This window comes from Gluconobacter kanchanaburiensis NBRC 103587, from assembly GCF_007988905.1.
GTDB classification, from domain to species: Bacteria; Pseudomonadota; Alphaproteobacteria; order Acetobacterales; family Acetobacteraceae; genus Gluconobacter; species Gluconobacter kanchanaburiensis.
In genome coordinates this window covers 1-57,161 of sequence record NZ_BJVA01000015.1, presented here as the reverse complement: position 1 = coordinate 57,161, position 57,161 = coordinate 1, and the positions used below count along the sequence as shown (strand labels likewise).

Annotated in this window: 54 protein-coding genes and 2 tRNA genes (1 of these 56 running past the window's edge); 19 read left to right on the top strand and 37 right to left on the bottom strand. The window is 57.3% G+C overall.

Annotated features, from left to right (window positions below; genetic code table 11):
* Positions 1–214 carry the end of an MFS transporter gene (locus GKA01_RS11080; protein WP_146862919.1) on the top strand. Its footprint begins 1,013 nt before the window's first position, so only the last 214 of its 1,227 coding nucleotides appear in the window; its start codon lies off the left edge, out of view; the stop codon is at positions 212–214.
* A gap of 69 nt (positions 215–283) precedes the next feature.
* Here GKA01_RS11080 and GKA01_RS11075 read toward each other — a convergent pair.
* The 4 genes from GKA01_RS11075 to ispH all read right to left on the bottom strand — a co-directional run bounded on the left by GKA01_RS11075 (position 284) and on the right by ispH (position 2,882).
* Positions 284–359, bottom strand: a tRNA-Asn gene (locus GKA01_RS11075).
* Between the two features lie 110 nt (positions 360–469).
* The gene (rnhA, locus tag GKA01_RS11070) at positions 470–922 is read right to left on the bottom strand and encodes a ribonuclease HI (RefSeq protein ID WP_146862916.1); all 453 of its coding nucleotides are present in this window, start codon (positions 920–922) and stop codon (positions 470–472) included.
* Entirely contained in the window at positions 915–1,865 is a 951-nt protein-coding gene (locus tag GKA01_RS11065) for a homoserine kinase (RefSeq protein ID WP_146862913.1), read from the bottom strand. The genes rnhA and GKA01_RS11065 overlap by 8 nt, the downstream gene beginning before the upstream one ends.
* 6 nt (positions 1,866–1,871) lie before the next feature.
* Entirely contained in the window at positions 1,872–2,882 is a 1,011-nt protein-coding gene (gene ispH / locus GKA01_RS11060; protein ID WP_146862910.1) for a 4-hydroxy-3-methylbut-2-enyl diphosphate reductase, read from the bottom strand.
* Between the two features lie 101 nt (positions 2,883–2,983).
* On the opposite strand from ispH, the gene GKA01_RS11055 reads away from it, so the two are divergent.
* On the top strand, positions 2,984–3,577 hold the full coding sequence (locus GKA01_RS11055; RefSeq protein ID WP_146862907.1) for a hypothetical protein: 594 nt from the start codon (positions 2,984–2,986) through the stop codon (positions 3,575–3,577).
* A 158-nt stretch (positions 3,578–3,735) separates the two neighbouring features.
* Positions 3,736–5,619, top strand: coding sequence for an OPT family oligopeptide transporter (locus tag GKA01_RS11050; protein WP_146862904.1), 1,884 nt, complete (start codon positions 3,736–3,738; stop codon positions 5,617–5,619).
* Between the two features lie 16 nt (positions 5,620–5,635).
* Here the strand turns inward: GKA01_RS11050 and GKA01_RS11045 are convergent, their stop codons facing one another.
* From GKA01_RS11045 to GKA01_RS11035, 3 genes are all read right to left on the bottom strand, one after another.
* The gene (locus tag GKA01_RS11045) at positions 5,636–6,190 is read right to left on the bottom strand and encodes a hypothetical protein (protein WP_146862901.1); all 555 of its coding nucleotides are present in this window, start codon (positions 6,188–6,190) and stop codon (positions 5,636–5,638) included.
* A 213-nt stretch (positions 6,191–6,403) separates the two neighbouring features.
* Positions 6,404–6,976 (bottom strand): cob(I)yrinic acid a,c-diamide adenosyltransferase, encoded by a 573-nt coding sequence (locus GKA01_RS11040; RefSeq protein ID WP_146862896.1) that lies wholly within the window; start codon positions 6,974–6,976, stop codon positions 6,404–6,406.
* Positions 6,977–6,998: 22 nt separating this feature from the next.
* Entirely contained in the window at positions 6,999–7,589 is a 591-nt protein-coding gene (locus GKA01_RS11035; RefSeq protein ID WP_146862893.1) for a DUF4142 domain-containing protein, read from the bottom strand.
* Positions 7,590–7,704: 115 nt separating this feature from the next.
* Between GKA01_RS11035 and GKA01_RS11030 the strand changes: the two genes are divergently transcribed.
* Positions 7,705–8,136: a DUF423 domain-containing protein gene (locus GKA01_RS11030; protein ID WP_146862887.1), complete on the top strand. Its 432-nt coding sequence runs from the start codon at positions 7,705–7,707 to the stop codon at positions 8,134–8,136.
* 7 nt (positions 8,137–8,143) lie between these two features.
* Here GKA01_RS11030 and GKA01_RS11025 read toward each other — a convergent pair whose 3' ends face one another.
* Positions 8,144–8,476, bottom strand: coding sequence for a hypothetical protein (locus tag GKA01_RS11025; protein ID WP_146862884.1), 333 nt, complete (start codon positions 8,474–8,476; stop codon positions 8,144–8,146).
* A gap of 74 nt (positions 8,477–8,550) precedes the next feature.
* Here GKA01_RS11025 and GKA01_RS11020 point away from each other — a divergent pair, with 74 nt between their 5' ends.
* On the top strand, positions 8,551–9,090 hold the full coding sequence (locus GKA01_RS11020) for a thioredoxin family protein (protein WP_146862881.1): 540 nt from the start codon (positions 8,551–8,553) through the stop codon (positions 9,088–9,090).
* 40 nt (positions 9,091–9,130) lie between these two features.
* Here the strand turns inward: GKA01_RS11020 and GKA01_RS11015 are convergent, their stop codons facing one another.
* The 12 genes from GKA01_RS11015 to GKA01_RS10960 all read right to left on the bottom strand — a co-directional run bounded on the left by GKA01_RS11015 (position 9,131) and on the right by GKA01_RS10960 (position 20,757).
* The gene (locus tag GKA01_RS11015; RefSeq protein WP_146862878.1) at positions 9,131–10,819 is read right to left on the bottom strand and encodes a M3 family oligoendopeptidase; all 1,689 of its coding nucleotides are present in this window, start codon (positions 10,817–10,819) and stop codon (positions 9,131–9,133) included.
* A 41-nt stretch (positions 10,820–10,860) separates the two neighbouring features.
* Positions 10,861–12,072 (bottom strand): pyridoxal phosphate-dependent aminotransferase, encoded by a 1,212-nt coding sequence (locus GKA01_RS11010; protein WP_146862875.1) that lies wholly within the window; start codon positions 12,070–12,072, stop codon positions 10,861–10,863.
* Positions 12,069–13,271: a pyridoxal phosphate-dependent aminotransferase gene (locus GKA01_RS11005; protein WP_146862872.1), complete on the bottom strand. Its 1,203-nt coding sequence runs from the start codon at positions 13,269–13,271 to the stop codon at positions 12,069–12,071. Before GKA01_RS11005 ends, GKA01_RS11010 begins: the two co-directional genes overlap by 4 nt.
* Positions 13,272–13,417: 146 nt before the next feature.
* Positions 13,418–14,527, bottom strand: a complete 1,110-nt coding sequence (gene leuB / locus GKA01_RS11000) for a 3-isopropylmalate dehydrogenase (RefSeq protein ID WP_146862869.1) — start codon at positions 14,525–14,527, stop codon at positions 13,418–13,420.
* Entirely contained in the window at positions 14,524–15,150 is a 627-nt protein-coding gene (gene leuD, locus GKA01_RS10995) for a 3-isopropylmalate dehydratase small subunit (protein WP_062109733.1), read from the bottom strand. The genes leuB and leuD overlap by 4 nt, the downstream gene beginning before the upstream one ends.
* Positions 15,150–16,577 (bottom strand): 3-isopropylmalate dehydratase large subunit, encoded by a 1,428-nt coding sequence (leuC, locus tag GKA01_RS10990; protein WP_146862864.1) that lies wholly within the window; start codon positions 16,575–16,577, stop codon positions 15,150–15,152. The genes leuD and leuC overlap by 1 nt, the downstream gene beginning before the upstream one ends.
* A 22-nt stretch (positions 16,578–16,599) precedes the next feature.
* Positions 16,600–16,992, bottom strand: coding sequence for a 50S ribosomal protein L19 (gene rplS / locus GKA01_RS10985; protein ID WP_041110658.1), 393 nt, complete (start codon positions 16,990–16,992; stop codon positions 16,600–16,602).
* Between the two features lie 24 nt (positions 16,993–17,016).
* Positions 17,017–17,721 carry a tRNA (guanosine(37)-N1)-methyltransferase TrmD gene (gene trmD / locus GKA01_RS10980; protein WP_146862860.1) on the bottom strand — a complete coding sequence of 235 codons (705 nt, stop codon included), beginning with the start codon at positions 17,719–17,721 and terminating at the stop codon, positions 17,017–17,019.
* The gene (gene rimM / locus GKA01_RS10975; protein ID WP_146862857.1) at positions 17,718–18,260 is read right to left on the bottom strand and encodes a ribosome maturation factor RimM; all 543 of its coding nucleotides are present in this window, start codon (positions 18,258–18,260) and stop codon (positions 17,718–17,720) included. The genes trmD and rimM overlap by 4 nt, the downstream gene beginning before the upstream one ends.
* Before the next feature lie 28 nt (positions 18,261–18,288).
* On the bottom strand, positions 18,289–18,633 hold the full coding sequence (gene rpsP / locus GKA01_RS10970) for a 30S ribosomal protein S16 (RefSeq protein ID WP_062029531.1): 345 nt from the start codon (positions 18,631–18,633) through the stop codon (positions 18,289–18,291).
* Between the two features lie 40 nt (positions 18,634–18,673).
* A complete protein-coding gene (gene ffh, locus GKA01_RS10965; protein ID WP_146862854.1) occupies positions 18,674–20,101 on the bottom strand; it encodes a signal recognition particle protein in 1,428 nt (475 codons plus the stop codon).
* Between the two features lie 128 nt (positions 20,102–20,229).
* The gene (locus GKA01_RS10960) at positions 20,230–20,757 is read right to left on the bottom strand and encodes a Spy/CpxP family protein refolding chaperone (RefSeq protein WP_228120022.1); all 528 of its coding nucleotides are present in this window, start codon (positions 20,755–20,757) and stop codon (positions 20,230–20,232) included.
* Positions 20,758–20,976: 219 nt separating this feature from the next.
* On the opposite strand from GKA01_RS10960, the gene GKA01_RS10955 reads away from it, so the two are divergent.
* The 3 genes from GKA01_RS10955 to GKA01_RS13845 all read left to right on the top strand — a co-directional run bounded on the left by GKA01_RS10955 (position 20,977) and on the right by GKA01_RS13845 (position 22,476).
* Positions 20,977–21,066: transfer RNA gene (locus tag GKA01_RS10955), tRNA-Ser, on the top strand.
* A 429-nt stretch (positions 21,067–21,495) separates the two neighbouring features.
* Positions 21,496–21,738, top strand: a complete 243-nt coding sequence (locus GKA01_RS10950; protein ID WP_035729032.1) for a helix-turn-helix transcriptional regulator — start codon at positions 21,496–21,498, stop codon at positions 21,736–21,738.
* 45 nt (positions 21,739–21,783) lie between these two features.
* Positions 21,784–22,476 (top strand): hypothetical protein, encoded by a 693-nt coding sequence (locus GKA01_RS13845; RefSeq protein WP_228120023.1) that lies wholly within the window; start codon positions 21,784–21,786, stop codon positions 22,474–22,476.
* A gap of 85 nt (positions 22,477–22,561) precedes the next feature.
* On the opposite strand, the gene GKA01_RS10940 is transcribed toward GKA01_RS13845, so the two are convergent.
* The 3 genes from GKA01_RS10940 to GKA01_RS10930 form a co-directional block, all read right to left on the bottom strand.
* Positions 22,562–23,536: a major royal jelly family protein gene (locus GKA01_RS10940; protein WP_244289206.1), complete on the bottom strand. Its 975-nt coding sequence runs from the start codon at positions 23,534–23,536 to the stop codon at positions 22,562–22,564.
* A 157-nt stretch (positions 23,537–23,693) separates the two neighbouring features.
* Positions 23,694–24,128 (bottom strand): cupin domain-containing protein, encoded by a 435-nt coding sequence (locus GKA01_RS10935; protein WP_146862848.1) that lies wholly within the window; start codon positions 24,126–24,128, stop codon positions 23,694–23,696.
* Positions 24,129–24,180: 52 nt separating this feature from the next.
* Positions 24,181–25,200 carry a zinc-binding alcohol dehydrogenase family protein gene (locus GKA01_RS10930; RefSeq protein WP_146862845.1) on the bottom strand — a complete coding sequence of 340 codons (1,020 nt, stop codon included), beginning with the start codon at positions 25,198–25,200 and terminating at the stop codon, positions 24,181–24,183.
* 100 nt (positions 25,201–25,300) lie between these two features.
* Between GKA01_RS10930 and GKA01_RS10925 the strand changes: the two genes are divergently transcribed.
* From GKA01_RS10925 to GKA01_RS10910, 4 genes are all read left to right on the top strand, one after another.
* On the top strand, positions 25,301–25,702 hold the full coding sequence (locus GKA01_RS10925) for a winged helix-turn-helix transcriptional regulator (protein WP_194265885.1): 402 nt from the start codon (positions 25,301–25,303) through the stop codon (positions 25,700–25,702).
* 154 nt (positions 25,703–25,856) lie between these two features.
* A complete protein-coding gene (locus GKA01_RS10920) occupies positions 25,857–26,372 on the top strand; it encodes a hypothetical protein (RefSeq protein WP_146862839.1) in 516 nt (171 codons plus the stop codon).
* A gap of 321 nt (positions 26,373–26,693) precedes the next feature.
* Positions 26,694–28,133: a hypothetical protein gene (locus GKA01_RS10915; protein ID WP_146862836.1), complete on the top strand. Its 1,440-nt coding sequence runs from the start codon at positions 26,694–26,696 to the stop codon at positions 28,131–28,133.
* Positions 28,134–28,632: 499 nt separating this feature from the next.
* Positions 28,633–29,757, top strand: coding sequence for a hypothetical protein (locus tag GKA01_RS10910; protein WP_146862833.1), 1,125 nt, complete (start codon positions 28,633–28,635; stop codon positions 29,755–29,757).
* A 369-nt stretch (positions 29,758–30,126) separates the two neighbouring features.
* On the opposite strand, the gene GKA01_RS10905 is transcribed toward GKA01_RS10910, so the two are convergent.
* The 5 genes from GKA01_RS10905 to GKA01_RS10885 form a co-directional block, all read right to left on the bottom strand.
* Positions 30,127–30,762: a hypothetical protein gene (locus tag GKA01_RS10905; protein ID WP_146862830.1), complete on the bottom strand. Its 636-nt coding sequence runs from the start codon at positions 30,760–30,762 to the stop codon at positions 30,127–30,129.
* A gap of 661 nt (positions 30,763–31,423) precedes the next feature.
* Positions 31,424–33,265 carry a UvrD-helicase domain-containing protein gene (locus tag GKA01_RS10900; protein ID WP_146862827.1) on the bottom strand — a complete coding sequence of 614 codons (1,842 nt, stop codon included), beginning with the start codon at positions 33,263–33,265 and terminating at the stop codon, positions 31,424–31,426.
* Entirely contained in the window at positions 33,262–35,424 is a 2,163-nt protein-coding gene (locus tag GKA01_RS10895; protein ID WP_146862825.1) for an ATP-dependent nuclease, read from the bottom strand. Before GKA01_RS10895 ends, GKA01_RS10900 begins: the two co-directional genes overlap by 4 nt.
* A gap of 451 nt (positions 35,425–35,875) precedes the next feature.
* Positions 35,876–36,724 carry an FkbM family methyltransferase gene (locus GKA01_RS10890; RefSeq protein ID WP_146862822.1) on the bottom strand — a complete coding sequence of 283 codons (849 nt, stop codon included), beginning with the start codon at positions 36,722–36,724 and terminating at the stop codon, positions 35,876–35,878.
* Positions 36,725–36,814: 90 nt separating this feature from the next.
* A complete protein-coding gene (locus GKA01_RS10885) occupies positions 36,815–37,057 on the bottom strand; it encodes a hypothetical protein (protein ID WP_063904814.1) in 243 nt (80 codons plus the stop codon).
* Positions 37,058–37,248: 191 nt separating this feature from the next.
* On the opposite strand from GKA01_RS10885, the gene GKA01_RS10875 reads away from it, so the two are divergent.
* From GKA01_RS10875 to GKA01_RS10855, 4 genes are all read left to right on the top strand, one after another.
* Complete coding sequence (locus GKA01_RS10875; RefSeq protein WP_146862816.1) at positions 37,249–37,887, top strand: LexA family transcriptional regulator; 639 nt, start codon at positions 37,249–37,251, stop codon at positions 37,885–37,887.
* Positions 37,888–38,100: 213 nt separating this feature from the next.
* On the top strand, positions 38,101–38,277 hold the full coding sequence (locus GKA01_RS10865; RefSeq protein WP_224777768.1) for a hypothetical protein: 177 nt from the start codon (positions 38,101–38,103) through the stop codon (positions 38,275–38,277).
* A gap of 6 nt (positions 38,278–38,283) precedes the next feature.
* Positions 38,284–38,580 carry a hypothetical protein gene (locus GKA01_RS10860; RefSeq protein ID WP_146862810.1) on the top strand — a complete coding sequence of 99 codons (297 nt, stop codon included), beginning with the start codon at positions 38,284–38,286 and terminating at the stop codon, positions 38,578–38,580.
* Between the two features lie 88 nt (positions 38,581–38,668).
* Positions 38,669–39,067: an outer membrane protein assembly factor BamE gene (locus GKA01_RS10855; protein ID WP_146862808.1), complete on the top strand. Its 399-nt coding sequence runs from the start codon at positions 38,669–38,671 to the stop codon at positions 39,065–39,067.
* A 142-nt stretch (positions 39,068–39,209) separates the two neighbouring features.
* On the opposite strand, the gene GKA01_RS10850 is transcribed toward GKA01_RS10855, so the two are convergent.
* From GKA01_RS10850 to metX, 9 genes are all read right to left on the bottom strand, one after another.
* Positions 39,210–39,857, bottom strand: coding sequence for a hypothetical protein (locus GKA01_RS10850; protein ID WP_146862805.1), 648 nt, complete (start codon positions 39,855–39,857; stop codon positions 39,210–39,212).
* The gene (locus tag GKA01_RS10845; protein WP_146862802.1) at positions 39,854–40,501 is read right to left on the bottom strand and encodes a hypothetical protein; all 648 of its coding nucleotides are present in this window, start codon (positions 40,499–40,501) and stop codon (positions 39,854–39,856) included. Before GKA01_RS10845 ends, GKA01_RS10850 begins: the two co-directional genes overlap by 4 nt.
* A 67-nt stretch (positions 40,502–40,568) precedes the next feature.
* Positions 40,569–41,135, bottom strand: a complete 567-nt coding sequence (locus GKA01_RS10840; RefSeq protein WP_146862799.1) for a hypothetical protein — start codon at positions 41,133–41,135, stop codon at positions 40,569–40,571.
* Positions 41,132–41,338 (bottom strand): hypothetical protein, encoded by a 207-nt coding sequence (locus tag GKA01_RS10835; RefSeq protein ID WP_146862796.1) that lies wholly within the window; start codon positions 41,336–41,338, stop codon positions 41,132–41,134. The genes GKA01_RS10840 and GKA01_RS10835 overlap by 4 nt, the downstream gene beginning before the upstream one ends.
* Positions 41,339–41,875: 537 nt before the next feature.
* Positions 41,876–43,168 (bottom strand): tyrosine-type recombinase/integrase, encoded by a 1,293-nt coding sequence (locus tag GKA01_RS10830; protein WP_146862792.1) that lies wholly within the window; start codon positions 43,166–43,168, stop codon positions 41,876–41,878.
* A 396-nt stretch (positions 43,169–43,564) separates the two neighbouring features.
* On the bottom strand, positions 43,565–44,860 hold the full coding sequence (locus tag GKA01_RS10825; RefSeq protein ID WP_146862789.1) for a DEAD/DEAH box helicase: 1,296 nt from the start codon (positions 44,858–44,860) through the stop codon (positions 43,565–43,567).
* A gap of 294 nt (positions 44,861–45,154) precedes the next feature.
* Positions 45,155–45,763, bottom strand: coding sequence for a nitroreductase family protein (locus tag GKA01_RS10820; RefSeq protein ID WP_146862785.1), 609 nt, complete (start codon positions 45,761–45,763; stop codon positions 45,155–45,157).
* A gap of 120 nt (positions 45,764–45,883) precedes the next feature.
* Entirely contained in the window at positions 45,884–46,489 is a 606-nt protein-coding gene (gene metW / locus GKA01_RS10815) for a methionine biosynthesis protein MetW (protein WP_146862782.1), read from the bottom strand.
* Complete coding sequence (metX, locus tag GKA01_RS10810; RefSeq protein WP_146862779.1) at positions 46,489–47,679, bottom strand: homoserine O-acetyltransferase MetX; 1,191 nt, start codon at positions 47,677–47,679, stop codon at positions 46,489–46,491. Before metX ends, metW begins: the two co-directional genes overlap by 1 nt.
* A gap of 163 nt (positions 47,680–47,842) precedes the next feature.
* On the opposite strand from metX, the gene GKA01_RS10805 reads away from it, so the two are divergent.
* The 3 genes from GKA01_RS10805 (at position 47,843) to GKA01_RS10795 (ending at position 56,931) form a co-directional block, all read left to right on the top strand.
* Positions 47,843–51,631: a glycoside hydrolase family 99-like domain-containing protein gene (locus tag GKA01_RS10805; RefSeq protein ID WP_146862776.1), complete on the top strand. Its 3,789-nt coding sequence runs from the start codon at positions 47,843–47,845 to the stop codon at positions 51,629–51,631.
* A 305-nt stretch (positions 51,632–51,936) separates the two neighbouring features.
* Positions 51,937–54,309, top strand: coding sequence for a TonB-dependent receptor (locus tag GKA01_RS10800; RefSeq protein ID WP_146862773.1), 2,373 nt, complete (start codon positions 51,937–51,939; stop codon positions 54,307–54,309).
* Positions 54,310–54,441: 132 nt separating this feature from the next.
* On the top strand, positions 54,442–56,931 hold the full coding sequence (locus tag GKA01_RS10795) for a phosphocholine-specific phospholipase C (RefSeq protein ID WP_146862769.1): 2,490 nt from the start codon (positions 54,442–54,444) through the stop codon (positions 56,929–56,931).
* Positions 56,932–57,161 lie beyond the last annotated feature (230 nt).

Here is a 57,161-nt window from a genome sequence, read left to right as displayed (position 1 = left end):
GGGACGTGTTTCAGCCGTGAACACGTTGTTTATCGGATCCAGCAACCAGCTTGGCGAATTCGAAAGCGGCATGCTTGGCACGGCGATCGGACCGGAAGCGGCCGTGATTGCGGGCGGCGTCGGCACTATTCTGGTCGCTGCCGCCTGGGCAAAGCTTTTCCCACGACTATGGGCACTGGACCGTCTAGAAGATGTTTTCCCGGAGGAACAGTAAAGCCTGAAAAGCAAAAAGCTCCCTGAAGGGAGCTTTTTTGAGGCCGAAGCAGATTTTCAAAAGGAAAGCTGGCTCCCGAAGTAGGACTCGAACCTACGACCCAGCGATTAACAGTCGCTTGCTCTACCAACTGAGCTATTCGGGACCGGCGAGGTGGTATGTAGCCAAATGGCCGGGGTCGGTAAAGCCCCTAAATGAACTTTTTGAAGAGATTTTTTCGTTTTTCTTCAAAGACCTGAGAAAAACCGTCATTTTTCAGAGTTCTTCCCGCCCCCGCGTTGCGAGCTGATCGACGCGTTCATTGTTTTCATCGCCCGAATGCCCTTTGACCCAGAGCCATTCGATCTCATGGGGCTTCGCAGCTTCGAGAATACGCTGCCACAGATCCATATTGGCTACAGGATCCCCAGCCGCGTTACGCCATTTCCGGCGTACCCAGCCTGTATGCCAGCGCGTGATTCCATTCCGCAGATATTCGCTGTCCGTATGCAGCGTTACGGTGCAGGGGCGTTTGAGCGCCTCCAGCGCCTCGGCAGCAGCAGTCAGTTCCATGCGATTGTTGGTCGTTTCCGGATCTCCGCCCAGAAGCTCTTTTTCCTGCCCCCGACAAACCAGAAGCGCGCCCCACCCACCAGGGCCAGGATTGGGTTTACAGCCACCGTCAGTCCAGATTTCAACCTGAGGCCGCTCCGCAGAGGACTCAGACATGGGCAGCCCCTGCAAAATGGCGCAGGCGTACCAGATAAGCCAACGGGTCCTTGCGGGTTACGAGCGCATTGGCTGGCGTATTGATCCAGTCATAAAGACGCGTCAGCAGAAAACGGATCGCAGCCCCCTGACAGAGAAGTGGAAGCGCTGATTTCTCTGCTTTGGTCAGTGGGCGAACGCTCTCATAGCCCTGAAGAATGGCAGCGGCGAAAGATGGTTCGAACGTCTTTTCGTCCCGGAAGCACCAGGCATTTAGACAGATCGCCAGATCATAAGCCAGAAAATCTGTACAGGCGAAATAAAAGTCGATCAGGCCCGAAACCTGCCCGTTCTGGAAGAAAACATTGTCCGGAAACAGATCCGCATGGATCTGCCCACGCGGCAAAGCCTCCACAGATGGCCATGCCTCTTCAATCTTCCGAAGGGCCGACCGGACTTCAGCCGTCAGCCCCGGTGACAGCGCGTCTGCGCTTTCGCCACAACTTTCAAGCAGGGGCGCCCATGCCGCCGGAGACAGCGCGTTTGGTCGAACAGCACCATATCCATCACCGGCAAGATGCAGCCGGGCCAGCGACTTCCCGAGCTCCAGACATAGGCCCTCGTCAAGCTGTGTGGCGGACACACCGGGAAGAAATGTTGTGATCGCGGCGGGACGGCCTGCCAGTGTCCGCAGCGCAGTCCCAGTCCTGTCCGATACGGGGAGCGGACAGTTTAGCCCCCTGCCCGCCAGATGCTGCATGAGCCCCAGAAACCACGGAAGCTCACTGGCATTTACCCGACGCTCGAATAGCGTGAGAATAAAATCCCCCTCCGTCGTACGGAGGAGGAAATTGCTATTTTCGACACCTTCGGCGATGCCATGAAACGAGACCAGTAACCCGATCCCGTAAGTGCCAAGAAACGCTTCGAGCGTCTCGGCCGCCAGTTCCGTATAGACGGCCATAAGAAATCAGTCGTCCTCGCCGGCCAGCGGGCCAGGCAGGCGGAAGTTGATGTTCTCTTCCTTGACGATCCGCTCTTCGATCTTGAGCGTATACTTCTCGGCCAGAGCCGAGACCATTTCCTGGACAAGACTCTCAGGAGCGGAGGCACCGGCGCTGATACCAAGCGTTTCCACGCCTTCAAGGACCTTCCAGTCCAGATTTTCAAGCTTCGGCACCAGAAGGGCGCGGCGCGCGCCCGACCGCTCGGCCACCTCGCGAAGGCGCTGCGAGTTGGACGAGTTCGGCGAACCGATCACGATCACCAGATCGCTCTCGGGTGCAATGGCCTTTACGGCTTCCTGACGGTTGGTGGTCGCGTAGCAGATGTCTTCGCGCTTCGGCCCTTCAATAAGGGGGAAGCGCGACCGCAGGATGTCCACTATCTCGGCAGTATCATCGACGGACAGCGTGGTCTGCGTGATGAAGGCCAGCTTGGCAGGATCTTCCGGCTGGATCGTGCGGGCTTCTTCCGCATCGTTGATGAGCGTGACAGCACCCGGCGGGAGCTGGCCCATCGTGCCGACAACTTCCGGATGGCCCGCATGACCGATCATGAGAATATGGAGCTGGTCCGGACCACCGCCGGCGAAGTGACGCTCGGCCTCACGATGGACCTTCGACACCAGCGGACAGGTTGCATCCAAATAGAGCAGGTTGCGGCGCTGGGCCTCGGCGGGAACGGACTTCGGAACGCCATGCGCGGAGAAAACGACATGTCCATCTTCGGGGACCTCGTCCAGTTCCTCGACGAAGATGGCACCCTTGGCCTCCAGTCCTTCGACGACCGTCCGGTTATGAACGATCTCGTGACGGACATAGACCGGCGCACCGTAGCGGCGCAGGGCTTCCTCAACGACGCGGATCGCACGATCCACACCGGCACAGAATCCACGAGGACCGGCAAGAAGGACGCGAAGGGTTTTATGGGCTTCCACACCGTCGGTGCGGGAAGGAGCGAAAGTCATCTGTTCTGACATGGTGTTCCCCAAGCGGGCGGAGTTCGATATGTAGGACCAGTATCGACCGGATTGCCTCTCGTCGCAACGTCCGGGCCGCTTTGTGGGAGTTTCTTAAGCTGATGCCAGCCCTCCGGCGCTTTGCCTCGCCCCTGTTTGCTCCGGCTTTCGCCCTTGTGGCGCTTTCGAGTCTGGCCGGTTGTGACGAATCCAACCCCAGCTTTTTTGCTCCCGCCTGTCCGGCTCTCGATATTCCGGGATCGGCTGCAGACCTGTTCGTCTATGATGGCAAGAGCGCTGATATCGGTAGCCTCGTCAGCCATGCCCAGATCACGTCTCTCGCTGGAGACTGCGAACGGGGGCCTGACGGTCCCCATAATCACCAGACTGTTCGGACGCGTCTCAGCCTGAACATGACCCTGACACGCGGCCCAGCCTCGGACACCAGCACGATCGATGTTCCGTACTTCATCGTCATCATGCGCGACGGAAAGATTGTGGACAAAAAAGTCTTTACGGACAGCTTCCGGTTTCCGACCAATGTCAGCACACAGAACGTCCGGACGAACCTGCGTCTGATCGATCTTCCTGCCACGGGAAACATGACGCAGGAAAATCCCTATACGCTGGAAATCGGGTATCAGCTTACCCATGACGAACTCGGGTATAATCGCGAACACCTCGCCCCCGTTGCTTTTCATTCACATTCCCGCTGACTGAAAAGGGCGGCGCAGACCGCCGCTCCTGAATTCCCAGAGGCAGCGATCTCGTTTGCTCCTGAATTCTCTAGCACTGGCCTTCGGCACGAAGGCAATGGTTTTATGCTTAAGGACATCAGCAGCGCGCCTGCACTTTCATTGCGGAAAAGAAACACATGGACAGTCGCGAACTGACCCTCCGGGGAATCATTCTCGGAGCCCTCATTACGGTCGTGTTTACGGCAGCCAATGTCTATCTGGGCCTTAAAATCGGTCTGACATTCGGTTCGTCCATTCCGGCAACCATCATCTCGATGGCCGTTCTGCGCTTTATGGGCGGCGGAACAATGCTGGAAAATAACATGGTCCAGACGCAGGCCTCTGCGGCGGGAACATTGTCCTGTGTGTTCGCTGCCCTCCCCGCCCTGATAATGGTCGGCTACTGGCACGAATTCCCCTATGTCGTCACGCTGCTGCTGACCATGGCAGGCGGCATGACAGGTGTGGTTTTCACCATTCCGCTGCGACGCGCACTCGTAAGCAGTTCTGATCTACCATACCCGGAAGGAACTGCCTGCGCGGAAATCCTGCGCGCCTCCTCGCCAGAGGGCGACGCACGCAGTCTCCGGTCCCTGACCCTCGGGACCATCGTCTCGGGGGTCGTTGCCTTTGCGACGTCAGGACTCCGCCTGCTGTCTGACGGCTTTTCGGCGGCAACCGTCGTGGGCTCTTCCGCTTTCCGCCTGAGCGGCAGCTTTTCCCTCGCGTTGCTGGGAACCGGTTATCTGGTCGGTATCGGAGGTGGCATTGCAATGCTGCTGGGGGTTTTTCTCGCCTGGGGGGTAATGGTCCCCGTTCTGGGACATCTCAATCCAGCAGCGAGCCCACTTACGGAAGCGTCGGGCCTCTGGCTGCACAAGGTCCGCTTCATTGGCGCTGGCACTATCGCAGTCGCGGCAATCTGGACCCTGATGACGCTCGCACGACCCGTGGCGCAAGGTCTGAAGGAAGCTCTTTCCGTAGGACATCGGCCCCGCGAGGGTGATACCGACCGCGACCTGGCGCCCGCGACCTTGATCGGTCTCTGCGCCGGTCTCGCCATCCTTCTGGCAGGGCTGTTTGCTTATTTTCTCTGGCCCGTCATCCCCCATGACGGATCCCTTGGCGCTCTGGTGCTGCTGGGACTGGTTGCCTGTTTTGGTCTTGGTTTTCTGGTCGCCAGCGCGTGCGGATACATGGCTGGCATCATCGGATCATCTTCATCGCCTATTTCCGGGGTCGGAATCATTGCGATTATTGCCATTTCCGTTGCTTTATGGGGCCTTGAAAGCTGTGGCCTGCTGAAGGTCGAACAACGCCCGATCGCGATCGCTTTCGGACTGTTCGTCCTGTCAGCCATTACGGCCTCGGCAGCGGTTTCGAATGACAATTTGCAGGATCTCAAGACCGGCCAGCTTGTGGGCGCCGCCCCCTGGCGACAGGAAATCGCCCTGCTGATTGGCTGTATCGTAGGCGCGATCGTCATCCCCTGGGTTCTTCAGGTGTTGTATCACGCGTACGGCTTTGCGGGAGCCATGCCGCATGAGGGAATGGATCCGTCCCGCGCGCTCGCAGCACCTCAGCCAGCCCTGATGGCTGCGATTGCAACTGGCATCCTGACGCATCATCTAGACTGGCTGATGCTTGAAATCGGGGCTGCCATCGGCGTTTTGCTGGTCGTGCTCGACATTGCCCTTCACAGACGCAGTCTGGCACTTCCGCCACTGGCCGTCGGGATGGGAATCTACCTTCCCGCGGATGTATCGGTCACGATCGGAATCGGTGCCGGGCTTGGATGGCTGCTTCGCCGTTTCCCCAAGGATCAGGGAACAATGATCGCATCAGGCTTCATCGTCGGAGAGAGCCTGATCGGTGTGGCCCTTGCCGCAATGACAGGAGGAACAGGAAGCGCGGATACTCTCGCAATCCCCGTTCCCCACCTCATAGACAGTGCTCTCGGCTGGGCTGTCTTCTGTGGCGTCCTGCTCTGGTTCGGACGTCAGGTCAGACAGTCACAATAACCCGTCAGGCCTGAATTCAGGCCTTGACCCACCACTGCACGGGTTCCTGCTCCGCAGGTTCCTTCTCTGCAATCTCAACGTCTCCAACAGGCTCCTTACGAGGACGTCCAACCGGACGTGGAGCACGCCGCGCGGCTTCCGCAGCCTGTTCGCGCGCCTGGTGCAGGCAGGCTTTCAACGTCTGGATGGCATCCTGATTTTCACGCAGCTCGCGATTGAGCTCGGTGATCTGGATCTTCGCGTGAGCCTCTCGTGTTTCGAATGCCTTGAGCTGCGAACGAACCTCCATGAGGCTCCGCTCGGCTTCTTCCCAGCGCCGTTGTTCCCGTTTAACGGACTGGCGAAGACGTTCGATCTCTTCCTGGTCTTCCTGACTCGGATTACGCGCGGCAATGCCACGGCCGCCCTGATGCTCGACCACGACCTGTCCGTCCCGGACGAAACGACGGCGACGCTCGGCCGTCGGCGCGGCCGGTCGTGATTTGGGAGCGCGGGATGTAGATCCTGCACCCAGACGGGCAAGTGCCTGTCGCAGCTTGTCTTCTTCGTTAACCTGATGCTCGTCGTGCATTCTCTATTCTTCAACCAATATATATATGTAGATTTCGTCCCTGTCTGACAGGCTCTGTCGAAAGACAGAAAGCTGACCGGGCTCTGACCCACTCAGCGGCAGCATATCCTAACAGGGATGTGAAAAGTCGACTCGTCCGGGTTTTCCCAGCGTTCTGACGCGATGTCCCTAGCACTTCCCGGACATTCTGTCATCAGTGCAATAAACGAAGACTTAATTTTTTCTCCGGTTCCAGCGTCCGGGCGACCAGAGAATATCCGTCTCGCCCGAATTATTAGCATGCCGGGCAAGAACAAAGAAATAATCGGACAAGCGGTTCAGAAAACGCAAAGCTTCTACGGGCAACTGTTCCAATACAACCACCCTGCGTTCTGCCCGGCGCGCTACGGTGCGAACAAGATGAGCCTGGGCGGCAACAAGGCATCCCCCCGGCAACACAAAGCTCTGCAAGGGCTGTTGATGAAGACGCATGTCTTCCAGCCGGTTTTCAAGCCAGAGGCTGGCTTCCGACGTAAGACTGGGCGAACGACCGGGATCGGGGAGGCACAGATCTGCCCCCAGATCAAACAGGCAGGACTGTATTTGCCGCATCTCGTCAATGAGACCCGACATCCGGGCATCCTGTTCCATGTGACAGCACAGAACACCCAGCTGGGCATTGAGCTCATCGACAGTTCCCATGGCCTCGATCCGGAGGGAGGACTTGGAGATACGGGTCCCGTCCCCCAGGGAAGTCTGACCACCGTCCCCTCCCCGAGTTACGATCCTGTCGATGCGAATGGTCATGCCTGTTCCCCTTCCGGAGTCCTCAGTGGTTTCGCTTATGCTTGGCATGATGGCGGAATGTCCGATCCCCGATCAGATCATGGGCACGGGCGGTATGATCCGTCAGCAGCCTGTCGGTATCGGTCGCAAGCGTCTTGATATCCGGGGTACCGCCGGACGCCTTGGCCGTCGTGATGGCCTTGTCCAGATCAGCCGTACGGATGCTCACGACATCGCGCAGGAACATGCGATCGAAAGGCGCACCGTAAAGATGGGAAAACGAATCGACGCGATCCTGATCCGCAGCGTCTATCTTGGCGGCTACGGTCAGATTGGCGTCTGAAGCAATCTTCGCGACAGCCTTCTGGTTCGTCGTATGATCGCCCTCGACCGTCGTTGCAAAAGCCTTGATCACGTCGCTGTTGCTGTGCGTTGCCGCAAGCTTCGCAATGGCAATCTGCGTCTGGTCCATCTCGTCGACCTGCTGGATAAACGCCGCATCCGCCGTCGTCAGTTTATAGGTTGATGCCACACTCGGAAGAGCCGGAGCCGGAGGAGCATCGGGCGCATTGCATGCAGCCAGCCCCGCAAGAAGACCGGCAGACAGACACAGACGGAGATATGAGACAGACATCGAAGCTTCCTTTTTCAAACGTACCCGTCCCGCGGGGACAGGCCGCGACAGACTGACATTCCAGTCATGACAGTCTCTCGTTCGCTGTTGAGACAACACATGATACATTCGTCGCATGTCCGCAAATCCTGTCCGTGCCAGCCTGCCCGATCCTGTCCCCGGGAGCTTTGTTTTCGCAGCCCTGTCTGCAGCATCCGGCGTCATGCTGGGCGCACTGTCAGCGCATCTGCCCGACAGAGCGTTCGCTGTCTCCAACGGGCGTGCCATTCTGCATTCAGCCGTTGAAATCCAGATGTGGCACGCCGTGGCCCTCTGTGCTCTTTCGCTGAATGCCCGGCGTCTGTCACCACGGCTGATTCGGCTGGCCTGCCTGTGCATGGCGGTCGGTATGGTGCTGTTCTGCGTCCCAGTGATCCTGCTTGCCCTTTTCAATCTCAAACTGGGCCCCGTTTCAGTAGGACGGATCGCACCTTATGGGGGCACATTGCTCATGATCGCCTGGTGCCTCGCCGCCGCTTCGGCCCTGCGACGACCTACAGGAGACTGAGTATTCTTCAGTTTCGCCTCTCCCTGATTTTCCGGAAAACGAGCAGACCGACAGCCTGGACCAGCAGAGCCAACAGGAAACAGACGACAACGATTCCGCTGAGGATCAGTTGCTCACGCCCAAGGCCGGACTCAATATGGAAAAGCCCATAGAGCGACTGCCAGAAAGATGTTCCCGCCATATGTTGCGCCAGCCGGATGGCAGGCTGCCAGAAACGGAAGGCAGACGCGAAAACGAGCGTCAGCGCCACCAAGCTCACGGTTCGGACGAGCGTCTCCGTGACAGTGACTTCACGGTGAATTACGTTTTTAGAACGGGGTTCTGACTTTTTCAAATACATGACCTTTCGTGGAATTTACGCTTTAATCATCAGCTCCTGTTATTCCGCGTTATGACATGCGGACGACAACATCAATGAAAGCCTTTTTCATGCGCCACTTCCTTCTTGCCGCTGCCGGCCTTGGTCTGGCGTTCGTCGCCCCCCTCACAGCCCAGGCCGCGCCAGCGGAACAACCCGCGATTCCTGCCCCCCGACTGAGCGAAACAGCAGCGCCGCCCGTTGCTACCCCCTATCCGGACACAGAGGTTGCACATGATCAGGTCACAGCAGCTTTTGCCCTTGCACAGAAAACACATCGCAAGGTTCTGCTCGATTTTGGCGGTAACTGGTGCCCCGACTGCAAGATGCTCAGTGGGATCTTCGCCCTCCCCGATGCCGCACATTGGCTGGAGAGCCAGTTTGTTATGGTGCCGGTCAACGTGGGTCGCATCAATACCAACCTTGATTTGGCGAGCCGCTATGGTGTGACGATCAAGGCCGTTCCGACCGTCATTATCGTTACTCCCGACGGGCACGCCCTCAATGGCGACGGCTCCACGGCACTCGGCAACGCCCGCAGCATGTCGCCCCAGGCCGTTCTGGACCTGATTTCCGATTGGAACAAACGCGGCTAACGACTTGAAGCTCCGGATTTTTCCGGAGCTTCAGTTTTCTTCAAAGTGCGAGCACCTGCTCGGCTTCGTGGACCACTTCAGCCAGCACATCTGCTTCGAACGGAGAGGTCAGCCCTGCCTCAGAAACAAGCTGGGCAAAAGGTTTGGACCCGCCTTCCGAACAAAGTGTCCGATAGGTCTCCAGCGTTCCGTCCCGATCCAGGCGCGAGCCGAGCCATAATTGCAACGCACAGCACTGCGCCAGCGCATAGTCGATATAATAAAATGGCAGCCGATAGATATGAAGCTGGGCCTGCCACCGTCCACCCTTGGCCGGATAAGCGAGATTTCCCCAGTCCCTCCACGGCATGTAAAGTTTTTCAAGCCGCTGCCACGTCTCGTGACGTTCTTCCGCCGTCATTTCGGGACGGGCATAGATCTCGTGCTGAAAATGATCCACGCAGACGCCATAAGGAAAGAACGACAACGCATCAATCAGATGCATCCGCCGGTATCGTTCGGCAGCGCCATCCTCAACCAGATCGCCAATCTGGGGCCAGGTCAGGAATTCAAGCCCCATGGAATGGATCTCGGCCGCTTCCATGGTGGGCCAGAGCTGATCGATCCATGGAAGATCCCGGCTCTTCCAGTTCTGGAACGCATGGCCCATTTCATGGGTGAAAACGCCAATATCGTTATGAGTGCCGTTGAAGTTGGCGAAAATATATGGAGTCCCAATTGTCGGAAAGGATGTGCAGAACCCTCCTCCTGCTTTCCCTTCACGGTTCTTGAGATCAAGATATCCAAGCTCACGCATCTGAAGATAGAAATCAGCCATCTCACCAGAGGAGTCCAATTCGCGGAACATGTGCTCCGCCCTGGCTACGAGAAGATCATGGTCTCCCGCGGGTTCCGGATTGCCCTGGAGGTCAATCAGCGCCTCGTCCCAGGCCATGACCCGGTCCCACCCCATTTTCAGCCGTCGACGCTCCAGAAGGGAGCTGACGAGTGGTGTGACATGCGCCAGAACTTTTTCACGAAAGGCCGAGACCTGCTCCGGACCGTAGTCCGTACGCCGCATCCGGCGATAACCAAGCTCAATGTAATTCGCAAATCCCAGCGTCTTCGCCATACGATCACGCAGGGCAACGAGTTTGCCGTATAGCTCATCCAGCTCGGCGCCATGCGCTTCAAAAAAATCCCAGCGCGCTTTTTCTGCTGCATGACGGATATCCCGATCCGGTCCCTGAAGATAAGGCACGAGGCCGGACAGGTTGAGTATCTTCCCGTCAAAATCAATTTTTGCCGCAGCCAGAAGCGCTGTGTATTCCCCGGTCAGTCGGGCTTCTTCTTCCAGATCGGTTGTGATGCGCGGGTCAAACGTGGTTGTATCCGCTTCCCACAGCCGCACGACATGAGGCGTGACAATAGTTTCAAGTCCAGCACGATCTGAATCTGCCAGCAGACGCTTTTTAACCGCGACCTCGTGGTCGGTCGCCAGTGGTGACAGGCGGTCCGCATAATCACGGTCTGCTTTAGCCGCTTCATCCTGCGTATCACGTGAAAACTGGAGATGGACGTAGGAAGCCCAGGCCTCATACTCACGCCGCACGGCATCAAAAGCCATAAGGGCTTCGCGTTTTTCTCCCGCATCGAGCAGGGAGCCGATCACATCATAGCGGGCCTTCAGAGACTGTTCGTCAGGCCGGGGAAAAGACAGTTGGGAAAAGGGAGGGATTGTCTGCGTCATGGGGCAATTCTGACATTCCTCTCCCTCTGCGTCCATGCCCGTCAGGCAGGTTGGATGTCGCTCACGAACCGGGCAATACGGCGGCAGGCTTCGGCTAGCTGAGCATCCGAAGCCGCAAAAGACAACCGCAAATAGGGGCTATAACCAAACGCCGAACCTGGAACTGTCGCGACATGAGCCTCCTCAAGAAGCGCTTCAGCAAAAGCAACATCCGTATCCAGACGTCGCCCCTGTCCGGATTTTCGCCCAATGAGTGCTGCTACACCCGGATAAGCGTAAAAAGCTCCTTCCGGCATGACACAGGTCAGGCCAGGAATGTCTTGCAACGCACCTACGACCATGCCGCGACGCCGTTCATACGTTTCCAACATCCGGGCAATCCCGTCAGCGTCTCCGTCCAGAGCCGCGACCGAGCCGGCCTGAGCGAGCGTGCAGACGCCGGATGTGGAATTGCCCTGCACCGCGACCATGGCCTGGATCAGAGGGACCGGTCCACAGGCGAACCCGACCCGCCAGCCCGTCATGGCATAGGCCTTGGCCATCCCGTTCACGATCAGGATGCGGTCTGCCAGATCCGGCGCGACACTCAACAGGGAGAGGTGCTTCTTCCCGTCGAACGTCAGATGTTCGTAAATCTCATCACTCATCACGAGGACATGCGGTGCCTCACGCAGTACATCCGCGATGGCTTCCAGATCCTGACGTTCCAAAATGGCGCCAGTTGGATTGTTCGGGAAATTCAGGACCAGCCATTTCGTCCGTAACGTGATGGCTTTGCGGATCGTTTCAGGATCAGGACGGAAACCGTTTTCCTCTCGACAGCGGATCTCGACCGGAACCCCGCCCAGCATCCGGGTGATCAGCGGATAGCTCACCCAATACGGCGCAGGCACGATAACTTCATCGCCGGTTTCCAGCGACGCCATCAGCGCGTTGAAAATGATCTGCTTGCCACCATTCGCGACCATGATCCTGTCAGACGTGACGTCCAGAGCGTTGTCACGACGGAACTTCCGGGCGATGGCATCAATCAGTGGCTTCTGGCCCGGGATCGGCGGATAGCCGGTGTCGCCCGCTTTCGCTGCGGCATAGGCCGCTTCGATCGCTTCGGGCGGCGACGGAAAATCTGGCTGCCCCAGCGCCAGAGAAATGACATCCGCCCCCTGCCCCCTCAGTTCACGCGCACGGGCCGCCATGGCAATCGTGGCGGGACGGGGGAGATCTGCCAGACGTGAGGCGATGGTGAAACTCATGAAAGCCCCTGACAGAAACTCTGGATCCGGGTGCAGGCTTCCTTCAGAAGTTCCGTGCTGGTCGCATAGGAAATCCGGAAATATCCCGGGGTCAGGAATGCCGTACCATGCACGGCCGCGACCCCGGTTTCCTCAAGCAGGGCCGTCACGAAGGCTTCGTCTCCGTCAATAAGGCGACCACCTTTGCTCGTCTTGCCCAGTGTTCCGGCGATGGACGGAAACGCATAGAAAGCCCCCTCGGGAAGAGCGCACGACAGACCCGGCGCTTCATTCAGCATCCCGATTACGAGATTACGCCGCTCCTGATAGACCGCGACCATCTCGCCAATAAAATCCTGCGGGCCGGACACGGCTTCTTGTGCCGCGGCCTGCGCGATGGAGCACGGATTGCTCGTGCTCTGTCCCTGGAGCTTGATAAGCTGTTTCGTGAATTCCACTGGTGCAGCGGCAAATCCGATCCGCCAGCCTGTCATAGCGTAAGCCTTGGAAACACCGTTCATCGTCACGGTCCGGGAGCGCAGACGCGGCTCGACCTGAACAACCGTTTTGGCGACTGCCCCATCATACAGGAGCTTGGCATACATATCGTCCGTGAGGATCCAGATATCCGGATAGTCCAGCAGAACATCCGTAAGCGCTCTGAGTGCCTCAGTATCATAGGCCGCGCCTGTCGGATTGCACGGCGAATTGAGACAGAGCCATTTCGTACGAGGCGTGATCGCCGCACGAAGCTGTTCCGCCGTAAGGCGAAAGCCATTTTCAGGATCAGTCTGAACAATGACAGGCGTTCCATCGGCCAACGTTACAATATCAGGATAAGAGACCCACGCCGGTGCGGGAATGATGACTTCATCACCCGCATTCAGGGTCGAGACCATGACGTTATAAATAACCTGTTTGCCACCCGTGGAAACGCAGATTTCCTCGGCCTTGTAGTCCAGATCGAAATCAGCGTTCAGACGGGCCGCGACAGCCTTGCGCAACTCTAGTGTGCCCGGAACATCCGTATATTTTGTCTTGCCGGCCTCGATCGCCCGAATTGCCGCACGCTTGATGAAATCGGGAGTATCGAAATCCGGTTCACCCGCAGAAAGGCTGATGATATCACGGCCCTCTGCTTTCAGAGCGCGGGCTTTCTGGGTCACAGCAATCGTCTGACTGGGAAGGATACGGTTCAGACGGTCGGCAATAAAGGACATGACAGGGTTCCGGATCATTTCGATAGCGTGATTCTACGCATGTTCCAAAGGTTTTGACCACAGGCAACCACGCTCTGATCAACAAAAAAAGGGCGCCTCCCATAAGGAAGACGCCCGATGTGTAGCAGACCCGCTCAGTAAAAAGGTTAGGCCAGCTTTTCCATCTCACGCAGTACGGCCTGCCCCATCATTTCGGTGCCGACTCGAGCCATACCCGGAGACATGATATCGCCTGTCCGCAGCCCCGAAGCCAAAACATTGGAAACAGCCGTCTCGATCAGGTCGGCATCCTCACCACGATTGAGCGAATACCGCAGCAGCATGGCGAAGGACAGGATCTGAGCCAGCGGATTGGCGATCCCCTTGCCAGCAATATCCGGTGCGCTGCCATGAATCGGCTCGTATAGGGCATTGCGCTTACCATCGGCGCGAACCGGGCCAAGCGTCGCGGAAGGCAGCATTCCGAGCGAACCCGTCAGCATCGACGCCAGATCGGACAGGATGTCTCCGAACAGGTTTCCCGTCACAATAACATCGAACTGGTTCGGGTCACGCACGAGCTGCATCGCGCAGTTGTCAGCCAGCATGTGCGAGAGCTGGACGTCAGGATATTCGCGCTTGTGAATGTCGGTTACGACCTCCTTCCACAGAAGACCACTTTCCATGACATTGCACTTCTCAACCGAGCAGACGCGATTATCGCGCTTGCGGGCCAGATCGAACGCCACGCGAGCCACACGCTCGATTTCGGACGTCGTGTAAACTTCCGTGTTGATACCGCGACGGGAGCCATCGGGCAGTGTCTCGACGCCACGCGGCTCACCGAAATAGATGCCACCAACCGTCTCGCGAACGATCATCAGGTCAAGCCCACGCACCACTTCAGGCTTCAGCGCAGAGGCGTCAATCAGGGCATCAAACAGCTTGGCCGGGCGCAGATTGGCGAACAGTTCAAGTTCCTTGCGGAGCTTGAGGATCGCAACTTCCGGGCGCTTGTCGAACCCGACATGGCTCCAGGCCGGATCCCCCACCGAACCGAACAACACCGCGTCGGACTGACGGGCCAGTTCAACAACCTCGTCGCGGATCGGCACGCCGTGTACGGCAAGCGAGGCTGCACCAACGAGTTCTTCCGTGATTTCAAGCTTCAGCCCGCGATGCGCACTCATCCAGTGCACGATCCGCGCTACTTCGCGCATGACTTCCGGCCCGATCCCGTCTCCGGCTAGAACCAGAAGCTTGTGTGCGTCGCTCATTTCACAGTCCCTATGGTAATTGACGGCACCCATGCACGGCTGGGGCGATGTTCAAAGCTGCTGATCTCGGCATCATGGGCCATGGTCTGTCCGATGTCGTCCAGCCCTTCGAGCAGCATGTGCCGACGGAACGGATCAACCTCGAACGCGATGGTCTCGCCATTCGGACGCACGATCACCTGACGTTCCAGATCCACCGTCAGGCGCGAATTCGAACCCTGACGGGCATCGTCCATCAGTTCGTCGCAAATCTCACGCGGCAGCGGAATCGGCAGGATACCGTTCTTGAAGCAGTTATTGAAAAAGATATCGGCAAAGCTGGGCGCGATCACACAACGGATCCCGAAATCCAGCAACGCCCACGGGGCATGCTCGCGCGAAGATCCGCAGCCCAGATTGTCGTAAGTAATCAGGATTTCGGCATGCCGGTACGGCTCCTGATTGAGCACGAAATCCGGCTTTTCATTGCCATCTGCGTCATAACGCTGGGCGGCGAAAGCATTCTTCCCCAGACCGGTTCGCTGAATGGTCTTGAGGAAGCGGGCTGGAATGATCTGGTCCGTGTCGATATTCTCGGTCGGCATAGGTGCCGCAATGGCAGTGAGCTCCGTGAACTTGTCCATCAGACGGTCTCCTTCACCAATTCACGCACATCGCACAAACGGCCCGTCACAGCTGCCGCTGCCGCCATGGCAGGCGAGCAGAGATGAGTCCGGCCATCAGGTCCCTGACGCCCCTCGAAATTACGATTGGAGGTTGACGCGCAACGCTGACCCGGCGTCAGACGATCCGGGTTCATCCCCAAACACATCGAGCACCCTGCCTCACGCCACTCAAAACCGGCAGCAAGGAACACCTTGTCCAGTCCTTCCGCTTCAGCCGCATGCTTCACCAGACCGGAGCCGGGAACGATCATGGCTCGAACGCCGTCGGCAACATGACGACCACGCACCACATCCGCCGCCGCGCGCAGATCTTCCAGACGGCTGTTCGTGCAGGAGCCGATAAACACGACATCCACCGGCGTCCCGGCAATTTTCTGCCCGGCTTCAAGACCCATATAATCCAGAGCACGCTGGATCTGGGCGGCACGGGCCGGATCAGCAACATCCGACGGAGACGGCACGAAACCGTCGATCGGAAGCACGTCCTGCGGGCTGGTACCCCAAGTCACGGAGGGAATGATTTCCTCTGCGGCGAGCGTGACTTCGGTATCGAAGTAGGCACCTTCGTCAGACGCCAGACTGCGCCAGTACTCACAGGCCTGCTCGAACGCTTCGCCCTTCGGCGCGAACGGGCGGCCCTTCACATAAGCGAAGGTCGTCTCGTCAGGCGCGACCAGACCTGCACGCGCACCGGCTTCGATGGACATGTTGCACAGCGTCATACGCCCCGCCATGTCCAGATCGCGGATCGCGGATCCTGCAAATTCAATGACATGCCCGGTGCCGCCGGCAGTGCCAATGCGCCCAATAATGGCCAGCATGATGTCCTTGGCCGTCACACCGGGGCCGACCTTGCCTTCAACCGAGACGCGCATGTTCTTCGCGGGTTTCTGCAGGATCGTCTGGGTCGCGAGCACATGCTCGACCTCGGACGTGCCGATCCCGAACGCCAGCGACCCAAGGGCGCCATGCGTGGAAGTATGGCTGTCACCGCAGACGATCGTCATGCCCGGCAGAGAGATACCCTGCTCCGGCCCGACAACATGCACAATACCCTGAGAGGCGGAGCGCAGCGGGAAATAGGGAACGCCGAATTCGGCGACGTTTTTCTCAAGCGTCTCGATCTGGAGGCGGCTTTCCGGCTCCTCGATCGGCTTGGAACGGTCGGACGTGGGGACATTGTGGTCCACCACGGCCACCGTGGCATCCGGACGACGCACGCGACGCCCGGACATCCGCAGGCCTTCAAAAGCCTGCGGACTTGTCACCTCGTGAACGAGATGCCGGTCGATGTAGAGGATGCAGGTCCCGTCCTTGAGACGTTCGACGACATGATCGTCCCAGATCTTGTCAAAAAGGGTTCTGGGCGAATTGGTAACGGGCATCCTGTCTCTAACTCCGAACGGTTTAGGAAGCGGCCTTGCTGTCCGCCTTCGGCAGATCGCGGGGACGCTCGGCAATACGGGCGGACTTGCCCGAACGGCCACGCAGATAATACAGCTTCGCGCGACGGACCTTACCGCGACGCACGACTTCGATACTGGCGATCGACGGTGCGTACAGCGGGAACACGCGCTCGACGCCTTCACCATTAGAAATCTTGCGAACCGTGAAGTTGCTGTTCAGGCCCTTGTTGGAACGGGCGATAACAACACCTTCGAAGCTCTGAACACGCTCACGCGTGCCTTCGACAACGCGGACGCCAACGCGGACCGTGTCACCTGCAATGAACTCGGGAACAGCGCGGACGCCGGAAAGACGCTCGATCTCGCGCGCCTCATACTGCTGGATAATGTTCATGACCAAACTCCTGAAAACAAAACTTCAATGGACCTGCTGTCGTGCCAGATACGCATCCCAGAGGTCCGGGCGGCGCGCCTTCGTGACGGCGATTGACTGTTCATGGCGCCAGCGGGCGATGGCACCATGATTGCCGGAGAGAAGAATGTCGGGCACGTCCTGCCCCTCCCACACTGCCGGCTTGGTATACTGTGGATATTCAAGAAGCCCGTCGGCGAAGCTTTCGTCCTGACCGCTGACATCCGATCCCATGACGCCGGGAAGGAGCCGTACGCACGCATCCAGAAGAGTCAGGGCAGGAATTTCTCCGCCTGACAGCACGACATCGCCCATGCAAAGCTGTTCGATATCGTGCTTTTCCAGAACGCGCTCGTCCACGCCTTCAAAGCGCCCACAGAGAACGACGACCCCCGCTCCGGACGAGAGACGCTCCGCATCTTCATGCGACATGCGCTTGCCACGTGGCGTCGGGTAGACGACCGGACGGCCATCCAGCGCAGGAAGCGCCGAGAGGGCCGCATCCAGAACGTCTGCCCGCATCACCATACCGGCTCCGCCACCGAAAGGCGTGTCATCGACGGCCCGGTGACGTCCCAGTCCATGCTGCCGCAGATCGTGCGCCTCGCAGGACCAGATCCCCCGCTCCAGCGCCCGGCCCGCAAGGGAGAACCCCAGCGGCCCCGGGAACATGTCCGGAAAAAGGGTCAGGATGTCCGCGCGCCAGCTCATGCCCGCACCTGGACCTCGCCGGAGAGATCCCCCTCGACCTCGACTTCAACAGGAGGGACAAGGACCACTTCCCGTTTCGCAAGATCCACATGAGGAACACAAGCCAGCGTGAATGGCACGATCAGACCACGATCAATTTCGAGGCTGACGCCTGCGCCGTAATCGTGAACGACCGATACCGTCCCGAGAACATCTCCGTCTTCCGAGACAGCCGTCATACCGATCAGATCGGCATGATAGAATTCGTCGTCTCCGGTTTCCGGAAGGACGGTGCGCGGAACATACAGCTTGGCATTGACCAGACGCTCGGCAGCCGTACGGTCAGAAATATCCTGACCTTCAGCATCCGTCAGTGCAGCCACGCCTGCCGAGACCCAACGTGCCGTCCATGCCCGCCCCTGCCCGTCATGCAGCACGCCCAGCGTCTCGACCGAAGCCGGATCATCTGTGGCAGCATGAAGATGCACCAGACCGCGGACACCGTGCGGACGACCGACGGTGGCAATCAGGACATCGCTGTCAGGGTTGAAGCGGGGCACGTCTCGGGCTTCCTGAAAAGCGGCTCAATCAGGCCGCAGCAGCGGCAGCGGCAGCCTTGGCGCGTTCCTGAGCCTTCGCCTTCGGAGCGGACTGCTTGGGCTGCTCGTTGTAGGTCGGCTTCGGAGCCAGACCTGCATTGCCCAGGAAACGGGCAACACGGTCCGTGGCGAGGGCGCCATTGGACAGCCAGTGCTTGATGCGCTCGTCAACCAGACGGATACGGTCGGCGTGATCAGCCGGCAGCATCGGGTTGTAGGAACCAACCTTCTCGATGAAACGGCCATCGCGCGGGCTGCGGCTGTCGGCAACAACGATGTGGTAGTAGGGACGCTTCTTGGCACCTGCACGTGCAAGGCGGATCTTGAGGCTCATGAAATACTCCTGAGAGACAGACTTGTAAAAACGGGACGGATCAGACGAAAGGCGGGCGTCCACCGGGTTTCCCCCCGGGGCCGCCCATGCCCTTCATCAGATCCGCCAGACCTCCTGCACCACCCATGCCGCGCATCAGGCCACCAAGGCCCATCTTGCTGATGCGTTTCATCATGGTGGACATGTCGTTGAACTGTTTGAGCAGCCGGTTGATCTCCGGAACCGTAGTTCCCGAGCCTGCCGCGATGCGCTTCTTGCGGGACGCCTTGATGATGTCCGGCGTCTTGCGCTCCTGCTTCGTCATCGAGGAAATGATGGCCTTGTGACGCTTGAAGATCGACGTATCGAGCTCCTTGTCACCCAGCATATCCTTGATCTTTCCCATCCCCGGCATCATGCCGAGAATGCCGGAAATCGAGCCCATGCGGTTGATCTGGTCGATCTGGGAAACATAGTCATCCAGATCGAACTTGCCCGCGAGCATCTTCTTGGCGACGCGCTCGCCTTCCTCGTGATCGAGGGTTTCGGCGGCACGCTCCACCAGCCCGGCAACGTCACCCAAGCCGAGAATACGGCCGGCGACACGCTCGGGATGGAATTCTTCAAGCGCTTCGAGGTTCTCACCCGAACCGGTCAGCTTGATCGGCGCGCCCGTAATGGCCTTCATGGACAGCGCCGCACCACCGCGGGCATCACCGTCCATCCTGCTCATGACGACGCCAGTGATGCCAACAGCTTCGTTGAAGGTCTTCGCCGTGTTGACGGCGTCCTGACCAGTCATCGCGTCAACAACAAGCAGCGTCTCTGCCGGTTTGGTGAGTGTGCGGATGTCCCGCACTTCATCCATCAGCGCCTCGTCAATAGACAGACGGCCTGCCGTATCGAGAATAACGACGTCATAACCTTCGAGACGACCTGTCTCGAGCGCACGCTTTGCGATCTGGACAGGTGACTGCCCAGCAATGATCGGCAGAGCCTGAACACGGCCTGTCTTGGCGTTGACGCGCTCGGCCAACTGCTGAAGCTGGAGCTGCGCGGCTGGACGCTGGACATCGAGACTGGCCAGAAGGACTTTCTTGTTCTCGCGACCGGAAAGGCGCAGGGCGATCTTGCCGGAGGTCGTCGTCTTACCCGAACCCTGAAGGCCCACCATCAGCACCGGAACCGGCGGATTGGCAGACAGGTTCAGCGGCACCGCCCCCGCCCCGCCAAGCGCGTCGATCAGCGCGTCATTGACGATCTTGGCGACAGCCTGACCGGGAGAAACGCTTTCCAGCACCTCCTGACCAACAGACCGTTCACGGACCTTGTTGACGAAGTTCCGCACCACAGGCAGAGCAACGTCTGCCTCCAGCATGGCGAGACGCACTTCACGCATAGCCTCGGTGACATCAGCCTCTGAGAGCTTCCCGTTCTTGGAAAGCCCTTCAAGGACACCGGACATCTTGCCTGAGAGTTGATCGAACAACGGGTCACCTTAAAAGCAAACAGAAACACGCCACTGCGCGAGTCTTCGCGAGGTGGCGTGTCCGGAAACAGAGTTCATCTATCGCCTTGCTGTAGAGGCGTCAAGCGATAGACGCAGAAACCACGGTTTCAGGGCATGTCGTCCGGTTCACCCTCTGGCGGATGCCCCATCAGAGCCTTCATCTGCTCATGAAGCACCTTGAGCTTGTCCATGGTCTCCTTGCCCTGCTGGCGCTGCGCCGGCGTCAGCAGATCATGAAGCTGCTCCACGGTTTCAAGATGTAGCGCGGAGACTTTCGCCTTGAGCGCATTCTCCTGCCCGTTCAGATCTGTAAGCGTTGCGCGATCCAGATCACCCACGGCACTCAAGGCATCACGGATCTTGTCCTCGATGGCCCTCCCTTCGAGACGCAGCGCATGCTCGTCCTGATGCGCCTTGTCAAAAATGGCCTTGAGCTTTGTCTTCTGGGCCGCCGTCAGTGTAACGCCCGGAGGGACCGGAGGCATCATATGGCCGGGAGCGCCATGCGGACCTCCCGGAGGAGGCTGTACCCAGTCAGCCGCATGATGCGCCTGCGCCGAAGCCAGAAGAGGAGTCCCCACCAGACCCAAAGCCGCAATGGCGGAAAGAAAAACAGCAGGACGAAGGATCGTCATGGACGTCATATCCTTAGAGGTTATGGCAGCCGGAAACGCACAAGACGTCTCCATGACGTTCTTGATGGCATGCTTCAATGTTGCTGAATTCCCCCTCCTTCGTTTCAAAGAGTAAGAGTGCAGAGTATATGTAACACGACGACTTGACGACGGACGCTTCCCGTCGCATGTAGCATCCCGATCTGTACAGAATCCTTCAAAAACGAAGTCTGCACGGATGGAGAGGTGGCCGAGTGGTTGAAGGCAGCGGTCTTGAAAACCGCCGTGCGTGGAAGCGTACCGTGGGTTCGAATCCCACCCTCTCCGCCAGATAAATCAAAAATTCCCAGATTTTCCAGAGAGTTATTTGATTTGTCGAAATTCATCCCACCTTGAGACCCATCTTAAAAAATGCGTCATCGCGCGGCGCTCGGACGCGATATGCGTCGTTTATAAATTTCCCGATGTGACCTGCTAACTGATGTCCTGCTTTCTCCAGAGACATCTAGATGATCTGCAGGCGCGACTGAAACAGCGACCCACGAAAAAAAACGCTCAGAAATTTCTTGAAATCGTCGTCCGTGTTCGGCTAACGTTCTTGAGTTAGCTGACACCACAGTACGAAAAACTTCTAGCAAGCCCAGAAGGCTCTCTGCCACTGCTTCAAGCAGAGACCCTGTAGAACACTGAACGCCGAAAAAACCAAACGAAACTAGTATCATCGTTGGTCCCGTGAGGGGCTGGTTGGAAAGGCGTATCATGAGTTCTGTTTTCCCCCTTCGTCGCTCTGACGACATCTTTATAACGCGTCGGGAAGCTTCTGAGCGACTACGCGTGTCCCTCTCAACGATCGACAGATATGTCGCTGCGGGCGAGCTCGAACGCTTGAAAATCGGTCCAAGGCGAACTCTGTTTCGACTGCGCGATGTCGAAAGGCTCGTCCGTCGTGACGGCAGCGCTTCTTCCGCCATGCAGACCACACTGAGCAACGTCTGGTCGTAGCTGCTGATTTTATCAGCGCAGGATACCTGCGGATCTATCCTTTCCATGATGAAAGCTAGCGCTATGTTTGACGTCGCTGAGATTGACTTTGCTTGGGACAGCCCTTGGGACTCCCTGGAGATGAAATGCGTCTATCAGGATATTGTTTTCTGGATCCTTTGTGATGTTACTCGAGAGATTGATCCCTATTACAAGACTAATTGCTACAAAGTAGATAATCCCGATAATTTATTTTCGGCACCAACTACCGTAAACGACTTACATAACTTGTTCTGGGCATCTCCTTCGGAGATTTCTGAAGGGTGGTCTCTATTCAAAATGATAAACGGTAATTTTTCAGACACTAAGCTTTTTGAAATCCTCAATACATTTCTTTTCCTGAAAGACAAATCTACGGTTGCACAGCCAACGATAGATGAAATCATGGAGCTTTTGTTTGCCCGTGCTTCGCATTGGTCAGATAAACTGACGATTAAAGATCTCCTGCCTCAGCTGACTTCTGGCAGGATGATCCAGGTCCATGATCAGTCCCCGTCTGGAGGGCTGCCGCTGAACGTTATCGCGGAGCAAGTCCTGTTTTATAAAAGGCCGATACGATCTGACGAGCAGCTTATTCTTGCCCGTGCTTTGACATATCTTGGATGGCGACGGCATCGTACCGCCCAGACACGCCGATGGATTGCTCCCCCTGACTTTCCGACAAAAGATCCCGGCAAACTTCGATGGCATTACAGGTGACGATGTCCGCCAAAGCACAGCGACTTCGCGAGTACCTTTGCACGAGAGAAAACATCCCGCAGGCGATTATCATGGCGTTTGATGGTCATCGAAGATCGATAGATACCAGCAAAAATGGCTGGTGACTGCGGGAATGTCCCTGATGGAACATCGGAAGACGGTCCAGTTGCGCGACGGGCAGCCAGAGACGACCGTTCAGAGCAAGACAAGGTGCATCCGCCCAGTGCAGACGTGAATCCGAGATCAGTTTCGTGATCTTTCCCGAAACGTCTCTCCGATAGACGCCGTTATCCTTCAGATTGGTGAAGTAAAGGTTTCCTGCGGCGTCCATGACGCTCCCCCCGAGCGGGGGTAAATCCGCCCAGGGCTGAACAGCCGCAGACAGATCGGTTGATGACACATTGGGATCGTCAAGAAATGCTGTTGGAACTTGAGACCACGGCCCTTCAAGCGGCCCGAAATACAGCCATTTCCCGTCCGGACTCACTTCAAGCGGATCGACATTCACCAGAAGCGGCCGATGCAGACCGTTCTCCACGACGTGCCCGTCCATGACAATCGGTCGATCTGTCCGTGCGCGTGTGGACGCGTCATTGTCCAGAACACGACGTGCCTGGCCTGTTTTGATGTCAAGAACAATCAGCGCCGCCTTGCCCGCATCAGTCAGATAGGCATGCATCCCGTTGAAACGGATATCGTCGATATAGCTCCCCGCCTGCGCGATCTCTGGGCCCAGAGGATAGATTCGCAGCACATGACCTGTTGCCGGATCAATGCGGACCAGTTTGGCTCCTCCAGATACGGGGACACCTCCAAAAGACGGAGTTCCCGTATCAACAACCCAGAGCGTACCGTCAGGAGCAACATGGAGGGCATTGACGCTGACAAAGCGATGTGTCGCATCCCGTCGGGGTTTCCAGCCACTCCAGTCAGCATCTGGAAACGGCTCTATCTTTCCATTCTTCGTCAGAAGAGCTACGGCCGGTCCGGAAAACCCGGTCCAGCGAGGGCCTGCGACAAACACATGACCGCCAGCAAGCGCTACGGCGTTCCAGTCCATGGCCGTAGTGGTCGCCTCAATCCTGATGGTCTGTGCATGGGAAGAAACAGGATGCGCGTATACCCCAACGAATCCTGTGAAAACGGCAATGGCGATCCTGCACAGGCCTCTTTTTGTGAAAGCCTGCCGTGAGCGCGGTCTCATGAACCCCATGACGTTAGATCCCTGCAATAAAGCCGGACGGCGTACCGTCAGCAGGATCCACGAACACCACGTCATCTGGCGCCCGTCGCGGCGTGTCGATAGCCAGAAAAATAACTGGGTGGCTTAGAATGCGGGGTACGGCATGTACCGCCCGACGGGGAAACACCAGAAGATGGCCGGGTGCAAACGGAGCCTCCTCCTTGGGATCATCAATCCAGAACGTGCCTGTCCCGGACAGGACATGAAGCACTTCATCGCACTGGGTATGATAATGCGGCGGCACATCTCGATAGATTCGGAAGACCCGAATACTGGCTTCCGGCTTGTCGGTCAGATAGGTGTCCAGCAGCATCGTGTCCGCCGTTTCGGGAAACGCCGCCGCAATTTTATTGAGATCGAAGCGACCTCCCGTCCGGTTCAGGGTCATCAGATGTTCTTCGTCATTCATGAGGTCTGCTCCTCTCAAGCGCTTTGACTGTTTTCGTCACGGTTCTCTCCGTTCAGGCAGGAAAACTTTCGAGCACGATCTTGCCTTTGGCCTGACCACTCTCGATCAGAGCGTGAGCCTCTCGCAGATTGGCGGCGGTGATCGCGCCAAGATTTTTGCCGAGCGTCGTACGGAGACGCCCTTCGTCTAGAAGGCGCGACACCTCGTTCAGGAGTTTCCCTTGTGTGCTGATGTCTGCCGTTCCAAACAGTGAGCGGGTGAACATCAGCTCCCAATGCAGGGACAGGCTTTTGCGCTTGAGGGGTACAGCATTGAGTTCAGCAGGATCATCAATCAGGCCGAAATGTCCCAGAGGGGCAAGAAGTTCGACGATCTCTGCCAGGTGGCGATCCGTCTGCGTCGTCGAAAAGACAAAACCGGGAGCGCCCGTAGGAAGGCCAGCAACCTGTTCCGCCAGAGGCTTACTGTGATCGATCACGTAATCTGCCCCGAGAGATGTGACCCAGTCCTGCGTTTCGGGGCGCGAAGCCGTAGCAATGACCGTGATGTCGGTCAGAACCTTGGTCAACTGGATCGCCATGGAACTGACCCCGCCTGCGCCTCCAATGATCAGTATGGACGGCGTCGTTCCCGGGACAGGCCGACGAACGTCCAGGCGATCGAAAAGCATCTCCCAGGCGGTGATTGCTGTCAGCGGTAAGGCCGCGGCTTCGGCCCAGTTCAGGGAGCGGGGTTTGCGACCGACAATCCGCTCATCGACCAGATGAAACTCCGCGTTGGTCCCTGAGCGATTGATCGCCCCCGCATAAAAGACCTCATCGCCGACAGAAAAATCTGCGACGTCCGGTCCAGTGCCCACGACAACCCCCGCCGCATCCCAGCCCAGAACACGCCACTGACCTGCCTCTGGTGTCGCACTGCGACGGACCTTTGTATCAACCGGATTGACCGACACAGCCCTGATTTCCACCAGAAGATCCCGGCCCGAAGGGGCAGGTTTCGGCAGTTCAATGTCCTGAAGGGACGCCGGATTTTCGATGGGAAGTGGCGTCTGATAACCAATGGCCCGCATGATGTCTGCTCCTCTGTTGAATGAGGAGAAGAGTGAGCACTATGCTGTTTTCAGACAAGAACGCACTTTTAACGCCCATAGTGTCGGAAATAATACCGTTATGACCCGCATCCGCCATCAGTCGCTCGATTGCAGCCCCGGCTGCGCTGTTGAGGCAACGCTTCAGCTTATCGACGGGAAATGGAAGGGCGTGATCCTCTATCACCTGCTTCAGGGGACCTTACGCTTCAACGCCATCCGCAAGCGCCTGCCCAATATCACGCAGAGAATGCTGACAACCCAGCTTCGCGAACTGGAGCGTGACGGGTTCGTGTTACGGACGGTTTATCCGGAAGTTCCGCCAAAGGTGGAATACAGCCTCACTGCACGCGGGCGGACCCTCGAACCTGTCATTCTGGCTCTCAAGGCCTGGGGCGATGAGCACACAGAGTTCAGGCATGGTCCTGAGGCCCGTGCAGATCAAAATGGCATACTCTCGCCTGCCGCTAAAGGGACTGAATAATTGCTCAGTAGTCATTCGGCTAAGTGGGGGATAAAGGAATGTCTGGTTTGGGACGCGGAAACCTTGGAAACTACGATCTTAGCTGACTCTGGTTCGTTTTGACATTTAGTTCTAAAAGCTTATTGGATTGATGATATTTTGCGAGTCTGTTCTTATGACAGTAATTCTTCCCGCCAAACAAAACGACCCTCTACTTGAGGCTCTAGTTCAGAAGATTGGTTGTGAACGTCCAGAAATAGTAAATGTGCAGCCGGACAATAATCTAAAAGTAGGGTATTGTTGGTTTAACGCGTATGCAAAAGCAAATTCCATTCAAAATGGAGAAGTGATAAACGGTTGGGCATTTTGGATGATTGATACGGGAATTGTTGCCCAACACCACGCTGTTTGTAAGATTGATGGCGTTATGATCGATTTTACTCCCAATCAAGCAGAAAGCGATTTCATATTGTTTTCAATTTCTGACCGTCATAGATATGACTATGTTAATGCAAAAGCTTACCTTTCTCTTCTAATAGATAATAGCGGATATATTACTATAAGAGACAGGAATAACCAAGCCGTGACGCCGCCCAATGGAATCGGACCATACCGACAAATTGTCTCTGAGGAAGAGCGTTCGGTCATTCGACGACTGGTTCCTCATTTTATGGGGAGTGGAATACAATAAAAAGCCATTTCCACTTTCGGGGGCACGCTTCATCGCTTTCTACGACCGAAATGAGGGCGTCTGCCGCCTGTCCGCTTACGCGCCATGTCAGACATCGAAGTGGGGGTGGCGGTTGCCCGAAAGCCGACGTTTTTAGGTGAACCGCGATAGACCGCGTTTGGGACGCTCCTGCTGTTTCTGATCGATAGTCCGAACGGCATCTCTCGCGAGAAACGGACATTCAGCGTTTGCGTGAACGGCATCGTAGGTCGACAAAAATCTGTTGCTCACCGACCAAGCGGCCTTTAGGTCCGGTAGCCTAAGTTTGTCAGCCACCGTGAGATGATCGTGCCACCTTCAGCTCAGTATTTGTTGTCGCGTGAAGCTTGGATTCCCGGTGAGGGTTACGTCCTGCTATTGACGCCAGGAGAATTGGAAATCCTGGAGGACGATCTGCGGGTAAGCGGACTCTGCAGCAAGGCGGTTCCGAAAGTTCCGAGCGCTCTGCGCGGCAAACCCCTTCTCTGCTTTGTTAGCGCCGCGCGCGGAAAGTTCACGCATATCGCGCGGGCGACGGCATATTATCCGGCAGAATCCGGGCGCGATAAGCTGGATATCTGGAGTTTGTCCGAGCTCGCCAAACCGGTCACTCTAACCACCTTATCACGTCGTATGAGCGGGCCGCAGGCATGGCGGGCCAAGCTGGCGTTAAAGGGCGGTCACGTGTCAGGTGCTGCCTTTGTAGTATTAATGAAGGCGCTGGAGGCCCTCGATGCTGACGCCTATGGCATCGCTGCGGGGCTGATCGATGCGCGCGACGACCGTGATGATGATGCGGAGCCGGTTAACGCACGCATCAATTGGGCTTTCCAGCGCGACGCCGTTATCACGGCGATGGAGATTGCTGGGATTCCTTCGGCTTGGCTCGAACTGCCCGCACACGCGCCAGACAACCTCGCCGACGATACGGCCTCGATCTTCGACAGCGATGAAGACATGGTTTCGATCGAGGATCTCGTCATCCTGCAGGACGCGGACACTCCCGGCGATGACTGGGAATTCGTTAAGCGTCAGCGTTACGCGGCGAAGATGTATCGTGACGGCAACACGCAACTGACCGTAATTCTGGCCAATAAGCTTGATCTGGAAAAGCAGCTTGGCGTTGACCTCATCTACTACAATGAGACGTACCACTCCGTTGTGTTCGTCCAATACAAGATGTTCAGGGGGGAGGACGGAGAACTCGGTTATCGGGTCGATCCCCAACTCGGCATTGAGATTGCACGGATGGATTCTGCTGCCCGCGAGCTGGCGAAAGTCGCCGCGGACACGAGTTGCGATGGTTACCGGATCGGCTCCGACCCATTCTTTCTCAAGTTCTGCAGTAAGCTCATTCCAGCGAAGGTGACCGGCCATGTTCCTGGGATCTATGTCCCGCTCAGCTACTGGAAGCGCTTGGCGAGTGACCCGCGGGCGAAGGGCAAACGTGGCGGGACGATCGTCTTCGACCATACCTTCGGCCAACGGCGGCTCACACCTTCGGCGTTCACGGATTTGGTCCGCCGCGGCTGGGTTGGTACGTCCGCCCATCAGGGACGCGAGCTTCTTTCCTATCTGCGTGGCGCGCTGCAGGGGCAGAAGGGTGTGGTGTTTGCCATTCAGTCGGGCATCGAGCCCGAAAAGGATGAGGAAGGCTTCGACATCCCCACTCCGAAGGCGCCGCGCAAGCGCAAGGACAAATATCCAGGGCGGAACATCCCCCGGAAGGTCTGGTCGATATAAGGCGCTTCCGGCGTCTGTGAAGACAGCCATACACGGCTGATAATAAGGCGCGCGCTGCCAGAGGGCTTCGCGCGGAGCGAATGGCAAGTTACGTTAGAAGTTACCGTTCAGAACTCGACCGGCGAACGACTGGTTCTGGGAGATTGTGTTGAAAAAGTCAGATTGAGGTGTCTGCTCAGGATTTTGTATGCAATTGGGAATGAAAATTCACCATGATTACAAAGCTCTATCCATTATCATATCGAACCTAAATGTTGAGTAGAAGCTCCAGAGGGACTTTTTCAACACAATCGGGACAAAATGGTCGTTCACAAACATGCTCGGCCATAGCCAGTTTCGGTGCCAACGGACATTCACTCAGTGGCGACGCTGCCCCGATGAATGGGCAAGACTGATCGGTGGCCTCATAAATACGATGCATGCCTGTAATCAGCTGAAACGACGAAGTACGACTCATTCTTGAGTTCAAATAACGCGCCAAAGCTGATAGTTATTCCTGATGCCCACCACCGCCTTTTCGAACCATTTCAGACGCGAACTTGATGTCGGCCAGCTCGCCCGCCTGATGCTGTGGGACACGCCGGAAGCGAGTGAGGATCACCTCTCGGAGGCTCAGCGCGCTTGGATCCGGACTGACGTACGCTGCTCGTCCTGCGGAGTGGGCGGCGCCCAGATTGTGCGGGCAACCAAGTCCACTGGCACACGGGGTGGCACCCGACAAGCGCATTTTCGCTTCATCGGCGACGATGCCATGGACGCTCACCACCGCTTTTGCGAGTTCCACGGAGCCGATGGCCAAGAGCGGCAGTCCGAAAGTCTCGTCAACTTCGGAAGTGCCAAAACTATCGAGACCCGTCTTATCGGCCGGCTCGTCTGCAAGGGGATCGAACAGGGTATCTTCGACCAGACCGCGATCCGGGGAATGCGGCAATGGTTTTTCGATCTGAAGGCGGCAAACCGCTTTACCATCACTATTAATTCGACGGCAGTAGATTGGCTCTCTGCGCTCCTGCGTCACCCTATCTACCCACGATGGGTCTTCCACCCTGTGCAGGCGCAACTTCCTGGCTTCGACTGGAAGCAGGCGACAAATCATGCATTCACCGAGCAGTTTTGGCCACTTTTCGATCACATGTCTGGCAGGCGTCTTCGCAATGCCGAATCGCGAACGAAGCACTTGGTCGCATGCTATGCGGGCCAAGAGGTGTTTGACCCAGCGGCGCTCAAGCCGAGTTATGAGCTGACTCTCCAGCTCGCGTCCTTCGTCGGACGTAACTCCGGACTCGACTTCAGCCGGTCTAAACCCAGCGAATATCGGTGGAAGGGTGCGCCGCCAGCGCTGATGGCCTTGTGTGCCCTCATCCTGTTCGTCTCGGACTGGCAATTGAACGCGGCGATCGGCAAATTCGCGCAAATTATGGCAGCGCCTGCTCCGAGCGATCCGCTCCTTGGCAACGTCGTCGGACTGAATCCCTTCCACGACTATGCTGCCTGGCAGATGGTGGTGCTCGCTCAGGAGATTTCGGAGCAACCCACTGGAATCCGCGTCTATGATGCCGAACTCGCGCGGATCGAGGCCGAACTGCGCGAAGCCTATCGCGCTTGGACCCAAAGGCAGAGCTGATCGCTCGTCACGGTGGCGGAAGGCACATCTGGCTGACCAATTTGTCATACCCTTCCAAGCCGGCCTACCCCATCTTCTTGAGCGGACAGGAGGCTGTCGGCTTCCTGTCGGGCGTATGTGCCTATGAACGGCTTGCTGCATAGCAGACATGAGCAGCGCGATCTCTCGCGATCGAGTTGGAGTGGAAGAGGAGGGTTTGCTTTCAGTGTATAAATACAAAAGTAGACACGGAATTGGAGTAGAATGTGCAACGCCCAGGCATTCCATCGCCCTTTAATCCGAATAGATCGTTGCGTTTAATTATTCAGAGACGTATTTTAGAACCAACCGTGGCGTTACTGAACCACGATTTCTTTATGGTCGCAATATCTATTTCGGCCAATCATCTTCGCCGATCGCAAATACATGCCAATGAAATTCTTTCTTTAGCTTCGTTTCTATAACTGATTTATATGCCGACGTTAGCGTTCCCTCACGTGCACGCCTCAACATGGAAGCTACATCTTCGCGCCTCACCGAGTTTGATTTCAAAATCTTTTCATATACATCGCGTTGAGCAACAATAATTTGCCACTTTCCTGGCGCGCATTCGAGTGTATTTAATGTGGCGTTATCAATTTTCTTGATAGATACGTCCCTAAGTTTTTTGAAATCATAGTATAATGCAGCAAGTTCTTGGGAGGTATTGGTACCTCTTAGAAATTTAACCTCTATCATTACCGCCGCTGTGCTGCTCTTTGAATTCTTAAAAAATACAAAATCGAGTGTCTTGGGTGCCCCCGCCGTAGGTGTCGCTTTCGTTACGGGCACCTGAGCAACTGCCTTCCAACCTCGGCCAAAACCGATTTCGAACAACGGAGGATATAAAAAATGCTCGCTGTATAGAGTTCTCGCCGAAGTTGCTTGTTTAAAGGTTAGCCAAGCAGCAGTCCCCTCAACTAAGCGTCGCACTAGCTTTTCTTCCAGTTTTCTTTGTCTTTCTATGGGGAACGTCTTAAGGGCCATAATTTATTGTGATTCCGATCTGGTTTTTGTCAAGTAGACCAAGGGGAGAGTTTCTTATTCAGTACAATACCACCTATTTCTCTATTCGTGGGGTATTGAAAAAGCATTCTTTCTAACACTTCACGGCTGCTTTCCGTTACGCCGACAATAAGCTCTAATGACCGTCTCGTGCGCACAGTGTCCGTCACACTTAGTTGAATAAACGCCGCGAAACATTGTCCGGGGCATCCAAAGCGGACAGTCTGCTCTCCCCCCCTGATCTGCCTGTCCGCTCAGTCATATAGGAGCAGACAGGCGGCAGTCGCTTACATGTCGGACGTCGAAGTAGTGATGGCGGTTGCCCAAAAGCCGACATTGTCATGCGACCCGCGATAGACCGCGTTTGGGACTTTTCTACGGCTCCAGAACGGTAAGTAAAACGGCTACTTTTGACAGAAGCCGACAATCAGCGTTTGCCTGACCGGGATAGCCGAGGGTCAAAGAATGGGCCGACTGCGGCCTGAGAGCTATTTCGTCGGCCGACCGGAAAACCGGACTAATACCATGACGACCAGCATAGCCGCGCCTCGCAAGGTGCGGCCGGTAGAGGCAGAATTCTGAACTTATAATTGGGACCATGGCAATCGGCAGCGCAGCCTGTCGCATCAACGTGTCGCGGCGGCTATATTCCCACGATCTCGATTTGCTCGGGTTTCACTAATTTACGATCGATGAGTTCTTGCCGAGCAGCTTCTGGGCTTGCGGTAAAAAACAGCACGCGCAAATCCTCGAGCGCGCGCGAGAACGATACATAGGCAAGACGTTGCCCCCTCGCTCGCTGACCGTCGGTCGGCTCGCCGGCCGTCGATGGCGTCAGTGTCTTGCTGAAATTATAAAGATTCCATGCCGCTTCGACGTCGTCATAGACAATCATCACCTTGGCATATTCCTCGCCTTTGACGCCGTGCTGCGTGCTGTAGGCCGTGTTCTCGCCGATAAAGGATGCGTATGACCCAATCTCGTCAGGTCTCATCGCGAACAACAGGTCGGCAAGCCAGTCGCCTTTATCGAGCGCGTGCTCCTCTTCAACATACGCTTCCTCGCGTGGCTGGCGATCAAGCTGTTCGATCAACCTGTCCCCGGCCGGGATAAGCTGTTTTGCCACACCGAACCGCAGAATGTCGCCAATGGTTCCCGAAGCCCAGAGGTCAGCAAGCTGCCCAACGAGACTGAGTGACGTGTCCACCATCTCCTTGAGCGTGTTATCGGCATTGGGCCCGTTGGCCGCGAATGCGGGGCTGTTGCGGCGCAAAACATCGAGTATCTCACGACTGCGATCGTTCGCATGCGCCTCGACGAGCGGATGGAGGATCGTGGTCAGCGGCTGAACCAAGAAATGCTCACCCGCCTCGAAGGCTTCCTCCGCCCGCGTGGATGCGTAGGGACCATTGAACAGTCGATTGAGCTCGGCGAATCCCATCCGCCGGGCAATCATCTGATTGGCGAGGAACAACTTGATGACGTCGTCGCGGTCCGCCCAGCCCCAGTCGGCCATCGCCTTGTCCATACGCGCGAGCGCCCGCTTGATCTGGTCGTCGGAATAGCGGTTACGCGGCAGCTCAGGTTTTTCCGCCTTTACCAGCCGAAACAAAACGCTTCCCTCACGACCGGCATTGTCGCCCGCGGCATATTGTTTGACATCGGTCCGGAAGGCGTTGAGCAATCGGATGACGCTCTCGGAGCAGCGGAAGTTCTCGGTTTTTGTTATCGGCATACCCTCCCCGGGAGCCGTGAAGTCCCCCGCACTGCCATCGTAAATCTGCTGCCAAGGGTCGCCAAAGTAGCCGACTATCGGCAGTCCTTCGCCCTCACCGACCAAGTTGAGGCCGCTCACAATGCCGGGAAAGGTGTCCTGCGCTTCGTCGACGAAAATATAAGGGAAGCGAAGCCCGGTGATCCGTCGGAATGTGGCGTTGTGCGCAAAGAGATAGGTGGCGATCTCGATGATGTCGTCATGGCCTAGCCGCCCGCCTGGATAGTCGCCCCATTTGGCATCGTCGTATCTGAAGCTTGCGACCGCATCGAGCGCGGCGATGTCCTGCTCGTAGCTTGCAGCTTTCGCGCGCGCCTCGGTAGCTGCGCGGCTATTGCCTCCATTATCCTTGTCGCGCTCTTTCTGGATGAGTGCCGGGATCCGGCCTTCACGCAGCGCCTGGCGGATGTCATCGTGAAAGCGACTGATCTGTTCCCATAAGAAGCTGTGGAGGGTCGACACGAGATAGAGATCGTCAAACCCCAACCGCGTCTTAATCACCGACACCGCTCGTTTGGTAAAGGTGATGCAAGCGACCCGTTGCCCATTCTGCCTCATTTGCGGGCCTTCACGCTCACGCACGCGGGCGAGCGCGTCGATCAGAGAGGTCGTCTTGCCCGACCCTGCGCCTGCCACAAGAGCGAAGCTGCGATGGCGATCGATACAAGCCCGAACGTCGGCATCCGCTTGGGTTTCGACCCGACCGGTCATGCGCTCGCTCCCACTCCCGCTTGCGGTGATGAGGAGGAAACTGGCGACGGCGAAGCCGACGTCGGTGTTGGTACGAGCGATGACGATTGGGACGGCGGGGGGGCACCGCACAATCTCTTCTCCAGCCAGCGCAACCCTTCGGCTATATACGCGGGAACGATCCAGGTCGATTTCATCGCCAGCAGATCCATTGCGAAGTCGGTTTTCTTAAAATCTTTGGATCCGATGCGCTCGTAGATAACAGTGTAGGCGTCGGGCAGCAGTGGCGGGATAGTCTTGCCGATTGATAAAGTATTTGCGCGAAGCAATGCAAAGTTCTCGTAGGAAATGGCTTCTTCAAGCGTTCGCGGCGTCATGGGTATCTGCATGCCGCCCTCGCTGACTGTCACTGTCATTTCAAAGGCGATGCAGCGATCCTTTATGCTGTCGATTTTGTCGCTCGCAGTCATGGCCAGCAGGTCAGCCACCGTGCTTTTGCCACATAGCTTCTTCAGCGAGGCATTCGACGTTCGGGCGCCCGAAACATCGGCGCGGCACGTGGTTGGATATCCGGTCGGCGCGACAGAATCGAGGTCGGTTACGACCAGATAGGGAATGCGCAGGAAGTCGAGCAGCCCCTCAAAACGGTGAGCATAGGCGCCCCCGACCTCAAGGATAGTCAGATAGCATGCACGGAGGCGCGCCGCCGCCGTTTCGATCATCGACGGCAGGAGAAGCTTTTCGGCGGCACCCTCGACCAGAACAGCGGCGTCAGCAAAAAATAGGTCGCAATGCGTAAGTCGCAGATAGCGCTTCAGGAATATCAACGTGTCGGCGGGCGAGATCACTGTGCCATCAACGACATCGGCTTCCGGTTGGAACGCTCGCAAGCTGCGGACGGAGGATGCATTGCGGATGGCATTCGGGGTATCTTCGCCCGCAAGATAACATCGTTGGAAATAGCGGACCTTCTCGAAATCGACCGCGTCGAGGATGTGAGACGAATGTGTGGTAACGACGAGTTGAGGCACTAACGTCGGGTGTTCGGCCGCTTTGGCCGATGCGTCGATCACGCTCCAGATATTGGCGATGAAGGTTTGCTGGACCTGGGCGTGGAGATGTACTTCAGGCTCTTCGATAAAGATGAGCAAGCAGAGCGGCCGGCTTTCCGGCGTGGCGACCCACTGCGAATGGAAATGGCGCGCTTGGATCGCCATATAGATGAGATTCTTGAAGCCCAAACCATTGTAGAGTTCAGGCAGTTCATGCTGTCGGCCGGGATCGACATAAATGAGTTCGGTATTGCCCCGCAAAGCGCTTTCTGGACTGAGCGACGAGACGATCTTTAGGTCACGATCGTTGACCGACGGCACGCCCAAATCTTTGATAAGGTTGATAAGCGGCGCGAACTGCTTTTCGTAGTGTTTTGTGAGATCGGCATTATTTTCATCGATCACGCGATGCGCTTCGGCGGCCGACTGGGCCTGGTCGAGATTCTTGCGGTAAAACGTAGCAAAGGCGGCGGAAAGCCGATTGCTGCGACTGTCATCGTCGTCATTGATGTTGCGCTGCGCATCAACGAACCGGACGCGGATGAGTTGACGAACAAGCCGCTTGCCCTCGTCTGGTTCTAGGGGCGTCGCATCGGCGGCGACCTCGCCATCCTCACCCTTTATTTCCTCGAGTGATGCGTATCGCGTGATCCCGTGTCGCGCGAGATTGGTGTCGGTTGCGAGGTATTGATAGAGGCTCCGTGCGCGCTTGCCATCATCGCCGATCGGGTAGGCGGCGAAATATTCTTCGCGGAGCTTTTTCGGTTCCTCAATGCCGAACTGCAGCCGAAGGCCGACCTTGGTGAAGTCGGACAGCTTGGGAAGAAGCGTGAAGACACGGCCGAAGGCGACCGTGTTAGGGTCAATTTCAAACCACAGATCGAGCTCAATTTTGGGCAGGTCTGCGGCGTCGCCAGTTGTGGCAAAGGCTTCGAAATCGGCAAGGCGAGCCACTGAGAAATCGTGAATCTTGAATTCCCGCCCGTCGAGAAAGGCACGGAAGACTGCTGTCGCCGACGTTTTCCCGCTATTGTTGGGACCGACGAACACCGTCTCCTTCGTCTCGATGTCGATCGTCACGTTCTCGAGACGCCGAAAATTGCGGATCGCGACTTTGTTTAGTTTCATCTGCCCCGGCTACCTGGATGTTACGATTGCCGGACCAACTGTACCGCAGACGCGGATTACTTCACGTTAAATTTCCGCCGATATGAACAGGGTGGCTCAAACATAGCGCGGGCTCAAACCGTTTGTGGCAGGCCAAATTCAACTCGGCCGAGCTTGGCGAAGCCCCTGCGCAGCACTCAGCCGGCAACGTGATAGCAAGGCAGCTTCTGGCCGCGATGCAATGCCTTCCGAATGGCTTGTGTTGGGCGCGCTGCTGCCAAGCGGCTTTGCCTTCGAATGGCTGGCTTTGGCGCAAGCTGCCGTTCAAAGCCTAATATGCGAACGACCGGCTTTGGTCGGTAGGCGTCATGAACATGGGCGCAGGCTATGTCTGCTTTCGGCCATCCCTTTCCGATAACAGAGAATCCGCCGTCCCCCACATAGCGAACAAATTTCTGCTCTCCAGCGTCCCTCAGAACCTTGAGAGCAGAATATTCCCCCGACTACGCCCACGGCGTTCATACCCACAGCGCCTAAGCACCGAAAAAACATCTTGGGCCCATCGCCCGTGCTCGGTGTCTTCCATGATGAGATGATCCGGCCACAACGTCGCAGGCGCCTCGCGGAAAAACGGCAGGAGCGCCCGGTCTTCGTAGCCTTCGATGTCGATCTTCAGAACATGCACGGCCGTCACATCACAGGCCTGCAGAATATCCAGAAGCGGACGGATCCGCACTGGAGCACCGTGCCCCGCGCCGATCCGACCGCCACCAAAATCCCCGTTCACCTGTACAAGCTGACCAGAGCCGTCCTGGTCGCCCACCGCAACACGCAAGAGATCGGCCTGCATCCCGTTCAGCCTCAGATTGGTTGTCAGGCGCTCGAACAGCACCGGGTTCGGCTCAACGGCGATGACACGGGCTTCTCTCTGGGCGGCATAGAGGGAGAAGAACCCCATATTCGCGCCCACATCCACAAACGTCCCGCCTTTCGGCAGATGGCGCCGCAGCCATTTCAGCTCACGATGATTGTAGCACGCGCCACACACCGCCGATTTTGCATCCGTCTGATTGTCCTGCGGATAAAACCGCACCTTCAGCCCGAACAGGGTCGCATCGACAGGACCTGAGGAGCAGTCTCGTTTGAACCGCTCAATGAAAGGCCGTCGCAGACGGCTATATCCCAAGGGCGTGTTGAAGAAGACTTTCCGGATTTTCTTCTGCACGTCCGTCAATGGATAGGCACCAAAAGGAAGCGCACGTGCAAGAGGGTGTCCGTCCAGCACGATGTGCTCAGAAGACGGCTCTGAGTATTCTGACATAAGAGATGATGACCGTATGGAAGGAACGACGCGGCTTCGACGAAGCCAGACGGCAGGGTCAGGACGTGCTGTGTCCGACGGACCGATCCGTCACAGTTTCCCGACCTCGCGGCAGAGCTGGAGCAGACCGCCCATCCGCTGCTGCAGCACGGCCCCGAGCACCATCACGCCCTCCAGCAGGCGCGCGCCTTCCGTATCCGCCCGCAGGCTTTCCAGGCGCCCTTTGAGCAGCGCATGCTCGATCTCGATCAGACGCAGCACGTCGTGCAGACCGGCATGCAGCTCTTCGAGACCGGCTGGACGGGGTGGTGGCAACAGTGGATCTTCAGGCATGACAATCCCTTGGACAAAAATGTCGGTTTCATGCGAGGATCTGACGATGACGAGTCACGGGCCACGCAACATTTCGACGCCAAGTGATACGGTTTTCCGACTTCCATATCAAGCGGAATATCGTATTCATGCCTCATTTCCGAATGAGGACCCTCCGCGTGCCCCGACATTCCAGGCGAAAGCGTAAACTCATGGACGACCAGATCCGCCTGATGCGCGAACGTGGCGAGCGCCTCCGCGAAGCGGCGCAGAGTATTGGCATCACCCATGCCGCCAAGGCGGCGGGTGTGCCATATACGACCCTGAGGGACTATATGAATGGCGGGGAGATGAAGTTCTCCGCCCTTGCGTCGCTGGCCCGGGTCTGCGGCGTGTCCCTGGACTGGATCGCCTTTGGCACGGCTGGCGGCTCACCTTCCGGGGCGACAGCGGTCCAGACCACGTCGACCCGTCAGATCGTCGTGCCCTGGTATGATCATCATGAAGACGGCCTGCGGATTGGCCGCGACTGGCTGCAAAGCATCATCCCCCGGGACCTCACGGCCCTCTGCCTCATCAGTAATGCAGGGGATGCGATGGAGCCGACCCTGTCCTCGGGTGATCTGGTCATCGTGGACCGGAGCGTCACAGCTGTGACGGGCAGCGCGCTCTATGCCCTGGAGAGTGCTGGCGCTGTTCTGATCCGTCGCCTTGATCCTAAACTCGGTGGCGGGGTCCGGGTGATTGCTGACAATCACCGCTACCCGCCTCAGGACGTCGAGGCTGATCGCCTGGACTGTTTTAAGCTGCTCGGCGAAGTGGTCTGGATCGGCGGCGTACCCCATCCCTGAGGCGCTTGCGATATACGGGAACCTGTTTCTACAAACGGGCGTATACCCGTATTGACGGTACACGGAAAATCGTAGATCATCAGGTTTGTTGAGTTCATCGTGTGTGCAGGGCTGTCCTGCCACACAGGAACTGCAAGGAGCTGGCGATGATGTCTCTGTCCCGTTGTGTCTTCCGGTCTGGCCCCTGTTCTTGCCTGTCAGGGGGCGTCTGACATGGTCGTGTCTCTCCTTCTTGTCCTGATCGTTCTTCTCCTGCTGGTGCTGGCCCTGGGGTCTTCGGTCAGGCTGTTCGCGTGGCTGAAGGCGCGCGACATCCTACCGCCTGCGGCGCTGATGCTGGGCACGGCGCTGGTGATCCGGGTCGTCTTCCATGCCCACTGGGGGAGATAAGCGCTCATGACGTCTTCAACAGACGGTCTGTACAGCGAGGCGACCGAAGCAAAACGCGCGGCCCGTCTGGCTGCCTATCTCGAAGAATATGGTGTTGAGGAGGAAGAGACGCGGGTTCTGCTGAGATATGTCTCGTGGTTCGGAACGGGCGCCTGTCTTTTGTGCGGCATCGCCTTGGCTTTGTCCTGGCATCCGCTCTTTGCATTCATTCTGGGCATGAGCTGTTGGACGGCTCCGCGAGAACCGTTTCTGCGGAAACTGAAAGCCGCTGAAGACCGCCGCAGGCTTCGCGGGCTGGACTGAGACGGTCCGTTCGTTTTTCGGCAGGTCGTCCGCTTTTTTCCAATTTTTCTCTTAGCAACTGTTTTGCAAAAACAGCAAAGGATCCCGCATGTCTGCACGTCATCTCAGAACCCTTGCCGTCACGTTGTCTCTCACCGGGCTGATCGCCCTGACAGGCTGTGCCTCGGAAGGCAACGAAACCCTCAAAAACGAGACCGGCGCCTCCATCGATCAGAAGATCCATGATGGCGTGACAACCAAAGACCAGATCCGGGCGCTGTTCGGAGACCCGCGCGAGAGCACGTTCACCGATAGCGGCCATGAGCAGTGGCGGTATGCGTTCACCAATGCCTCGTCTGACGCCGCAAACTTCATTCCGCTCTATGGCGACCTGCATCAGGGCACCCATGGCACGGAAAAGACACTGACCGTAATCTTCAACGGCAATGTCGTCTGGCACCACACCATGAATGCCTCCGCTGTCAAAACCGGCAGCGGGCTGTTCTGAGGTTACAGAAGAAAATCCCCTCTGGTGTTGAAGGCAGAGGGGGTTAACCCAGGCCGCTGAAGAGCTGGAGCTAGATGCATCATCTGGGTCCGAGGGCAGCTTGGAACAGTCCTGCACCAAGATCGACGCATCCGCTGGCACCTTACTCTTCCAGCATGGCAGGGCCTTGAGGCAGACAGGCCCACTCTGCGGCCTGGCCGAAAGGCTCCTCCTCGCCAGGCGGTGGAGAGACGACGTTACCTGACAGCACCAGCAGCCGGTTCAGCGGCTCCCACTCAAGAAGTGTTTCAAGCAGCGCGGCTGCGCAGTTCAAACGCAGGAAAGGGCTGTCCCGCGTCAGTTCTGTCATCAGGTCTGTCCGCAGTTCGAGGACGGATTCCTGCAACCCGCACGGCCGCAACCAGGACGCCCGCTGTCGTGCGAGCCGGTACAGACAGAGATCATGAGGCGGCCGGTCCTGCGGCCCACCCAGCACGCGGCGCAGGAACGACATGTGAAACCCTGCCAGAACAAAGGGTCGCGGGGCATCCACCGGCATCACGGCCCGGAACAGGGGATCGCTGATGGTCAGGGCAGGCTGCCCATGCTCATCGAGACTTTCCTCCAGACGACCCGAGGAACGCCGGGGGGCGCTGAGCCAGAGCAGGCTTCGCTCTTCGACAAAGCCGTCCCTCTGCAGCAGCGTGACGGGAGCGCCCGCATAGGGCGCTCCTTTCTGATCCGGTGTCATGTCGAGCAGTTTCAGGCGCGTGATGGGCCAGCGCGGCAGCCGGATCGGACCCTGGGTCATGACCTGCCTCCCGAGCGCAGCTGCGCTACCAGGGCGAGGAATCGCTTCTGTAACTGCGCTGGCTCAAGCAGGTCGTTGAGATACCAGATCTCGGGCGTAAGGCACTTCTGCCGGTAGACCTCCAGCCTTCGGTCAAACTGGGCCAGCAAATAGGCTTCCCAGTCATTGCGTGTCACCCGGTCTGCACCGCAGGCGCCTACAATTTCGATATGCATCACACGCGAGCCGTGACGGATGGCGAAATCGGAATAGAACCGCGGCTGCTGCAACGGGTCGAGGGCAATTTCCAGATCCAGCGCAACATCCCGCGGAACGACGGGTTTGACGGCCTCATAGGCAATCCGTTCGAGCGCTGAATTCAGGTGTGTTCCGTCAGAAGCAACGCGGCCACGGCTGGGCAGACCGGGCCAGCGCTGCTCGACCCTGCGCAGGAGACCGGCCCAGACGCCGGGTCCTTCATCACCGAGTTGCATCAGATGCCGTCCCGCCGGTTGAAGGTAGCGGAACAGGCTTGAGGGCGGTTGCGCCTTCAGTTTGAAACTGATGTCGCGATACAGATCGAGATCATCATCCGTGGGCTCGAAGAAAGAGCGCACGTGACGAGGCGCGGTCGCCGCAGCGACCGGGATTTTTGTGAGAAGCATGAAGCCTCCAGATTTTTGTAGGGAGGAAATGAAAGGCCGGAGTTGTCCGACCTGTCGGTGTCAGGTGTTACAGGCGATACGGGAGGCCGGCCTTGGGGCCCTGGGCGGTATAGAGCGCTTCGATCAGCCGGGCTGCGGCATGAATGCGGACGAGGTCTGAAGCTGGATGAACGCCCGAGCGGTCTTCCGCTGCAAACCGGGCCAGAAGGGCTTCGGTCGTGTTCCCAGCTCCCGCCAGTTCTGGCGCAAGCCGGTGCATCAGATCGTCCAGAGTCATGACCTGCGGCTTCTCTGACGACCAGGGCCCGAGCCAGGCTGTCTCCTGCGCACCCATGAGCAGAACGAGATCCGGAAGCAGGACAGGAGAAGAGAAAGCGTCGACTGACGACAGCATGGGCTGCTGCAGGATCTGGTCCCGCAGAGCCTGTCTGTTGGCCGTCTCCTGATCGGCCTCTCGACAGGGGAACCACAGCCCCAACTGCTCGGCCACAGCGAAGGGTTCGGCCCGGGACAGGACAAGATCGTACAGACAGACGGCAGTCCCGGTCGGCCGGAGCGGAGCGTCCGGGCGATCGCGGGAGGAGACAAGGCCCATCAGGCGGACAGCCAGGTCCATGCACAGGAAGTACGTCATGTCCAGTCTCCTGCGTTCTCCGTCAGCGCCCGGTTCAGTGAGCGGACTGTCTGCGCCAGAACGATCAGCGTGCCCTCAAGCCGCGTATCGCTGGTAAACGCTCCGGGCCGTGCGATCACATCGCGCAGTGTGGGAAGAACGACGCCCGCAAGCACGGCGTGGGCGTCAAAAAGCGTGTCGAGTTCGGTGAATGACCTGGTCATTGCGAAAGGCTCCAAAAAGAGAAGAGAGCCCCAAAGAAAACAAGCAAGAGAGAAAACCCTCGCTCTGGTCGCACGGCGACCATTTGGCCTCACGCTCTGCGTGAGGCCCTTTGGGGGGAGGACCAGCCCGGCCCTCCCTCGCGAAGCCAAAAAACGACAGAACCCCTCTGATTATTTCCCGTCATGAGAGAGGGAGAGAGGCCGAATTCTGCACCGCCGCCCTCAGGGCGGCGCGACCCCGGAACGGGGGCGCGTGCAGGTCCGGATGACGCGTCACAGCGTGATGCGGACGCCCACGGCAGGGCACGTAGGAAAACATAAACGTAAGTGTTTGTTTTCTAAGGTTTTTCGGAGCTGTGCTCCAAAAACCTGTTATCGTGCCATCTTAAGCGATCTGGCAGCCCGATTTTATGGCGCAGTGCCATGCTTTTGAGCTGCTCATGGAATGGCGACATAGCGCATTGATGACGCGTCACTGAGATTGTGCGGACCGGTACGACGCAATCCGTGACGCGTCATTGGGCTTCTGACGGGCCTTCAGGCATCTGGATCCCCGGTTTCAGAGTCTTTCCAGGTGAAGAGCGGGGCGCTGTCAGGATTGGGACGCGAAGGCTTTGCGACCGCCTCACTGGATTGCCCGGCACAGAAGCGTTCCCAGGCAAACATCATCTCTGAACGCCTGTTGAAGAGATCCCCGCGGCGATAGGCCGCCTCGACCTTGTCACCGATGGCATGGGCCAACGCCATTTCGGCGACCTCGCGTGGAAAGTCGGTTTCCTCAGCCGCCCAGTCCCGGAAGCTGGAGCGCAAACCATGGATCGTCACATCCTTCGTGCCTGCGGCCTGATGGAGGGCTTTGGAGACCGCGACATCGCTCAGCGGTGATCCAACCCGGCCACCGGGAAACACGAAACTGTCCTCACCGGAAGTGGATCTCAGGGTCTGGACTTTATACAGCAATGCCATCGCTCCGTTCGTCAGGGGCACACGATGCTCCCGCCCGGCCTTCATCCGCTCGGCCGGGATGGTCCAGATCTTTTTCTTCAGATCGATCTCCGACCACAGGGCCTTGCGGACCTCGCCAGACCGGGTTGCGGTCAGGCAGACGAACCGTGCGGCCAAAGCTCCTACACCGTGCTCGGCGCTGAGCCGGCTGTAGACCGGCGGGAGGTCGCGATAGGGCAAGGCGGCATGGTGCACCACCTTCGTGACGGCCGTGGGTTTGGGAAGGATGTTCGCCAGATGCCCCCGCCAGCGGGCCGGGTTCTCACCCTCGCGCCAGTGATGGCTCTGCGCATAGTCCAGAATACGCTCCATCCGTCCACGCAGCCGTGTTGCGGTTTCGGTCGTGCTCTCCCAGATCGGTCGCAGGACGGCGAGCACGTCCTCTGTCTGCACGCTGCCAATCGGTTTCTGACCGAGGATGGGAGAAACATGACGCTCCAGAGAGCTGCGCCACATGGGCGCCGAGCGCGGATCTTTCCAGCCCGGCGCCTGTTCGGTGATGTACTGCTCGGCAACCTGTGCGAAGGTGCGCTCCTGAACGTCAGGTCCCTTCTGCCGGGCTTTCTCTTCGAGAGGGTCGAGCCCTTCCAGAAGCAGGCACCGGTTCTCGGCTGCCCGGAGCCGGGCATCGGCCAGAGAAATATCCCGGGCGGGACCGAGTCCCATCTCCCGTCTTTTGCCGGTCTTTGGACTTTTATAGCGGAAGGTCCAAGCCCGGGTGTCGCCCCGGACGGTAATCCATAAATTTCCGCCATCGCCGTGAACCCCGTCTTTAAGGGAGGCGACCTTGCGGGCATTCATCTGGTTCGGCGGCAGCTTGCTCATGGCTTTTCAGTCCCATCTTCCGTCCCACCTTACGGGATGGGTTCCAATGCGTCTATCTGCTTCTTCAGGATGGCGTGATTTTCCGCAAAATCATGAAAAACAAGGGTTATTGCGCTGATCCGCTTTTCCGTGACGCCCCATATCGGCGGACACCCTCTCCGCCAGACAAATCGAAAATCTTGTCGTTTTAAGAATTTTTATCCCTCAAGATTCGACCTGATCCTTGGTGCGATTTAGACAGATGAGGCTTTGACGCACGCAGACTGACTGGACGCCGAGGAAAACCATCTATCGCCTCAACTTCAGAGAGATGTTTTTTTTCTGCACGCACAACAAAAGGCCCGCCTCTGCTGTTGCAAAGGCGGGCCTTTTTATCACTCCCTAAAACAAACGAACTTAACGTGAGCCCGAACGAGAGCCGCCACGGCTCGGAGGGCCTCCACGTCCGCCCCCCGCACGCCCCCCCGAAGGCGGACCCGAACGACGACGACCGCCTCCGCCGCCGCCACGCCCACCACCCAGAACCGGAGGACGCTGCGTAGAAAGCCGCGCCTCTTCGGAGTGGAAAGGATGGTCTGTCACGACAGGAATGGGTTTGCCGATTTTCTTTTCGATATCCTTGAGCCAGGCGCGCTGCTCGGCATCGCAAAGCGACACCGCGCATCCTTCACGTCCGGCACGTGCTGTACGACCGATACGGTGAACATAGGATTCAGGCACATTCGGAAGATCGTAATTGAAGACGTGGCTGACTTCATCCACGTCGATACCTCTGGCGGCGATATCAGTTGCAACGAGAGCCTTGATAGCTCCGCTGCGAAAACCTGCCATGGCACGTTCACGAGCCCCCTGGGACTTGTTGCCATGAATGGCCTCCGCACGAATTCCATTCTTGTTAAGGAACTCCGCAACCTTGTTGGCTTCATGCTTCATCAGCGTAAAAACCACGGCGCGTGCGACACTCGGGCTTTCCAGCAACATCAGAGCCGCATCTTTCTTACTGCCAGAGTCAACAAACATGACAGCCTGATTGATGCGATCGACCGTACTGGATTCAGGCGTCACCTGAACGGTAGCGGGGTCCTTCAGCAGAGAATGAGCCAGATCGCTGATAGACGGCGGCATCGTGGCGGAAAACAGCAGGGTCTGACGCTGCTTCGGCAGCAGGGCCATAATGCGCTGGATATCGCGAACGAAGCCCATGTCGAGCATCCGGTCAGCCTCGTCCAAGACAAGGATTTCCAGAGTGGAGAGATCGATATGTTTTTGCCCGATGAGATCCAGAAGACGACCTGGCGCGGCAACAAGAACATCTACGCCGCGACGGGTTGCTTCAATCTGCCGTCCCTGCCCCACGCCGCCGAAAACAACAGCGTAAGAGAACTTCATGTGGCGCGCATAAGCCGCGAAACTCTCGCCGATCTGCGAGGCCAACTCGCGTGTCGGGGCAAGAACCAATGCTCGCACACCTTTCGGCGGAGCTGGACGACGGTTCGAGAAAATATGGTTCAGAATGGGAAGGGCGAATGCAGCCGTCTTACCTGTACCGGTTTGAGCCAGACCAAGAAGATCGCGTCCTTCCAGAAGATAAGGGATCGCACCAGCCTGAATCGGCGTTGGGGTAACATATCCCTCTTCCGCAAGAGCCTTCTGGATTGGCTCGGCAAGCTGGAGTTCTGCAAAACTGGTCATGGACCTCTCCTTTGAGACGGCAAGGTCATGCTCAGGCAACCGCACCGCTACATCTCCTGCCACATCGCTGTCTGCAGGCTCTTATGGCCGACGACGGCGTCCTCAATTGATCCGGCTCCATACCCTGCGTGAAAACACAGGATTGGGCTGGACCACCAAGGTCAGGATGTCGCCGTTACACCGCAGCGGACCGCCCCTGAAGTGTTCGTGCGATGTAGGACGAGATTTGTCCCATTGCAAGGAGACGGCAGAAACAGTTTCAAAAACTTCCCGTTATTTCTGAGGGTTTTGCAGTCAGGAGAAGCTTTCGCGATGAACCACTGCATCAAGAGGCAAAAACCCTCCCCGAGGGGATGGCGAGGATGCCTCACGCCCGAGGGCGACGAACATCACGATTTCATGATCTCCCGGCAAGTTGATTAATCTGCCAACTTCATCAAAATCAAACCCATCCATGGGGCATGTGTGAAGTCCGTGAGCGGCGGCAGCCATCATGATGGCGTAAGCGGCGAGACCACACGAGCGAACGCCTTCATCGTGCTGTACCTGCTCACGCCCGTCGTAATAAGAGTGGATCATTTTTACATAACCATCTCGCACGGGTGCCGGCGCATCTTTCCAGTATCGCGCCGGATCCTTTTCCCATGCCTTGATGTCCGCACACATGACGATCAGTGCGGCACAGTCCTCAACCTGAGGCTGATCCCAGGCGGCAGCCCGGATCCGGCGACGCTGCTCCCGATCCTGCACTACAAGAAACCGGCAATGCTGGATATTGAAAGCCGTCGGGGCATGGCGGGCAGCGTCCAGAATGGACATGAGGGTGATGTCTTCGATCCTGTAGGACGGATCGAAGTGCTTGGTGGCACGCCGGGACGTAATTGCATGAAGGATATCGCTCACAGCGAGGCTCCGGTCATTTTATGGGAAAAGTAGCTTAGCACAGAGTGGTCACCTGTCAGGACAGGGTTCGCTGGACTTTTCAACCGCCCCAAGAGCGGAGGGGGCGCAAAATATGTCTACTTAGGTATCAGCCCGTCTGAGCAGAAACAGGGCCTGTTCGCCAAAAAGATTGGCCAGACGGATCGAGCGCCGCCAGGGCGCACGCGCACCGTCCTCGTCGATCGCCAGCCATTGCTGGACGATATATCCCTCTTCTTCACACAGCATCAGGAAATCCCGGATCGTGCAGGGATGGATATTCGGCGTGGTATACCAAGGCGTACTCCAGACCGGGGTCATTGGCATTCTGCCGGTAACCACGAGCTGGAGTCTGAGCCGCCAGTGACCGAAATTGGGAAAGGAGACGATGGCGTGACGTCCGATGCGCAGCATCTGACGCAGAACTTCGCGCGGCCGCTCGACAGCCTGAAGCGTTCTCTGAAGAACAACGTAGTCGAATGTGCCGTCCGGATAATCTGCCAGATCGTGGTCGGCGTCTCCGTGCATGACCGGAAGACCATGAGCGACTGACTGTGTGACATTCTCCATGTCAATCTCGATGCCACGCGCATCGCAGGAGCGCGTTCGATAGAGATAGTCGATCAGGGTGCCGTCCCCACTTCCGACATCGAGAACCCGGGTTTTCGGTTCGATCATTTCAGCAATGAGACGCTGGTCCACTCGCATCAGTGACGACCCTCCCCAAGAGCGGCATGCTCCGCCGCACCATTGATGAAGCCCTGAACCGTTCGGTCAAAATCCGGCTCGTCCAACAGAAAGGCGTCGTGCCCACGATCACTCTCGATTTCGACGAACGACACGTTCGCCCCCGCGCGGTTCAGGGCGCGAACCAGCAGGCGGGACTGGGACGTCGGGAAAAGCCAGTCCGAGCTAAAAGACACCACACAGAAACGCGTCTGCGATTTCCGGAATGGGGCAGCAAGATCGCCATCATACTCGGCGGCAAGATCGAAATAATCCATGGCGCGCGTGATGGTCAGATACGAATTGGCATCAAACCTGCGGACAAAGGTCGATCCCTGATGGCGGAGATAGCTTTCGACCTCGAACATCTCGCCAAACAGCGACGGACTGCTGGACGCAGGAACCGCAGTCGCGGCTTCATGGCGGATCCGGCGCCCGAACTTGCGACTGAGCGCCTCTTCGGAAAGATAGGTGATGTGCGCCATCATCCGCGCCACACCAAGCCCCCGCGCTGGAATGGCGTCGAAGTCCCGGTAATGGCCATCGTGCCAGTCCGGATCGGCAAAGATCGCCTGTCGACTGACTTCATTGAAGGCAATGTTCTGCGCAGAGTGAAAGGGGGATGTCGCGATCGGCATGACGGCGAAAACGCGATCGGGGAAATCCGCCGCCCAGGTCAGAGCCTGCATCCCGCCCATCGAACCGCCGATAACCGCGAAAAGACGGTCAATTCCCAAATGGTCGATCAGCCGAGCCTGAGTAGCCACGATATCGTGCATGGTTATGGGAGGGAATTCACTGTCCCACGCCCGCCCCGTTTCCGCGCGCACCGAACGGGGGCCCGTCGTCCCCATGCAGCCACCCAGAACATTGGAGCAGATGACGAAATAGCGGTTCGTATCAATGGGCAGGCCCGGGCCAACCATCCGGCTCCACCAGCCAGGCTTGCCGGTCAGGGGATTTTGTTCTGCAAGGTACTGGTCCCCCGTCAGGGCATGACAGATCAGGATCGCGTTGTTCCGCTCCGGGGACAGCGTGCCATAAGTACAGTAGGCGACCTCTAAAGGCGCCAGGTGAATGCCGCATTCCAGATTAAGACCACTGTCCAGACGCACGGTACGGTGCGTGTAGACCGGCCCATCCGCAATGCTCGGTGACGCGCTGATATCCATCGCCAATCCACCCCTGATGCCATGACCGAAAGCAGCATGCCCTCGGGGCGCCACGGTATGGCATTGACGGACGATGCAATCAAATCCCTTTTGGCAAAACCGTTTTCCATTGACGATGAATTAACGACTTGAAGAAAGTTAAAAAAACGTAAAAAACTAATACATGTCGAATGCGTTCTCTCATGCCCCTTCTGACACCCAACGGTCCTCGACGTTTCCCGCGGATGCGTCGCCGCTGCAGATTCTGGGATATTCAGGAACTTTCGACGCCTTCTATTATCTTGAGGCCAATCCTGATCTGAGCGGACTGGGAACGGCGGTTCTGAGCCATTATCACCAGCATGGCTGGCGCGAGGGACGCAAACCCAACCCCTTCTTCGATCCTCACTGGTACCTCAGTCAGAACCGGGACGTGATTGGCGATCCGCTTCTTCATTATGTACAGCGCGGAGAACGCGAGGGACGTCGCCCGATCGCGTGGTTCGATCCTGCCTGGTATGCCCGCACCTATCAGGTACCGGACGGGATGCTGGCCCTCGCCCATTATCTTCTCAACCGTCACAGCAGGTCGCTGCGGCCGATCCCGGAATTTGATCCGGAGTTCTATCTCCGCTCCTATCCCGATGTCGCCAAGGCCGGACTGGATGCGCTTGAGCATTACATGGTTCAGGGATTTCGCGAGGCGCGACGCCCCTTCGACGGATTTGATCCTCTGTATTACCGGCGCAAATATCTCCGCCATTCGCCCGACAGCAATCCGTTGCTGCATTATCTGGAAAACCGCACGCGCCCGGACGTGCACCCCAGCAGTCCCGACACGGAAATATCCGTCTTTGCCGAGATCAGACGCCGGAGCAGGCCGGGACCACTTTTCGAAAAGGCACGCCCCCTTCCCGAGAGCGCCATACGCCGTGCCCGGGTACTGGCTTATTATCTGCCGCAGTTTCATACTATTCCGGAAAACGATGCCTGGTGGGGCGACGGTTTTACCGAATGGACAAATCTTCCCCGCGGGATTCCAAGATTTTCGGATCATTACCAGCCGCGCATCCCGAGGGATCTCGGGCATTACACACTGAACTCACCCGAAATCCTGGAACGTCAGGCCGCGATGGCCCGCGCTGCAGGGGTTGAAGGCTTCATTTTCTATTTTTACTGGTTCAACCGCAAACGCCTGCTGGATCAGCCGCTGGAGATGCTTATCGCCAATCCCCAGATCAATCTTCCTTTCTGCCTCATGTGGGCCAATGAGAACTGGAGCCGCCGCTGGGACGGTTCTGACGAAGACCTTCTCATCGCCCAGGATTACCGCACCGAGGACGACGAGGCTCTGGTGGACTGCTTCGCCCGTTACCTCCGCGATCCGCGATATATCCATTTTGACGGGCGGCCCATCCTGATGGTCTATCGTCCGGGGACCATCCCGGATGCGCCGTCGGCTTTTGTCAGGTGGCGTGCGCTCTTCCGAAGCCGCCATGGGCTGGACCCGCTTTTCGTCATGGGACAGGCTTTCGGAGACGAAAACCCGGATCTTTTCGGTCTGGATGGGGCGATCGAATTTCCTCCTCACAAGGTGGTTTCCAACTGCTCCCTGATCAACGATGACATCCGGCTGTTCGATAACGAGTTCAGCGGGCAGGTTTATGATTATGGCGAGGTGGTGGAGTCCGCACTCGCACAGGCGCCCCCTCCCTTCCCGCTGATCCGCACCGCAGCACCGTCCTGGGACAACGATGCCCGGCGACCGGGAAAAGGGCTTGTCCTGCACGGATCGACGCCGGAACTTTACGAACGCTGGCTTGGGGGGCTGATTGATCAGGCGCAGGCGCATCCTTTCTTTGGCGATCCGGTCGTTTGCATCAATGCATGGAACGAGTGGGCGGAAGGCGCCTATCTGGAGCCTGATCAGCATTTTGGCAGTGCATACCTGAATGCCACAGCCCGGGCCTGCACCGGAATTGGCAGACGTCATTCACGCTCCAGACTTCTTCTCATCGGGCACGATGCGTTTCCTGCCGGCGCACAGCGGCTTCTGCTTGAAACCGGTCGTACACTGAAAAAATGTTTCGGCGCCGACATCCAGTTCGTCCTGCTGGGCGATGGAGCTCTTCTCCACGACTATCGCAGCGTGGCCCCCACCGAGATCCTTGCGGCCGGCGCAAGAACGACTGCCGCCAGGCTCAGCCATCTCAGGGAACAGGGCTTCAGGTCCGCAATTATCAACAGTGCGGCCTCGTCGGACATTGCTCCGGATCTGAACGAGGCGAGCATTGGTTTCGTGCTCCTGATCCACGAGCTTCCGACCCTTCTGCGCAGCCGCAATCTGGTCCTTCCGATGCACAGGGCGTGTGCTCTTGCCCGGAATGTGATTGTACCTGCTGCGCACGTCGCCAGAAAACTCGATCTGAAAAACTCTGAAAACCTGACAATCCTGCCCCAGGGTCTTTACACGCGCCCGCAGTTTTCCGCCCGGACAAGACGCGAAATCCGCAGGTACCTAGCGCTTACCTCGTCAGACCGGCTGATCCTCGGAGCCGGCTATGCGGATTTGCGGAAAGGGTTCGATCTTTTCCTCCAGCTCTGGCGCAGACTGCGAGGAGAGGTCCACTTCGTCTGGCTCGGAGACATTGAAGGAGCCCTGCGGGACAGTCTGCATGTTGAACTGGAGCATGCTCTCGCCAGCGGGACATTTCATATGCCAGGTCGCGTCGGAAATGTAACCGACTGGCTGGCGGGAGCAGACGCCTTTGTTCTTCCATCCCGAGAGGATCCCTATCCCTCCGTCGTTCTCGAGGCGCTGGCCTCCGGACTGCCCTGCGTGGCCTTTGACGATGCAGGCGGCATTCCCGATCTGCTGAAACAGCGCCGATACACCATGGAAGGCCATTGTCGCGTCGTCCCGTTCGCGGACATCCCGGCCATGGCGAAAGCGGCGGGTGAACTGGCTGGGTGGTCTCTCAGGCGGACGATCAGGGAACGTCAGCGCATTGCCCGTGCGGCAGAAGACAGTTTCAGCTTCAGGGCTTATGTCCATGAAATCCTGAAACTGGCATTACCCGCCGTTCCGAAAATCTCCGTCGTGGTTCCGTCGCACAACTATGCCCGCTACATGAGCAGTCGGTTGTCCTCGATTTTCGCCCAGACAGTGCCTGTTTTTGAAATCATCGTCCTTGACGACGCGTCTGATGACGGCAGCCTGGACGTAGCACACAGAACAGCCCAGGACTGGGACCGGGACATTGTGTGCATTGCGAATGACGCGGCTTCGGGGTCGGTCTTCCGCCAGTGGCACAAGGCGCTCCAGGTCTCCCGCGGAGACCTGGTCTGGATCGCGGAAGCAGACGATTTCTGCGAACCGGATTTTCTGGAAAATCTGCTCGAAGGCATCAGGGGAAACCCCGCTGTTGTCATGGCATTCACCGACAGCCGGGCCGTGGACGGGAGTGGTGCTCCGATCTCGTCATCCTATCGTCCCTATTATTCCGAAAGTGCCGGGACGCTGCTGGACACGGACAGCCATTTCACGGGCGAGAGCTTTCTAAGGGGGTGCCTGTCGGAGCGTAACCTCGTTCTCAATGTCAGCAGCGCTCTTTTCAGGCGAGAGCAACTTCTGGCAGCCGTTGATAGCTGCGAAACGGAGTTGCAGAATTTACGTGTGGCCGGAGACTGGCGTGTTTATGCCGAGTTGCTCATGCAGCGGGGCGCAGAGGTTGTCTATATCGCCAAACCGCTGAACGTTCACCGCCGTCACGCGGAATCGGCGACACATACTCTCAACCGCCGCAGCCACATCGAAGAAGTTGCTTACATGCATCGTCTTCTGGCCAGCCGCTTAGCACTTCCCCAGAGCCACATCTCAAGACAGCAGCGGTACTGCCGAACACTCCAGCAGCAGTTCGGCCTCCTCCCGCCGCCGGGGGAGGAACGACTCTCAGCGGTTTACGAAAACTAGCCACTACCGCCAATATCACTGGCGCCTGCCGCAAAATATCCGCACCTCCCCGAGGAGGCCTGAAACCCTGACAGCAGAATATGTGGATAGAGAGCTAGCACGAAAATAATTCCTTCTTAAAATAACAGATTTAACTTAATCAAGAATTTTATAATATATATCGATCTAAAATCAGGATAAATATCATTATATTAAATTAATATGACAGTTTTGTGCGAATCAAATGAACTTTTCTAGAAAGGGTTGAACAAAAACAACTTTTACAGGACTTGGATCCCGACATTTTGTTCATTGGGCGGGCGACCATGAAAAAGTTCTTATTTTTCACGACGTGCTATTTGTGTTTTCAGACTGTGACTACATCCGCCCGAGCACAGGAAAACAGCGATCATACTCGGCCTCATAAAAAGGCTGCGGGCAATCACAGGAAACATGCCTCACAGCTTACCGGCAAAGACGAGACCATCAGCGTCAATGGTTACCGCAAGGCTGCCGGTGGCGGCATGATGGTCAAGCATACGATCGCCAGAACAATCAGCTCGCTCTCTCATGACTACATTGAAATGCAGTCGCCGACCTCCACCATCGAATCCCTGATTTCGACATTGCCCGGTGTTGTGTCGGCCAGTGAAGGTCCCCTGACGACATCATTCTCCACCCTGCACATCCGAGGTATGGCACAAGCGGAAATCGGCGTGACATTCGAGGGCATGCCGGCTGCCAATCCCTTCACCTACAGCACCTACACACCGTCTCTCGTTGACAGCCAGAACATGGGCCAGGTCAATGTCATGCAGGGCGCCGTAAACATCAATTCGCCCACGTACAACGCAACAGGCGCTGAAATCTCGGCTAGCATCCGCGGACCGGCGGACAAGCGGAACGTCCATATCGCAGGCTCCGGCGGCTCCTATGGAACCAACAAGGACTTCATCCGGTACGATACCGGAGAGATCGGCCATACCGGTATCCGCTCCTTCGTCTCGGGCTCCTACTCCCGTGGCGACATGTGGCGCGGCGCGGGGGATATCGAAAGATGGCATGTCGATGCCGCTCTGACAAAGAAATGGGCGCCACACAGTGAGTCAAAAGCCATTTTTGGCTGGACCAAGGCGGCCCAGGGGGAATGGCTGTATCCCTCACTGGCAAACTGGAAAAAATACGGCATGAAATACGGGCTGGATGACCAGTATAGCGCAAGCAATACGCATTACGTCGGCCTTAATGGCAAAAATACCGGCTCCGTCTATGGGACGCTCAAGAATCATTTCAGTTTTGATCATGGCTTAAGTCTGGACGCTCAGGCTTATTCCGTAAGATTTCACGGGCCTTATTATTATGGGGCGACCATCCCTGTTAAAAAAGGTTTTGTAGGCACCGACAGTTACAAGACGCTGGATAACTATCAGAATCTTCCCGGCTATGACCCCACCAACAAGAACCTGATGTCCACTGAAGTTTCGAACTGGTATACCCTGTCTTCAGGACTAATCCTGACAGGCCACTGGAAGCGTAGCTTCAATACGCTCAGTCTCACCTACTGGTATTCCTACGCTCAGGAAGCCGCGCAGATGCGCTTTTATCCTGTGAACGGCAAAGGACAGTGGAACGGTAACGGAACCCCGCTGACGGCGAATGGTGGCATCCCCCTGAGTGAAGACAATGAAAACGGCCTGCAGCAGCTCAACAGCTTCGCCGTAGATGACAAGATGTCGTTCCTGCACGATCATCTAACGATCGACGGCGGGATCCGGATGGCTATGGCAAACCGTCAGTATACACAGGATCTGCCCGGCGTGACGGGCGCGAACTACAAATCAATCCGCAATGTTTTTGTTCCCTCTCCTCAGGTTCTGATCAATTACAGTTTTAATCAGCACCACCAGATCTATATCAACGGGACGACAGGATATCATCTGCCTGGTTCGCTCAGTTCGCAACTTGCTTCCTACAGCCGTTCAACAGGCAAGGCCCAGTCCCTTCCGCTGGCGGATTACAAACCCGAATACATGATTACCGAAGAAATTGGCTATCGTTACAACGGGTTCCTGATGGCCAATCTTGCAGGTTTCCACTACAACGTTACCAACCATCAGATCTCCGCCCAGAGCTACGTCGAAGGCTCGACGTCCACGATTTCCCAGCTCATCAACGCGGGTGGCATGGAAGCCTATGGTGTGCAGGCTGAAATCGCAACACGTCCATGGCATCATGTCAGCGCCTACGCATCCGGCCAGTACATGCATACCCGCAACGGCAACAACATCGCCTATAGCGGTGACTATCTACGGACGAAAGGAAAGCAGGAAGTTGGTGCGCCGCGGTTCTCAGGCTCGCTGGGCCTGACTTATAATGACGGAACGTGGTTTGGAAACTTCACGCTGTCCTATATCGGATCGCAGTATGCCACGCTCATGAACGACCAGCGCATCCCGGGCTATATCACCGCCAATCTGGGCGTGGGCCGGACGCTTCCGAAAATCGGGCATGTCCTCCCGAAGATCAAACTCAATCTCGTCAATCTGGGGGACGCCAGCTACCTGTCCTCGATGTACGGATATACCGCTGCGGCCACCACGCAGAAGGGTGTGTTCGGAACAACGATCAAAGGCTCCAGCCCCACTTATGTCATCGGCTCCCCGTTCGTCGCCATGGGCACGATTTCCGCCGATTTCTGAAGTGCCGGACAGCCTGCGGAAGCGGAACAGGAAGCATCATGTCTTTCCTGTTTCCGTCTTTCGGCATGAACAGCTTGTCTTGCCCCCCGATCACGCCACAATTTTTCCTGATACTGCCGGAAGGTCCTTACAGTGACGACACGCAGAGATTTTCTGAAATACGCTCTCATGTCTGGCGCGGCTGCCGGTACAACCGCCGCGCTGCCTTCGTCCATCCGACGGGCATTTGCGATCGCGCCCGACGTCGGCTCGACCTGGCAAGATGCGGAGCATGTCGTAATCCTCATGCAGGAAAACCGCTCCTTCGACCACGTTTTCGGCACGCTACAAGGAGTGCGGGGTTTCAACGATCCACGCGCGATACGTCAACCGAACGGCCTTCCTGTCTTTGCGCAGGCCAGTTCGTCAGGTGAAACCTACCTTCCCTGGCGACTGAATATCCGCGATACGCGGGTCACATGGATGGGATCGATCCCGCACTCCCGGGACAGCCAGGTCGATGCATGGAACGGTGGGGCTCACAATCAGTGGATCGATGCGAAGAAGTCACACCACAAGGGTTATGATCATTACCCCCTGACAATGGGATATTATACACGGGAAGATCTCCCATTCTATTACGCACTGGCCGACGCATTCACCGTCTGCGACCAAAATTACTGCGGCGCGATGACCAGCACGACTCCCAATCGCCTTCTGTTCATGAGCGGGACTGTGCGAGATCGTCAGGACCCGTCGTCACATGTCTATATGCGCAATGGTGAGATCCTTGAAGGAGGACTGACCTGGACGACTTTCCCTGAGCGACTTGAACAGGTCGGCGTCTCGTGGAAATATTATCAGAACGAGCTTACTCAGGCCGGTGGAATGACCGAAGCAGAGCGTGGCTGGCTCGGCAATTTCGGTACCAATGTCCTGGAATGTTTCGACCAATACTGTGTCTCTGCCAATCCTGGCTTCGGCGACTGGCTGGAGGCACGGATCAGCGAGTGCCAGAATCACATTGAGCGCCTGGACAGTCGGGAGATGCTCATATCAGACAGCCATAAGGAGCAGCTTGTCGAAGCACAGGCTCTTCTGGAAGCCCTGCTCCGCCGTCGTCCGCTCGTTGGTCACACGCAGGAAAAGCTGTCACCTGCGGAACGGGCACTTTTCGAAAAAGCGTTCGTCACGAATACGGGCGACCGGAATTACCGAAATCTGGAAAAGCTGACTTTCCATGACGGGGAAAAATCCCTGCACATGGAGGCGCCAAAAGGCGATATTCTCTATCAGTTCCGCGAGGACGTAAAAGGCGGGCACCTGCCGACCGTCTCGTGGCTGTCGGCACCAGGGCATTTCTCCGATCATCCGACGTCCCCCTGGTACGGGGCTTGGTATGTGTCGGAAGTCATGGACATCCTAACTGAAAACCCGGACGTCTGGAAAAAGACGATTTTCATCATCACCTACGATGAAAACGACGGATACTTTGATCACTGCTGTTCGTATGTCGCACCCGACCCAAAGCGTCCGGAAACGGGGCAGTCATCGTCAAGCATCGGGCAAGACGGCCTCGAATATACAACAGCGCAAGATGAAATGGCTCTTGGTGTGCCGGAGCATCTGGCGCGCAGCGGACCCATTGGACTGGGCTTTCGTGTTCCCATGATCATAGCCTCCCCGTGGAGCCGCGGGGGCTGGGTGAATTCGCAGCTTTTCGAACACACATCGACCTTGCGCTTTCTTGAAGCCTTTGTGAGAGCAAAGACCGGAAAGACCCTCAAGGAAAGCAACATCTCGCCCTGGCGGCGCGCCATCAGCGGTGATCTCACGTCGTGTTTTCGCCCTTATGACGGCTCGGTCCCGACACTGCCCTATCTTGAACGCGACGCACATCTCCACATGATTGAACAGGCGCGCGATCGGCCTATGCCGGGCGGTTTCCATGCGCTCTCAGCCGACGAGATCGCCGCCCTGCAGGCAGCGCCGGCCTCCGTTCACAAAACCGCCCGGCAAGAACCGGGGTCACGACCTGCCTGCGCCCTCCCCTACGAACCATATTGTGACAGCAGTTTTGACGGGAAAAGCGGAACGCTGGAACTACGTCTTCATGCTGGAACAGAACTGTATGGCAACCGTTCTGCGGGACTTCCCTTCAATATCTACTGTCATGGCATCGATACGGAATCCGGCATGCGCTCAGCAACCTATGCGATCGCAGCAGGAGACACGCTGACAACAAGTTTTGAGACATCAGAATTCCGGCAGAAAATTTATGATGTTTCTGTGCACGCTCCGAATGGCTTCTACAGACATTATCAGGGGCAACCTAAAACCCTTCAGCTTCAGGCCAACTGCCATTATCTGCAAGGAAATGGAAAGGATTTCGTCCTGCGACTGACTAATCACGGGCATCAAACCGTGCATATCGTCAGTACAACGGGCGCTCAGCAGAAACAGAAGGCCGTGACAATCGCTGCCGGCCGCTCCGCAGAACTCGCCTTCAGTCTCGCCAAGCAGGCCATGTGGTACGATGTCATGCTGAGCAGCCCGGACGATACAGACTTCCGGTGGCATTTCGCCGGCCGACTGGAAACGGGCGCTCCCGGACAGACCGATCCTGCAATGAACGCCGTATAAATCTACCTGTCTCAGGAAGATGATGACAAAGAACAGTCTCAATCTTCCCGTAGCGACGCAGCAGAGATATCGATTAGCCGAGCAAACTCGAACAAGAATCCTAGGCTCAGGGTTCATCGCTAGAAGATGACGGTTGCATCGAGGCAGCTGGAGGGTTCGAAGAACCGTGAATTGAAGACCTTTCTTCCTGATTTTGGGGGCGCCAGGCTGGTATTGAAGGTTCTGGATGA

Bases quoted from the DNA above. Each gene is read 5' to 3' on its own strand.
- rnhA (WP_146862916.1), bottom strand. From the start codon at position 922: ATGTCTGAGTCCTCTGCGGAGCGGCCTCAGGTTGAAATCTGGACTGAC.
- GKA01_RS11065 (WP_146862913.1), bottom strand. From the start codon at position 1,865: ATGGCCGTCTATACGGAACTGGCGGCCGAGACGCTCGAAGCGTTTCTT.
- ispH (WP_146862910.1), bottom strand. From the start codon at position 2,882: ATGTCAGAACAGATGACTTTCGCTCCTTCCCGCACCGACGGTGTGGAA.
- GKA01_RS11055 (WP_146862907.1), top strand. From the start codon at position 2,984: ATGCCAGCCCTCCGGCGCTTTGCCTCGCCCCTGTTTGCTCCGGCTTTC.
- GKA01_RS11050 (WP_146862904.1), top strand. From the start codon at position 3,736: ATGGACAGTCGCGAACTGACCCTCCGGGGAATCATTCTCGGAGCCCTC.
- GKA01_RS11045 (WP_146862901.1), bottom strand. From the start codon at position 6,190: ATGCACGACGAGCATCAGGTTAACGAAGAAGACAAGCTGCGACAGGCA.
- GKA01_RS11040 (WP_146862896.1), bottom strand. From the start codon at position 6,976: ATGACCATTCGCATCGACAGGATCGTAACTCGGGGAGGGGACGGTGGT.
- GKA01_RS11035 (WP_146862893.1), bottom strand. From the start codon at position 7,589: ATGTCTGTCTCATATCTCCGTCTGTGTCTGTCTGCCGGTCTTCTTGCG.
- GKA01_RS11030 (WP_146862887.1), top strand. From the start codon at position 7,705: ATGTCCGCAAATCCTGTCCGTGCCAGCCTGCCCGATCCTGTCCCCGGG.
- GKA01_RS11025 (WP_146862884.1), bottom strand. From the start codon at position 8,476: ATGTATTTGAAAAAGTCAGAACCCCGTTCTAAAAACGTAATTCACCGT.
- GKA01_RS11020 (WP_146862881.1), top strand. From the start codon at position 8,551: ATGAAAGCCTTTTTCATGCGCCACTTCCTTCTTGCCGCTGCCGGCCTT.
- GKA01_RS11015 (WP_146862878.1), bottom strand. From the start codon at position 10,819: ATGACGCAGACAATCCCTCCCTTTTCCCAACTGTCTTTTCCCCGGCCT.
- GKA01_RS11010 (WP_146862875.1), bottom strand. From the start codon at position 12,072: ATGAGTTTCACCATCGCCTCACGTCTGGCAGATCTCCCCCGTCCCGCC.
- GKA01_RS11005 (WP_146862872.1), bottom strand. From the start codon at position 13,271: ATGTCCTTTATTGCCGACCGTCTGAACCGTATCCTTCCCAGTCAGACG.
- leuB (WP_146862869.1), bottom strand. From the start codon at position 14,527: ATGAGCGACGCACACAAGCTTCTGGTTCTAGCCGGAGACGGGATCGGG.
- leuD (WP_062109733.1), bottom strand. From the start codon at position 15,150: ATGGACAAGTTCACGGAGCTCACTGCCATTGCGGCACCTATGCCGACC.
- leuC (WP_146862864.1), bottom strand. From the start codon at position 16,577: ATGCCCGTTACCAATTCGCCCAGAACCCTTTTTGACAAGATCTGGGAC.
- rplS (WP_041110658.1), bottom strand. From the start codon at position 16,992: ATGAACATTATCCAGCAGTATGAGGCGCGCGAGATCGAGCGTCTTTCC.
- trmD (WP_146862860.1), bottom strand. From the start codon at position 17,721: ATGAGCTGGCGCGCGGACATCCTGACCCTTTTTCCGGACATGTTCCCG.
- rpsP (WP_062029531.1), bottom strand. From the start codon at position 18,633: ATGAGCCTCAAGATCCGCCTTGCACGTGCAGGTGCCAAGAAGCGTCCC.
- GKA01_RS10960 (WP_228120022.1), bottom strand. From the start codon at position 20,757: ATGACGATCCTTCGTCCTGCTGTTTTTCTTTCCGCCATTGCGGCTTTG.
- GKA01_RS10950 (WP_035729032.1), top strand. From the start codon at position 21,496: ATGAGTTCTGTTTTCCCCCTTCGTCGCTCTGACGACATCTTTATAACG.
- GKA01_RS13845 (WP_228120023.1), top strand. From the start codon at position 21,784: ATGATGAAAGCTAGCGCTATGTTTGACGTCGCTGAGATTGACTTTGCT.
- GKA01_RS10940 (WP_244289206.1), bottom strand. From the start codon at position 23,536: ATGGACTGGAACGCCGTAGCGCTTGCTGGCGGTCATGTGTTTGTCGCA.
- GKA01_RS10935 (WP_146862848.1), bottom strand. From the start codon at position 24,128: ATGAATGACGAAGAACATCTGATGACCCTGAACCGGACGGGAGGTCGC.
- GKA01_RS10930 (WP_146862845.1), bottom strand. From the start codon at position 25,200: ATGCGGGCCATTGGTTATCAGACGCCACTTCCCATCGAAAATCCGGCG.
- GKA01_RS10925 (WP_194265885.1), top strand. From the start codon at position 25,301: ATGACCCGCATCCGCCATCAGTCGCTCGATTGCAGCCCCGGCTGCGCT.
- GKA01_RS10920 (WP_146862839.1), top strand. From the start codon at position 25,857: ATGACAGTAATTCTTCCCGCCAAACAAAACGACCCTCTACTTGAGGCT.
- GKA01_RS10915 (WP_146862836.1), top strand. From the start codon at position 26,694: ATGATCGTGCCACCTTCAGCTCAGTATTTGTTGTCGCGTGAAGCTTGG.
- GKA01_RS10910 (WP_146862833.1), top strand. From the start codon at position 28,633: ATGCCCACCACCGCCTTTTCGAACCATTTCAGACGCGAACTTGATGTC.
- GKA01_RS10905 (WP_146862830.1), bottom strand. From the start codon at position 30,762: ATGGCCCTTAAGACGTTCCCCATAGAAAGACAAAGAAAACTGGAAGAA.
- GKA01_RS10900 (WP_146862827.1), bottom strand. From the start codon at position 33,265: ATGACCGGTCGGGTCGAAACCCAAGCGGATGCCGACGTTCGGGCTTGT.
- GKA01_RS10895 (WP_146862825.1), bottom strand. From the start codon at position 35,424: ATGAAACTAAACAAAGTCGCGATCCGCAATTTTCGGCGTCTCGAGAAC.
- GKA01_RS10890 (WP_146862822.1), bottom strand. From the start codon at position 36,724: ATGTCAGAATACTCAGAGCCGTCTTCTGAGCACATCGTGCTGGACGGA.
- GKA01_RS10885 (WP_063904814.1), bottom strand. From the start codon at position 37,057: ATGCCTGAAGATCCACTGTTGCCACCACCCCGTCCAGCCGGTCTCGAA.
- GKA01_RS10875 (WP_146862816.1), top strand. From the start codon at position 37,249: ATGGACGACCAGATCCGCCTGATGCGCGAACGTGGCGAGCGCCTCCGC.
- GKA01_RS10865 (WP_224777768.1), top strand. From the start codon at position 38,101: ATGGTCGTGTCTCTCCTTCTTGTCCTGATCGTTCTTCTCCTGCTGGTG.
- GKA01_RS10860 (WP_146862810.1), top strand. From the start codon at position 38,284: ATGACGTCTTCAACAGACGGTCTGTACAGCGAGGCGACCGAAGCAAAA.
- GKA01_RS10855 (WP_146862808.1), top strand. From the start codon at position 38,669: ATGTCTGCACGTCATCTCAGAACCCTTGCCGTCACGTTGTCTCTCACC.
- GKA01_RS10850 (WP_146862805.1), bottom strand. From the start codon at position 39,857: ATGACCCAGGGTCCGATCCGGCTGCCGCGCTGGCCCATCACGCGCCTG.
- GKA01_RS10845 (WP_146862802.1), bottom strand. From the start codon at position 40,501: ATGCTTCTCACAAAAATCCCGGTCGCTGCGGCGACCGCGCCTCGTCAC.
- GKA01_RS10840 (WP_146862799.1), bottom strand. From the start codon at position 41,135: ATGACGTACTTCCTGTGCATGGACCTGGCTGTCCGCCTGATGGGCCTT.
- GKA01_RS10835 (WP_146862796.1), bottom strand. From the start codon at position 41,338: ATGACCAGGTCATTCACCGAACTCGACACGCTTTTTGACGCCCACGCC.
- GKA01_RS10830 (WP_146862792.1), bottom strand. From the start codon at position 43,168: ATGAGCAAGCTGCCGCCGAACCAGATGAATGCCCGCAAGGTCGCCTCC.
- GKA01_RS10825 (WP_146862789.1), bottom strand. From the start codon at position 44,860: ATGACCAGTTTTGCAGAACTCCAGCTTGCCGAGCCAATCCAGAAGGCT.
- metW (WP_146862782.1), bottom strand. From the start codon at position 46,489: ATGCGAGTGGACCAGCGTCTCATTGCTGAAATGATCGAACCGAAAACC.
- metX (WP_146862779.1), bottom strand. From the start codon at position 47,679: ATGGATATCAGCGCGTCACCGAGCATTGCGGATGGGCCGGTCTACACG.
- GKA01_RS10805 (WP_146862776.1), top strand. From the start codon at position 47,843: ATGTCGAATGCGTTCTCTCATGCCCCTTCTGACACCCAACGGTCCTCG.
- GKA01_RS10800 (WP_146862773.1), top strand. From the start codon at position 51,937: ATGAAAAAGTTCTTATTTTTCACGACGTGCTATTTGTGTTTTCAGACT.